Origin of the sequence: Flavobacterium sp. 5, from assembly GCF_002813295.1 — a bacterium.
In the GTDB taxonomy this organism is placed as follows: Bacteria; Bacteroidota; Bacteroidia; order Flavobacteriales; family Flavobacteriaceae; genus Flavobacterium.
The window spans coordinates 3,460,287-3,517,957 of sequence record NZ_PHUE01000001.1; the positions used below are offsets into that span (position 1 = coordinate 3,460,287).

Annotated in this window: 39 protein-coding genes (2 of these 39 cut by a window edge); 24 read left to right on the forward strand and 15 right to left on the reverse strand. The window is 33.3% G+C overall.

Annotation, left to right across the window (positions count from 1 at the left end; genetic code table 11):
- Both CLU82_RS14485 and CLU82_RS14490 read right to left on the reverse strand, forming a co-directional pair.
- A protein-coding gene (locus CLU82_RS14485; RefSeq protein WP_198520227.1) for a T9SS type B sorting domain-containing protein crosses the window boundary here: on the reverse strand, window positions 1-2,016 show its 5' portion. Its footprint begins 600 nt before the window's first position; 2,016 of the gene's 2,616 nt are visible here — the first part of the coding sequence; the start codon lies at window positions 2,014-2,016; its stop codon lies beyond the left edge, outside the window.
- Between the two features lie 86 nt (window positions 2,017-2,102).
- A complete protein-coding gene (locus CLU82_RS14490; protein WP_100843747.1) occupies window positions 2,103-2,801 on the reverse strand; it encodes a hypothetical protein in 699 nt (232 codons plus the stop codon).
- 145 nt (window positions 2,802-2,946) lie between these two features.
- Between CLU82_RS14490 and CLU82_RS14495 the strand changes: the two genes are divergently transcribed.
- A complete protein-coding gene (locus CLU82_RS14495) occupies window positions 2,947-5,133 on the forward strand; it encodes a radical SAM protein (protein WP_100843748.1) in 2,187 nt (728 codons plus the stop codon).
- Here CLU82_RS14495 and CLU82_RS14500 read toward each other — a convergent pair whose 3' ends face one another.
- Both CLU82_RS14500 and CLU82_RS14505 read right to left on the reverse strand, forming a co-directional pair.
- Window positions 5,134-5,820, reverse strand: coding sequence for a response regulator transcription factor (locus tag CLU82_RS14500; RefSeq protein ID WP_100843749.1), 687 nt, complete (start codon window positions 5,818-5,820; stop codon window positions 5,134-5,136).
- Window positions 5,820-7,079 (reverse strand): sensor histidine kinase KdpD, encoded by a 1,260-nt coding sequence (locus CLU82_RS14505; RefSeq protein ID WP_100843750.1) that lies wholly within the window; start codon window positions 7,077-7,079, stop codon window positions 5,820-5,822. The genes CLU82_RS14500 and CLU82_RS14505 overlap by 1 nt, the downstream gene beginning before the upstream one ends.
- Before the next feature lie 175 nt (window positions 7,080-7,254).
- Here CLU82_RS14505 and CLU82_RS14510 point away from each other — a divergent pair, with 175 nt between their 5' ends.
- The 13 genes from CLU82_RS14510 (at window position 7,255) to CLU82_RS14575 (ending at window position 23,787) form a co-directional block, all read left to right on the forward strand.
- Complete coding sequence (locus CLU82_RS14510) at window positions 7,255-7,659, forward strand: DUF1573 domain-containing protein (protein ID WP_100843751.1); 405 nt, start codon at window positions 7,255-7,257, stop codon at window positions 7,657-7,659.
- Window positions 7,660-7,914: 255 nt separating this feature from the next.
- Window positions 7,915-9,495: a murein L,D-transpeptidase gene (locus tag CLU82_RS14515; RefSeq protein ID WP_100843752.1), complete on the forward strand. Its 1,581-nt coding sequence runs from the start codon at window positions 7,915-7,917 to the stop codon at window positions 9,493-9,495.
- 222 nt (window positions 9,496-9,717) lie between these two features.
- Window positions 9,718-10,203 (forward strand): acetyl-CoA carboxylase biotin carboxyl carrier protein subunit, encoded by a 486-nt coding sequence (locus CLU82_RS14520; RefSeq protein ID WP_100843753.1) that lies wholly within the window; start codon window positions 9,718-9,720, stop codon window positions 10,201-10,203.
- Window positions 10,204-10,207: 4 nt separating this feature from the next.
- The gene (accC, locus tag CLU82_RS14525) at window positions 10,208-11,647 is read left to right on the forward strand and encodes an acetyl-CoA carboxylase biotin carboxylase subunit (protein ID WP_100843754.1); all 1,440 of its coding nucleotides are present in this window, start codon (window positions 10,208-10,210) and stop codon (window positions 11,645-11,647) included.
- 173 nt (window positions 11,648-11,820) lie between these two features.
- Complete coding sequence (locus tag CLU82_RS14530; RefSeq protein WP_100843755.1) at window positions 11,821-13,362, forward strand: acyl-CoA carboxylase subunit beta; 1,542 nt, start codon at window positions 11,821-11,823, stop codon at window positions 13,360-13,362.
- 229 nt (window positions 13,363-13,591) lie between these two features.
- On the forward strand, window positions 13,592-14,674 hold the full coding sequence (locus CLU82_RS14540; protein WP_100843757.1) for an SGNH/GDSL hydrolase family protein: 1,083 nt from the start codon (window positions 13,592-13,594) through the stop codon (window positions 14,672-14,674).
- On the forward strand, window positions 14,664-16,043 hold the full coding sequence (locus CLU82_RS14545) for a sialate O-acetylesterase (RefSeq protein WP_100843758.1): 1,380 nt from the start codon (window positions 14,664-14,666) through the stop codon (window positions 16,041-16,043). The genes CLU82_RS14540 and CLU82_RS14545 overlap by 11 nt, the downstream gene beginning before the upstream one ends.
- A gap of 18 nt (window positions 16,044-16,061) precedes the next feature.
- A complete protein-coding gene (locus tag CLU82_RS14550) occupies window positions 16,062-17,864 on the forward strand; it encodes a glycoside hydrolase family 2 protein (protein ID WP_232735254.1) in 1,803 nt (600 codons plus the stop codon).
- An 81-nt stretch (window positions 17,865-17,945) separates the two neighbouring features.
- Complete coding sequence (gene bglX, locus CLU82_RS14555; RefSeq protein WP_100843759.1) at window positions 17,946-20,183, forward strand: beta-glucosidase BglX; 2,238 nt, start codon at window positions 17,946-17,948, stop codon at window positions 20,181-20,183.
- A 231-nt stretch (window positions 20,184-20,414) separates the two neighbouring features.
- Window positions 20,415-21,014, forward strand: a complete 600-nt coding sequence (locus CLU82_RS14560; protein ID WP_157813366.1) for a hypothetical protein — start codon at window positions 20,415-20,417, stop codon at window positions 21,012-21,014.
- Window positions 21,015-21,176: 162 nt separating this feature from the next.
- Complete coding sequence (gene mgrA / locus CLU82_RS14565; RefSeq protein ID WP_100843761.1) at window positions 21,177-22,133, forward strand: L-glyceraldehyde 3-phosphate reductase; 957 nt, start codon at window positions 21,177-21,179, stop codon at window positions 22,131-22,133.
- A gap of 16 nt (window positions 22,134-22,149) precedes the next feature.
- Entirely contained in the window at window positions 22,150-22,719 is a 570-nt protein-coding gene (locus tag CLU82_RS14570) for a Crp/Fnr family transcriptional regulator (protein WP_100843762.1), read from the forward strand.
- A gap of 99 nt (window positions 22,720-22,818) precedes the next feature.
- A complete protein-coding gene (locus CLU82_RS14575) occupies window positions 22,819-23,787 on the forward strand; it encodes a zinc-binding alcohol dehydrogenase family protein (RefSeq protein ID WP_100843763.1) in 969 nt (322 codons plus the stop codon).
- Between the two features lie 85 nt (window positions 23,788-23,872).
- On the opposite strand, the gene CLU82_RS14580 is transcribed toward CLU82_RS14575, so the two are convergent.
- The 11 genes from CLU82_RS14580 to CLU82_RS14630 form a co-directional block, all read right to left on the reverse strand.
- Window positions 23,873-25,861: a glycoside hydrolase family 97 protein gene (locus CLU82_RS14580; RefSeq protein WP_100843764.1), complete on the reverse strand. Its 1,989-nt coding sequence runs from the start codon at window positions 25,859-25,861 to the stop codon at window positions 23,873-23,875.
- Between the two features lie 19 nt (window positions 25,862-25,880).
- The gene (locus tag CLU82_RS14585) at window positions 25,881-28,172 is read right to left on the reverse strand and encodes a glycoside hydrolase family 3 N-terminal domain-containing protein (RefSeq protein ID WP_198520228.1); all 2,292 of its coding nucleotides are present in this window, start codon (window positions 28,170-28,172) and stop codon (window positions 25,881-25,883) included.
- 23 nt (window positions 28,173-28,195) lie between these two features.
- A complete protein-coding gene (locus CLU82_RS14590) occupies window positions 28,196-29,755 on the reverse strand; it encodes a glycoside hydrolase family 28 protein (protein ID WP_100843766.1) in 1,560 nt (519 codons plus the stop codon).
- Window positions 29,756-29,794: 39 nt separating this feature from the next.
- Window positions 29,795-31,468, reverse strand: a complete 1,674-nt coding sequence (locus tag CLU82_RS14595) for a hypothetical protein (RefSeq protein WP_100843767.1) — start codon at window positions 31,466-31,468, stop codon at window positions 29,795-29,797.
- A gap of 38 nt (window positions 31,469-31,506) precedes the next feature.
- Window positions 31,507-32,793, reverse strand: a complete 1,287-nt coding sequence (locus CLU82_RS14600) for a cellulase family glycosylhydrolase (protein WP_100843768.1) — start codon at window positions 32,791-32,793, stop codon at window positions 31,507-31,509.
- Between the two features lie 135 nt (window positions 32,794-32,928).
- Entirely contained in the window at window positions 32,929-34,161 is a 1,233-nt protein-coding gene (locus CLU82_RS14605) for a glycoside hydrolase family 26 protein (RefSeq protein ID WP_100843769.1), read from the reverse strand.
- 42 nt (window positions 34,162-34,203) lie between these two features.
- Window positions 34,204-35,235, reverse strand: a complete 1,032-nt coding sequence (locus tag CLU82_RS14610; protein WP_100843770.1) for a hypothetical protein — start codon at window positions 35,233-35,235, stop codon at window positions 34,204-34,206.
- Window positions 35,236-35,287: 52 nt separating this feature from the next.
- Complete coding sequence (locus CLU82_RS14615; protein WP_100843771.1) at window positions 35,288-36,478, reverse strand: AGE family epimerase/isomerase; 1,191 nt, start codon at window positions 36,476-36,478, stop codon at window positions 35,288-35,290.
- Window positions 36,479-36,480: 2 nt separating this feature from the next.
- Entirely contained in the window at window positions 36,481-37,632 is a 1,152-nt protein-coding gene (locus CLU82_RS14620) for a glycosidase (RefSeq protein WP_198520273.1), read from the reverse strand.
- Between the two features lie 70 nt (window positions 37,633-37,702).
- Window positions 37,703-39,091, reverse strand: coding sequence for an MFS transporter (locus tag CLU82_RS14625; protein WP_100843773.1), 1,389 nt, complete (start codon window positions 39,089-39,091; stop codon window positions 37,703-37,705).
- 24 nt (window positions 39,092-39,115) lie between these two features.
- Complete coding sequence (locus CLU82_RS14630; RefSeq protein ID WP_100843774.1) at window positions 39,116-40,261, reverse strand: glycoside hydrolase family 26 protein; 1,146 nt, start codon at window positions 40,259-40,261, stop codon at window positions 39,116-39,118.
- Between the two features lie 278 nt (window positions 40,262-40,539).
- Between CLU82_RS14630 and CLU82_RS14635 the strand changes: the two genes are divergently transcribed.
- From CLU82_RS14635 to CLU82_RS14680, 10 genes are all read left to right on the forward strand, one after another.
- Window positions 40,540-41,418, forward strand: a complete 879-nt coding sequence (locus tag CLU82_RS14635; protein ID WP_100845045.1) for an AraC family transcriptional regulator — start codon at window positions 40,540-40,542, stop codon at window positions 41,416-41,418.
- Window positions 41,419-41,735: 317 nt separating this feature from the next.
- Window positions 41,736-44,900, forward strand: a complete 3,165-nt coding sequence (locus tag CLU82_RS14640) for a TonB-dependent receptor (protein WP_100843775.1) — start codon at window positions 41,736-41,738, stop codon at window positions 44,898-44,900.
- Window positions 44,901-44,912: 12 nt separating this feature from the next.
- Complete coding sequence (locus CLU82_RS14645) at window positions 44,913-46,478, forward strand: RagB/SusD family nutrient uptake outer membrane protein (RefSeq protein WP_100843776.1); 1,566 nt, start codon at window positions 44,913-44,915, stop codon at window positions 46,476-46,478.
- A 20-nt stretch (window positions 46,479-46,498) separates the two neighbouring features.
- Window positions 46,499-47,581: an IPT/TIG domain-containing protein gene (locus tag CLU82_RS14650; protein ID WP_100843777.1), complete on the forward strand. Its 1,083-nt coding sequence runs from the start codon at window positions 46,499-46,501 to the stop codon at window positions 47,579-47,581.
- An 87-nt stretch (window positions 47,582-47,668) separates the two neighbouring features.
- Window positions 47,669-48,940, forward strand: coding sequence for a fasciclin domain-containing protein (locus tag CLU82_RS14655; RefSeq protein WP_100843778.1), 1,272 nt, complete (start codon window positions 47,669-47,671; stop codon window positions 48,938-48,940).
- Between the two features lie 232 nt (window positions 48,941-49,172).
- On the forward strand, window positions 49,173-50,156 hold the full coding sequence (locus CLU82_RS14660; RefSeq protein WP_100843779.1) for a T9SS type A sorting domain-containing protein: 984 nt from the start codon (window positions 49,173-49,175) through the stop codon (window positions 50,154-50,156).
- 102 nt (window positions 50,157-50,258) lie between these two features.
- Window positions 50,259-53,114 (forward strand): beta-galactosidase GalA, encoded by a 2,856-nt coding sequence (gene galA, locus CLU82_RS14665; RefSeq protein ID WP_100843780.1) that lies wholly within the window; start codon window positions 50,259-50,261, stop codon window positions 53,112-53,114.
- Window positions 53,115-53,351: 237 nt separating this feature from the next.
- Window positions 53,352-54,590: a glycoside hydrolase family 27 protein gene (locus tag CLU82_RS14670; RefSeq protein ID WP_100843781.1), complete on the forward strand. Its 1,239-nt coding sequence runs from the start codon at window positions 53,352-53,354 to the stop codon at window positions 54,588-54,590.
- A gap of 10 nt (window positions 54,591-54,600) precedes the next feature.
- Complete coding sequence (locus CLU82_RS14675; protein ID WP_100843782.1) at window positions 54,601-55,566, forward strand: glycoside hydrolase family 5 protein; 966 nt, start codon at window positions 54,601-54,603, stop codon at window positions 55,564-55,566.
- A 275-nt stretch (window positions 55,567-55,841) separates the two neighbouring features.
- On the forward strand, window positions 55,842-57,671 hold the 5' portion of the coding sequence (locus CLU82_RS14680; RefSeq protein WP_100843783.1) for an ATP-binding protein. 285 nt of this gene lie beyond the right edge of the window; only the first 1,830 of its 2,115 coding nucleotides appear in the window; its start codon is at window positions 55,842-55,844; its stop codon lies beyond the right edge, outside the window.

The following is a 57,671-nucleotide window of genomic DNA, read 5'->3' on the forward strand; positions in this document are numbered from 1 at the left end:
AAGAATTGAAGTACTTGATAAAATATTCCCTGCCGTTTGAGTATCATACCATATTAGGTTTTGACCAATAATTGCAATATTTGAAATACTTGCATTCTCATCAATACAAAATGTTTGTGGAGAATTTGCTGTTGGCTGAGGTTGACTGTTAATAATTACTGTTTGATTTTGTGTTGAACTATTTCCGTTTCCATCATTGTAATTCCATGTAATAGTATAAGTACCAGGTAATGTATAGGAGAGTGGACTTGTGGTTGTACCTGTGATTGCTCCTGTACAAGTATCAGTTGCTGTTGGAATTGTGCTTAATATTGTTTGACAATCGCCTGTTATTGTTGGTAGCGTTTTTAAATCTGGGACTGGCGCAACAAAATCACCAACAACAATATTAATTTTTTTAGTTTCGGGACAGGCATTTGTTCCTGAAATTGTACAACTGTATTCACCACTGTTTAATGCGGATACATTTGTTATAATTGGGTTTGGATCGGTTGATGTAAAACCGTTTGGACCAGTCCAGTTATAAGTCGTTCCTCCTGAGGATTTAAAATCTAAAGAATTTCCAATGCAGATAGGGGAGTTACTTTTCAGTTCAGGAATAACAATAGACTCTGGTTCATGAAATTTTATCAAATAAAAATTTGAAAAACCATTAATATTTGGCTGATAAGAGCTTGCATCAGCAATTCCATTATTTTGTTCAGTATCTCCACCTATTATAATGTCATTATTATTGTCAAAACAAATTTTATTTGTCTGATAGAACGGATATGAATTTCCTCCGGTTAATGTACCAAAGACTAATTCACAGTTTTTTGTGAATTTACCTAAATATCCTTCTGAATTATTTTTCCTATATGCACAAGGGGTAATAATTGATGGGTCATTGCTACCTTGACCACTAATGTAAATTGAATTATTTTTAAATTTTAAAGAATTAATATCTGTGGAATACCCTAGATAAGATCCCCATATTCGCTGTCCATTAGCATTTAATTTTGCAAAAAAGCCAGTATAGTTCCATTCGGGATTAAAATCATCGAAACTACCAGGTGTAGCAATATTATAATGGCTGTAAGTAAAGCCTCCTATGTACACATTATCCTCATCATCAACGTCAATCGATTTGATATCTGATGCTCTTTCTCCTGAATAATATGTACTCCAAAGTCTTTGACCATTTAATGTAAATTTGTAAATAGTTCCGTCATTAGCGAAATCAGTAGTGTACTTATTTTCTTGAAAAACTCCTGGAGTTGAAATATGGTTAAAGCTCCTTGAATTACCTCCGATAACTAAATAATTTTTAGCGACTTTTATAGTTGTAAAATAATCATCATCTTCACCTCCGGCATATGTACCCCAAATTAAATTCCCGTTAGAATTAAATTTGATTAAAAAAGCATCTGGGCGGTCAGGGATTGTTCCTACTTCTCTATTTAAATTTGTTTGAAAGTTATTATTTGCTGAAATATTATTAGTACTATTTGTTTTCCCTACAACATAGATATTGTTGTTAATGTCAATATCTACATCAGAAGCTGAATCATCTTCAAAATCCCCAAAATAAGTTCCCCAAAGTCTAATACCGGATGAATTAAATTTTACAATAAAAGCGTCTATATTATCTCCTGTTGATTTTGGAGATATAGGGCTTTTTATTGGTTTGAAAGAATTAGCTGTTGAAATATTAGTAAAGCTAAAAGTTGAGCCTACGACAACAATATCGCCTTGTTTGTCGACTACTAAGCCATTAATTTTATCACTCTCTATTCCGCCATAATAAGTACCCCATACTCTGTTTCCATTCATATCAAATTTTGCAATAATAGCATCACCTATAAAATAAGAAGAGTTTAAAGAAGTAGTTTGGTGTGCCCCTGAACTTGCGTAAATACTTGATGCTTGAGTTATATTTCCTGAAAAATAAATGTTACCATTTTTGTCAGAATCGATATCTGTAAATTGCACACCACCATCATCCCCATAAAAAGTACCCCAAAGTCGCACAGGCACTGGATCAATAATCAAGGTCTTGTCAGAAAACTGACTTGAAGTTTCAAAACCATAAACATCGTTCTTGATTTTTCTATATCCAACTGCTATTTTTTTTTGCTAGTTTTATCTTCAGTCCAGCTTGCAGGAAGTGTTTCTTCCATTTTTCCAAAACGAACATTCATTTGGATTTTGTTATCAACCAAATTAGTTTCTGCTCCTTTAAATTTTAATTGAATATCTGATATTTTACCTTTTGGATGAACCACAAAATTGTATTCCACCGTTTTTAAAGTGTCTTTTGGAACAGTGAAAACTACATCAATATTAGGATAGATATTTTTATATGTTACTTGTTTGAATTGATGAACATCAACAATTCCTTCGGGTTTGTTAGGGACATTATAATAATTGTCAAAATCTTTTGATTGCTGATCTGTGAACAATTCAACCTTAGAATTTGAATTGACAAAGTCAATATCAATTCTATGATAAGTATATTCTAAAGTAAAGTCAGGTTGCTTTGTTTTATCTTTTTCGGGAATTTGGTAAGGAAGTGGTTTTGCGGTTTCTAAATGTAAGATAGGTACTTTTTTTACTTCATAAATATCATATGAAAAACCATTTTTTCTTAGCTGAACATTTAATCCACCTGAGTTTAATAGATATTTTACGGCCTTATTGGGGTTGCCTTTTTGATCAATAATTTGTCCTTTATTTTCTTTAAAACCAATAGACTGGTTTTTGTATTGAGAAAATGCTGGAATAAAAAACAATAAGAATAATAAAAGTAAAATTCGCTTCATAAGTATGATTTAAGGCCTCGCAAATATAGTTAAAAGTTTACAAAATGGTTCTGAAATTTCCAATAGCAAAAGATAAAAAGCTTCTATAATCTTTTCCTGAAAAGATTATAAATATCCTGTATTTTTGCACAAAACAATCTCAATTTTGAAAACCAAACTTTTCCTAATAACGCCACCGTTTACCCAACTGAATACACCGTATCCAGCAACCGCTTATATCAAGGGTTTTTTGAATACGATAAACATAGAATCCGTTCAGGCAGATTTAGGAATTGAGGTGATTTTGAAATTGTTTTCAAAGCAAGGATTAATCGATTTATTCGAATCCAACGACCAACGACCAACAACAGACAACTGCAAACGAATAGTAGCTTTACAAGACGAATACATCAAAACAATAGATTCGGTTATTGCTTTTTTACAGGGAAAAAATCCAACATTAGCGCTACAAATTTGTCAGGAAGATTATTTGCCGGAAGCTTCTCGTTTTGCACAATTAGAAGAATTGGATTGGGCTTTCGGAACGATGGGAACGCAGGACAAAGCCAAGCATTTGGCGACTTTGTATCTCGAAGATATCTCGGATTATATTGTAGAATGTGTCGATGCCAATTTTGGCTTTAGCCGTTATGCTGAAAGGTTAGGCCGTAGTGCTAATTCTTTTGATGAATTGTACGAAGCTTTGCAACAAGAACCAACTTATATTGATAAAATTTTACTTTTGATTTTAAAAGAAAGAATAGAAACCGTTCAGCCGACTTTATTCTTGATTTCAGTTCCGTTTCCAGGGAATTTATATTCTGCTTTTCGTTCAGCTCAATGGGTAAAAAAACATTATCCAAACATCAAAATTTCGATGGGAGGTGGTTTTCCAAATACTGAGTTAAGGTCACTTTCGGATGCGCGTGTTTTTGAATTTTTCGATTATATTACTTTGGATGATGGAGAAACGCCAATTGAAGAATTGATTTCAAGTATCGAAAATCCTGATTACAATGCCTATAAAAGAACTTTCCTTTTAGAAAATGGAAAAGTCGTTTATAAAAATAATTCACTAAAACATGATTACAAACAATCTCAAGTAGGAACACCAGATTATTCGGATTTACTTTTGGATAAATACATTTCGGTTATCGAAATTGTGAATCCAATGCATAGAATGTGGAGTGATGGACGTTGGAATAAACTAACGATGGCGCATGGTTGTTATTGGGGAAAATGTACATTCTGCGATATTTCATTAGATTATATAAAGGTTTACGAACCCGTTGCAGCCAATTTGTTGTGCGACCGAATGGAGGAAATGATCGCTCAAACGGGCGAAAATGGTTTTCATTTTGTAGATGAAGCTGCTCCGCCAGCATTGATGCGTGCTTTGGCACTCGAAATTCTTCGACGAAAATTATCAGTAACCTGGTGGACGAACATTCGATTCGAAAAAAGCTTTTCTGCCGATTTATGTTTGCTATTAAAAGCTTCTGGCTGTATTGCTGTTTCAGGCGGACTTGAAGTAGCTTCGGACAGATTATTACAATTGATTGACAAAGGTGTAACTGTAGAGCAAGTAGCCAAAGTGACTCGCAACTTTACCGAAGCAGGTGTAATGGTTCATGCGTATTTGATGTACGGATATCCAACGCAGACCATTCAGGAAACGGTTGATAGTTTAGAAATGGTGCGTCAACTCTTTGAAGCAGGCGTGTTACAATCAGGATTTTGGCATCAATTTGCGATGACTGCACACAGTCCTGTTGGATTGTATCCAGAGAAATTTGGCGTTACCAAAGAAACCGAAGTTATTGGAACTTTTGCTAATAACGATATTAATTATGTCGATAAAACAGGAATTGATCACGATAAATTTAGTTTCGGATTGAAGAAATCGCTGTTCAATTTCATGCACGGAATTTGTTTTGATTACGAGCTGCAGGATTGGTTTGATTTCAAAATACCAAAGACAAAAATAGGTTCTGATTTTATTTTTGATGCACTTCAGGAAGAAACCGATTTTAATACTAAACCTACTGCCAAAATGGTTTGGTTAGGAGGAAAACCATCCTTTGAACATTTTACCAAATCTAAAAAAGGAAATTCCTGGGAAATGATGACTTTGACTTTTCATGATAAAAAAGAAAGTTTTACGATTCAAACCAATAAAGCAGAAGGGGAGTGGTTGGTTCAAATACTTGAAAAACTATCGGTTTCTAAATCTAAAATTCATTCTTTTCAGGAAGTAAAAACTGATTTTGAAATCCAATTGGAAGATTTTGAATTGTTTTGGTACTCCAAACCTGTGAATACATTGCGGGAATTTGGATTATTAGTGTTGTAATTAATCACAAACAAATTTAAAACCAATACCATGCAGATTTTCGATGGATATGCCTTTTTCATTGGCCAGTATTTTTCGTAATCTCGAAATAAACACATCCAGACTTCGTCCCATAAAATAGTCGTCATCACCCCAAAGTGAAGTTAAGATTTGCTCTCTTTTCATCACTGCATTTTTATTATCTAGAAACAATTTTAGTAATTCGGCTTCACGTTGTGTTAGATTTATTTTTTCTGATTCATTAAAAACCAGATAATTTTTACTGTCAAAATGGTATTTCCCAACAGTATAAATCAATTTTTCAAAAGAAGTGTTTTTCTGTGAGCGTTTTAAGAAAATTTCAATTTTCAAAAGCAATTCTTCAATACTAAAAGGTTTCACAAGATAATCATCAGCTCCCAATCGCAATCCTTTAATGCGGTCTTCTTTTAATGTTTTGGCAGAAAGAAAAATAATAGGAATCTCACTATTGATTTTTCGGATTTCGGTAGCTAATTCAAATCCGTCCATTTTTGGGAGCATAATGTCAAGAATGCAAATGTCAAAACGCTCTTTTTTGAAGGTTTCAAAACACGATTTTCCATCACCACAATGAGTGACCTCATATTTATTTTGTTCCAAATTATCTTTGGTTAAATAAGCAAGTGTTTCATCATCTTCTGCATAAATAATTTTGATTGGCTGCATTATTTCTGAGGGATTAAAAGTGTTATTGTAATGCCATTTTTAAGATTGTTTTTGGCATTTATTTTCCAATTATGTAAGTCACATATTTTTTTTACATAATATAATCCCAGCCCAAAACCATTTATTTCATTGCTTTTTGAACTTGGAATTCTGTAGAATTTATCAAATATAAACGAAATGTTTTTATTGGAAATGCCAATGCCGTTGTCAATAAATTCGAGTTTAAAATAACGGTTATCCTTTGATAAACGAATAGAAATTTCGGGATTGTGCTCGCAATATTTCACTGAATTATCAATGAGATTGTAAACCAAATTGGTAAAATGAAACGAATCGGCTTCAATAGTATAATCTTTATTTTGTGTTTCAATTTTGATATCAACTATTGGATATTTTAAGCGTATATTCTCGATAACATCTTCAATAATCGGAGTAATTAAAATATTTTCTTTATTTAAAACCAAGGGAGAATTATCAGATTTTGCCACATTTAGTATTTTCTCGATATGATGATCGAGCTTACCACTTTGGTTGATGATAATATTGGTATAGTTATGTAGTTTCTCATCCGATTTAATTTTGTCTTGTTTTATCAGGTAATTAGATGCTATGAGTATGGATGAGAGAGGCGTTTTGAATTCATGTGTCATATTATTGATGAAATCACGTTGCAATTCGGAGTATTTTTTTTGTTGCAAAAGTGTAAATATAGAATAGACATAAATCAATAAAATAACTATTAATACCAATGAAAGTACTAACCAAAACTTCAAAGAACTAAATAAATAGCTCGTGTCATTTGGAAACCGAATAGCAAAATAATAAATCAGGTTTTTATGCTTAGGAAAATAAACGGATTGCTTTTTTTTTGATTTATCGGATAATGAAATATAGTTGCCATAAACCATTTCATCACTTTGGCAATTGTACATTGCATATTCAAAATCAGTCATAATATTAACTTTTTTGAATTCAGATTTTAAATAGTATTCTAAAATTTCAGGTTCAAAATCATTATCGACATTTACAACGTAATAATCATTGGAGATTTTTTGTACCGGATTTTCCAATGGCAAGTCATGGTTGCTTCCTTCATATAATTTTTTTGCTACTTCCAGTAATGCAATGTGTGTTTTTTGACTTAATTTTTTTTCTTCGAGTGTAAAGGCTTGTTTTGTCCAAAGTAATTGTGCTACCAGAATACCAATGATGGCAATAAGTCCGAGAACGATGATACTATTGAGTTTATTTATTTTCAAATCTATATTCTTCAAATTCAAAAGTAATCAAATATATGGTCAATAATAGTCATTAACAACTCGTTAACAAACAATTGAAATTGCTTAACAAGAGCCCGTTATTTTTCAGATTACATTTGATTAATAGAATTTAGCAAACCAATATTATTTATTTAAACCTTTAATCATTACTATTATGAAAACAATTAAAATTTCGATGCTGGCTTTAACTTTAGCATTTATGTCATTTAATGTCCTTCCAACAAAAACAGTTACTACTAAAATTGAAAAAGAAACTTCTTTAATCATATGGAAAAGTGAGCAAATTGATTTAGGAGAAATTCCCCAAAACAAACCTAAATCTATCGATTTTGAATTCAAAAATACTGGAAAAACCGCTGTGATTATTACCAATGTCAAAGCTTCTTGTGGATGTACTGCAACTGATTATACAAAAACGCCAATACAACCTGGACAAACAGCAAAAGTTACCGCTACTTATAATGCTGCAGCAAAAGGAGCTTTCACAAAAACAGTTACCGTTACTACAAATGCAGAAGTAACTCCAAAGGTATTGTCTTTTAAAGGAACAGTTATATAATTTAATAAATCAGGTTATATTAAAAACTCCAAATTACTTTTGATTTGGAGTTTTTTTATTGGAAATAATTTTTAGGAGCAAGAGCATTTGGCATTTATAGAAATATAGTTCCCGCTATCCGTTACAATCTTTTTGTTTTTGGCAGCAAAAACAAAAAGGATTTTCACTTCTATCGGGGCTAAAGAGAGACAGCTCGTTTTTTTGACTTGCATTTTCAATTAAAACTTTACTATTTTTATTGAAAATAATTCGAAGATGAAAACATTTCCCAAACTATTAATTGTATTGATTGTCATAATAACTTTTTCTTGTAATAAGTCAGGTAAAGATACAATCATTCTAAAAAAACTGGTCAAAAAAGAAATTGCTGAACTTACTATTTCAATTGATAGTAACACAGTTTCTAATTTTTATCAAGCCTACCCTAAATTGGTTTCTTATCAAGCAGAAGTTCTTAAATTGTACAAAAAGCAAGGTTCTAAACAATTGTGGTTAGATAATAAAGGTTTGGTCGAGTTCGGAAATACTTTATTCAATAAATATAGAGGTTTGGCAGATGAAGGTTTAAAAGCTAATTTTCCATATGATTCGATAGTTAATCAAATCTTTGACCGTATTTCGAATAATAAACTCTCGCAAATTGATACCGATTTGATGATTACCAATTTGTACTTTTATTATGCTTCAAAAGTATATCATGGAGTAGATGAAAAAACTACGACTTCATTAGAATGGCTTTTGCCTAGAAAAAAACTAAATTATCAGGTATTTTCAGATTCTATTTTTCATAACTCGGCAATTAATGACAGTAAGAAGAATAAAATGTTTAGTCAATATTATAAACTGCGTGAAGTACTTAAACAATACAGGGAAATTGAAAAAAACGGAGGCTGGAAAGCGATTGAAGTTAGTGACGATTTTAAAAATTTCAAATTAGGAGATTCAGCAGTTGGAATAGCTCAAATAAGAGAAAGGCTTTTTGTAACTGGTGAGATTAAAGAAAATACCAAAAGTGCAGTATGCGATACGGTTTTAATTTCAGCAGTTAAAAACTATGAATTGCATCATGGTAAAACACCAAAAAATATAATTTTACCAGAACATATTAAAGAAATGAATGTTCCAGTTTCGGATAGAATCAAGACAATTATTGTCAATATGGAACGTTGTCGTTGGATCGATCCTAAATTGGAAAAAGACAAAGAATTCATTGAAGTTAATATACCAGAGTTTAAATTATATGTGATTCGCGATGGCGAAATCAGTTTCATTTCGCCAGTTGTGGTGGGAAAAGCAATGACAAAGACCGTGATTTTTAGCGGAATGATGCAGTTTATTGTTTTTAGTCCATATTGGGTTATTCCTCAAAGTATTATCAATCAGGAGATAAAACCAGGAATGGCAAAGGATAAAAATTATTTGGCTAAAAAACAATTAGAATGGAATAATGGGCAGGTACGTCAGTTGCCTGGAAAGAATAACTCTTTGGGTTTGGTGAAATTTTTATTTCCCAATTCCAATAACATTTATTTACACGATACACCTGCCAAAAGTTTGTTTGAAAGAGAAAACAGAGCATTTAGTCACGGCTGTGTACGTGTAGCAAAACCAAAAGAATTGGCTGTCGAATTATTAAAAGGCGATCCGTCTTGGACTCCTGAACGTATTGACAAAGCAATGCATGCCGGAAAAGAAAAATGGTACACATTGAAAAAGAAAGTTCCTGTTTATATCGGTTATTTTACCGCTTGGGTAGATAGAAATGGAAACATGAATTTTTATGATGATGTGTATCAAAGAGACGAAAGTCTAATTAAATTATTGACAGATGAATAGACGTAGTGGGCTCGCGTGAGGGATAGAAGCAAGTTCCCGAAGTAACGCGGATAGCCCGACGCCAGTAGAGAAAGAGCCCATGAGCGTAAAGTGAAGTAGGCTCTTTTTCTACTGGAGGCACGCCCTAATTGTGGCTTTTCAGATGATTTTGTTTTGGATTTGATTTTTTATTCACGAAAACGTTTTCTTTTTATATTTTTACTGACCTAAAACGAGTAAAGAATGAGTGCTAATTACAAAGTAACTGTAAATGATATTTTCCAATTTGATTTGGAAAAGGAAAGTATTTCTCAACTGGATGCTATACCAACGGAAGCAAATGCGTTCCATGTATTGCATCAAAACACACCTTATAAAGCTGAAATTATTTCATCGAATTTCAATCATAAATCTTATACTGTTAAGGTAAATAATACTATTTATGAAGTGGCAATTTCAAACCCTTTGGATATTTTGATCAAAGAAATGGGGTTTGAAGTGGGACTGATCAAACAGGTAAATGCAATTAAGGCACCTATGCCTGGACTGATTTTGGAAATTGGTGTTGAAGTAGGGCAATCCGTAAAAGAAAATGACAACTTAATCATTCTAGGAGCCATGAAAATGGAGAATAGTTTTTTGTCACCACGAGATGGAGTAATCAAAACTATTGCTGTGAGTACTGGTGATGCAGTAGAGAAAGGGCAATTATTAATTGAATTCGAGTAAAATTATGCAAAAAATACTAGTTGCTAATAGAGGTGAAATTGCCATTAGGGTGATGAAAACAGCAAAGAAAATGGGCATTAAAACTGTAGCGGTTTATTCGACTACAGATAGAAATGCACCACATGTGAAATTTGCCGATGAGGCTGTATGGATTGGAGAAGGACCTTCAAACCAATCGTATTTACTTGGAAACAAAATTATTGAAGCCGCTAAAGCCTTGAATGCTGACGCTATTCATCCAGGATATGGATTCCTGAGTGAGAATGCTGATTTTGCTGTAGAATGTGAAAAGAACGGAATTATATTTATAGGCCCAAAATCGCATGCTATTAAAATTATGGGAAGCAAATTGGCTGCCAAAGATGCTGTTAAAGCCTATAATATTCCGATGGTTCCTGGTATTGATGAAGCCATTACGGATATCGAAAAAGCTAAGCTTGCAGCAACGTCAATTGGTTTCCCTATCCTGATTAAAGCCTCGGCTGGCGGTGGTGGAAAAGGAATGCGTGTGGTAGAAAGTGAAGCCGATTTTGAATCTCAAATGAATCGTGCTATAAGTGAAGCAGTTGCTGCCTTTGGAGATGGTTCGGTTTTTATTGAAAAATATGTGGCTTCTCCACGACATATCGAAATTCAGGTTATGGCTGATAGTCATGGCAACATCTTATATTTGTTTGAAAGAGAATGCAGTATTCAGCGCCGTCATCAAAAAGTGGTTGAAGAAGCTCCTTCGGCTGTCCTAACTCCTGAATTGCGTAAAAAAATGGGTGAAGCGGCTGTTCTGGTGGCTAAATCGTGTGATTATTTAGGAGCAGGAACCGTTGAATTTTTATTAGACGAAAATAATAATTTCTACTTCCTCGAAATGAATACCCGTTTGCAAGTAGAGCACCCCGTTACAGAATTGATTACAGGTACCGATTTGGTCGAATTGCAAATTAGAGTAGCTAGAGGTGAAGCATTAACGATTGCACAAGAAGATTTAAAAATAAAAGGACATGCACTAGAATTACGTGTATATGCCGAAGACCCGCTGAATGATTTTTTACCAAGTGTAGGTCATTTGGATGTATATAAAATTCCTGTTGGCGAAGGAATTCGTGTTGATAATGGCTTTGAGCAAGGCATGGATATTCCGATTTATTATGATCCAATGTTGGCTAAATTGATTACGTATGGACAAACACGCGAAGAAGCGATTCAGTTGATGATAAAAGCCATTGAAAACTATCAGGTAGAAGGAGTGAGTACGACTTTGTCTTTTGGAAAATTTGTTTTTGAACACGAAGCGTTTCGTTCGGGAAAATTTGATACTCATTTCGTAAAGAAATATTACAGCCCGGAAATTTTAAAAGAACAAGCTGGTAAAGAAGCCGAAATTGCTGCTTTGGTAGCATTGAAACAGTATTTTGAAGATCAAAAAATAGTACGCTTACCAAATTAAAAAAATAATTGAACCATTAAGGAATTAAGTTTCATTTAGAGATACAAAACTTAATTTGCTTAATATCTTAATGGTTTAAAATATTTCAGCTTTAGCTGAAGTAAATAAATGTTAAGTTGGTTTTAGCAAAAAGTAAAATGGTTATTAAAAATTAGCCGTTAAAAAAGGATAGTATGCAAGACAAGATAAAAGCACTAAACGATAAAATTGCTCTCGCTCATTTGGGTGGTGGTAAAAAACGTATTGAAAAACAGCACAGCAATAAAAAATTAACGGCAAGAGAACGTATCGATTATTTGATGGATGAAGGTTCTTTTGAGGAAATTGGAATGTTGGTGACACACCGAACTACCGATTTTGGTATGGAGAAAGAAATGTATTATGGTGATGGAGTTATCACAGGATACGGAACCATTAATGGAAGATTGGTTTATATTTTTGCACAGGATTTCACTGTTTTTGGAGGTTCATTATCTGAAACTCATGCTGAAAAAATATGCAAAATCATGGATATGGCTGTCAAAATGGGAGCGCCTATGATTGGGTTAAACGATTCTGGGGGAGCACGTATTCAGGAAGGAGTTCGTTCTTTGGGTGGATATGCTGATATTTTCTTTAGAAATGTACAAGCCAGTGGTGTGATTCCACAAATCTCAGCGATTATGGGACCTTGCGCTGGTGGAGCTGTTTATTCTCCTGCCATGACCGATTTTACGATGATGGTTGAAGATACCAGTTATATGTTTGTAACAGGTCCAAATGTGGTAAAAACAGTAACCAATGAATCGGTTACTTCTGAGGAATTAGGAGGTGCAAGTACGCATTCTACCAAATCAGGGGTGGCACATTGTACTTCAACGAATGACGTGGTTTGCCTTGAAGACTTGAAACGATTATTGAGCTATTTACCTCAAAACAATAAAGAAACAGCACACAATTTACCTTTCGAATTTAAAGATGAGGTTCGCATGCAATTGGCAGATATCATTCCAGATAATCCAAACAAGCCGTATGACATGCACTCTGTGATTGGAGGAATTATAGACGAAGATTCATTTTTTGAAATTCATAAAAACTATGCCGAAAACATTCTTGTTGGATTCGCCCGATTGGGAGGTCGAAGTATTGGAATTGTGGCCAATCAACCGATGTTTTTGGCGGGTTGTCTGGATGTAAACAGTTCGATAAAAGCGGCGAGATTTACTCGTTTTTGTGATGCATTTAATATTCCGTTGTTGGTGTTAGTGGACGTGCCGGGCTTTTTGCCAGGAACTGACCAAGAGTGGAACGGAATCATTGTTCACGGAGCGAAATTACTTTACGCGTTAAGCGAAGCAACTGTCCCAAGGGTTACTGTAATTACTAGAAAAGCTTATGGTGGTGCGTATGATGTAATGAACTCTAAACACATTGGTGCCGATATGAATTTTGCTTGGCCCACTGCTGAGATTGCCGTAATGGGAGCCAAGGGTGCTTCAGAAATTATCTTTAAAAAAGAAATCCACGATGCCGAAGATCACGAAGCCAAACTCCTTGAAAAAGAAGCTGAATATGCCGATTTGTTTGCGAATCCATACACAGCAGCACAACGTGGCTTTGTTGATGAGGTGATTCTTCCACAAGACACAAGGCGCAAGTTGATTAAAGCGTTTAGTATGCTTAAAAATAAAGTGAGTGTCACCCCTGACAGGAAGCATGGGAATATTCCTTTGTAACCTTTCTATGAGAATTATAATTTTAAAACCATCTGATGATTTCAGATGGTTTTTTGGTTTTATAGGTTTATTGATTCTGCTTAGCGTAATTGTAATTTTATCTCGTAAAAATCATCAATTGGTTAAAAATGGTATTTTTTTATTATCATTTGACATTATAGTATCTTTTAGGAATAGCCGTAATTTATAAATTTGTTTCTTGTGTATAAATTATTTTATTTCTTAAATCATGAATTTTAAAAAATACAGCCTCTTATTTTTATTCCTAACCTATTTTGTCAATGCCCAAAATAAACAATTTGTTCTCGCTGGTAGAGTAGAACCGTTGGGAGACAGTAAAGTGATGCTTATTGGCCCAGCATCTTCAGTGTCATTTGATTTTGAGGGGAATGCTTGTGCAATTTCTTTGCAAAATGTAGACACTTATGATCACCAAAATTATGTCTCTTTAGAACTTGATGGTCAATATGTAGGCCGTATCAAAATAGAAAAAGGGGAATTAAAATCATATCCAGTTACTGTTTCTTCTAAAAATAAAAAGCACCATCTTGCTATTTATAAAGCTACAGAAGCAGCCAATGGAGGCGTATTATTTGCAGGTACAACAGCTAAAGTTATTGAAAGTGCAACTCCAAAAAGTAAAAAGAAAATTGAATTAATAGGTGATTCTATTACGTGTGGTTACGGAAATGATCTTTCTACGATTCCATGTGGCAGTGGAGATTGGTATGACCAACACAATGCTTATTGGGCTTACGGACCAATACTTTCTAGAGCCTTGAATGCTGATTTTGTATTGAGTTCGGTTTCTGGCTACGGAATGTACCGCAACTGGAATGACGACCACATTGAAGAACCAAATTTACCGGATGTTTACCAAAATTTATATTTGAATAAGGATAGCTCGAAACCGTATAATTTTGCTTTTCAGCCTGATTTGGTGAGTATTTGTTTAGGAACCAATGATCTTTCGGATGGTGATGGCAAAAAAGCAAGATTACCATTTAATGAAGAAAAATACGTTTCTAATTATATTGATTTTATTAAAGTGGTTTACAAACACACTCCTAATACTAGAATTATTTTGTTGACAAGTCCAATGGTTTCGGGTGATAAAAACGTAACCTTGGTAAAATGTTTGAAGAAAGTGATTCAGACATTTGAAAATGATAAAGCGCATCAACCAATTGCATTGTTCGAATTCCAACCAATGTCTCCAAAAGGTTGTGGTTACCACCCAGATATTGCAGATGATAAAGTAATGGCAGACCAATTGATTCCGGTTTTTAAAAAATTACTAAATGAAAAATAGTTTTATTACAGTTGTTCTTTTCCTGATTCTTTCAAATACTGCTTTCGCTAATGTTACGTTACCAAATGTGTTTTCGGATAATATGGTTTTGCAACGCAATACTGAAGTGAAAATTTGGGGCTGGGCTAATTCACAGGAAGAAGTGGTAGTTAAACCAAGTTGGAATAATCAGGAGTATAAAGTTAAAACTAGTAATCAGGCAAAATGGGAGATTTTAATTTCAACTCCAAAAGAGGGTGGCCCTTATACAATTTCTATTAAAGGTTATAATGAAGTTGTATTAAAAAATATTTTGATAGGCGAAGTCTGGATTTGTTCTGGACAATCGAATATGGAAATGAATGCCAGTTGGGGAATTGAAAATGGCGACGAAGCAGTAAAAAATGCTACGAATCCCAATATTCGATTGTTTTTAGTGCCTAAATTGACAGCTATAACCCCACAGGATAATCTTTCAGGGACTTGGACAAACTGTACACCTGAGACTATGAAATATTTTAGTGCGGTGGGGTACTTTTTTGGAAAGCGATTGAATGAAGAATTAAAAAATGTACCTATTGGTTTGATTTCATCGAATTGGGGAGGAACACCAGCTGAGATTTGGATGCCAGAAGAAGTAATTCAAAATGATTCAGTTTTACTAGAATCAGCTAAGACTAGAAAAGAAGAAATCTATGGACCGAATCAACCTGCAAGAGCTTTTAATGCTATGATTTCACCAATTACAGGATTTAAAATTGCCGGAGTATTATGGTATCAAGGTGAAAGCAATGTGGGTTCTACGGTTTATGATAAAACACTTTCGGCATTAATCACTTCTTGGAGAAAATTATGGAAGTATGATTTTCCATTTTATTTTGTTCAGATTGCGCCGTATAAATATGGTGAAGATCATTTCAGCGGTTCCATCATTCGAGATGCACAACGGAAAGTTTTGCAAGAAGTTCCGAACGTAGGAATGGTGATGACAAGCGATATTTCGCCAATTGATGATATTCATCCAAAGGATAAAAAATCGGTAGGGATTCGTTTGGCTAATTTGGCTTTGGTGAATACTTATAAAACCAATACTGCCATTGTAAACGGCCCATTATATAAAGGAATTACAATTGATAAGAATAAAATTGTAGTTGCTTTTGATTTTGAGGACGGCTTGTATTTTAAAGATAAAAAAGCAGATTTATTTGAAATTGCTGGATCTGATAATGTGTTTTATAAAGCAACGGCTAGTATTAAAAATAATACAGTCATAGTACAGTCGGCTCAAGTGAAAGTTCCTGTGAAAGTTCGTTATGCTTGGAAAAATACAGATCAATCAACGCTTTTTAATAAAGCTAATTTGCCTGCTTCCTCTTTTATAAGCGAATAATTCTATTTTCAAATAACAATGGTGAAAAATCGAAATTATAATAGTTTAATATTTTTTCAACTGCTTTTATTAGTTCTTTTCAGTTGTAATATGGTTTGGGGGCAAACAGCAATGCAAAACGTTTCTGATAGAAATTGTTTCAGTTTAAATGGAAAATGGAACGTCATAATTGATCCTTATGATAATGGTGAATGGCGAAAATTTTGGGAAGAAAGAAAACCAGAAAAGAAGACAGATTTTTTTGAATATTCATTTGTTGGTACACCAGAATTGAATGTGCCATCAGATTTTAATACACAACTCCCTGAGCTTACTTATTACGAAGGAATCGTTTGGTACAAAAAGGCATTTAAATATTCTTTAAAGAAAAATAAAAGGTTATTTATTCATTTTGGAGCTGTAAATTATACAGCAGATGTGTTTTTAAATGGCAAACTTATTGGTAAACACGAAGGAGGTTTTACGTCATTTCAATTTGAAATTACAAATCTTGTCGCAGGTGAAAATTCACTTGTTGTGAAAGTTAATAATAAAAGACTCAAAGACGGTATTCCTAGCGAAGGCTATGACTGGTTTAATTATGGAGGAATCACTCGTGATGTCGATTTGATTGAAACTTCAACTTCCTATATCGAGGATTATTCTATTCAATTAAAAAAGAATTCAAATACTCAGGTATTGGGTTGGGTAAAAATTGCTGATGCAAAACAACCACAAAAAATTAAGGTAAGCATTCCCGAATTGAAATTAAAATTCACTGCAAATACTGATAAAAAAGGATATGCTGAAGTTCAATTAAATTCTAAATTTAAACTTTGGAGTCCAGAAAATCCTAAATTATATGATGTGATTATCGAAAGTGAATATGATACAATTAAAGATCAGATTGGCTTTAGGAATATTGAAGTGCAAGGGACGAAAGTGGTTTTGAATGGTAAACCCATATTTATAAAAGCAATTAATATTCATGAAGAAATGCCATTGCGTGGCGCTAAAGCTTATTCGGAAGCTGATGCTCTTTTGCTTTTAAATTGGGTAAAAGAATTGGGTTGCAATTTAGTTCGATTAGCACATTATCCACACAGCGAGCACACCATAAAATTAGCCGAAAAGATGGGTTTGATGGTTTGGGAAGAATTACCGATTTATCAGCACATTGCATTTTCTACAGAAGGAGTATCTCAAAAAATGGATATAATGCTTCAGGAAATGATCAAAAGGGATAAAAACAGGTGTGGTGTTGTAATATGGTGTTTATCGAATGAAACCTATCAATTTACTCCAAATCGAGATCAAGAATTAATTGATTTAGCTAAAAAATGTAAAATAGTAGATGATACCCGTCTTACAACAACGGTGATTTGTACACAAGGATACAATGATAATGTCTTTAATGTTTGGGATCCGCTGTATAATTATTATGATATTATTTCTGTTAATGAATACGTAGGCTGGTACTCTCCTTGGCAAGGTAATCCAAAAGATACTAAATGGAAATTGGTTAATAATACAAAACCATTGTTTATTTCAGAATTTGGAGGAGAAGCTCTTTATGGGAATAATGATAAGCCTTCCGATGAAGCTTCAAATTGGACAGAAGGCTACCAGGAAAAAATTTATAAAGATCAGATAGAAATGTTTAAGACAACTCCAAATTTGGCAGGGGTTTGTCCTTGGATTTTATGTGATTTTCGATCTCTTTCTCGTTTACATCCACTTTATCAAAAGGGATGGAATAGAAAGGGAGTACTGTCTGACAAGGGAGAGAAAAAGAAAGCTTGGTATGTTTTAAAGGATTATTATGAAAATTATAATAATTAAAAGACAAACCGAATTTAAGTAAGATCAAAAATAAAAAAATATAATAACTATTGGGTTTTTGCCCTGATTACTGTTGGAACTATGAATGCACAAAAATTAGCCCATTTAGACAAAACTAAATCTATTGAAGAACGTGTTGATTTGTTGCTTAAGCAAATGACATTGGAGGAGAAAGTGGGACAAATGAATCAATACAATGGTTTTTGGGAAGTTACTGGTCCAGCTCCAAAAGGAGGAACTGCCGAGTTGAAATATGAGCATTTGAGAAAAGGATTAGTGGGTTCGATGCTGACTGTTCGTGGGGTAAAAGAAGTTCGTGCGGTTCAGAAAATAGCCGTTGAAGAAACTCGATTGGGAATTCCTTTGATAATTGGTTTTGATGTGATTCATGGGTATAAAACGTTGAGTCCAATTCCGTTGGCAGAATCGGCAAGCTGGGATATGGATGCGATTAAAAAATCGGCCGCTATTGCAGCAGCTGAAGCTTCGGCATCTGGAATTAACTGGACTTTTGGTCCAAATGTAGATGTTGCCAATGATGCCCGTTGGGGACGTGTTATGGAAGGAGCAGGAGAGGATCCGTATCTAGGAAGTAAAATTGGGATTGCCAGAGTCAAAGGTTTTCAGGGAGAAACCATTGCCGATTTAGCTAAAGTTAACACAGTTGCAGCGTGTGCAAAACACTTTGCTGCATACGGTTATGTTGAAGCAGGATTAGAATATAATACTGTAGATATCAGTAATTCTAAATTGTATAATTCGGTTTTGCCACCATTTAAAGCGACTGTAGATGCGGGTGTTCGTACGTTTATGAACTCATTTAGTACACTGAATGGAGTTCCGGCAACAGGAAATGTGTTTTTGCAAAGAGATATTCTGAAAGGAAAATGGAACTTTGACGGTTTTGTAGTTTCTGATTATGCATCGATTCGTGAATTAATTGCACATGGTTATGCAAAAGATGAAGAGGACGCAACATTGAAATGCGTGGTTGCAGGATCGGATATGGATATGGAATCGTATTTATATGTGGCTAAATTGGCAGATTTGGTTAAGGAAGGAAAAGTTGAAGAAAGTTTAATTGATGATGCCGTTCGAAGAATTTTGCGTGTGAAATTTGAATTAGACTTATTCGATGACCCATATAAATATTGTGACGAAGAACGTGAAAAAGAGGTTGTAGGAAGTAAAGCTAATAACGATGGTGTTTTGGATATGGCTAAAAAATCTATCGTGCTTTTAAAGAATGATAAAAATTTGCTTCCGCTAAAAAAATCAGGACAAAAAATCGCTCTGATAGGTGCTTTGGCTAATGATAAAAACAGTCCGTTAGGAAGCTGGAGAATTGCATCAGATGATAATACGGCTGTTTCGGTTTTGGAAGGAATGCAGCAATACAAAGACAATAAACTGACTTTTGAAAAAGGTGCTGATGTGGTTATTGGAGCCACTTCTTTTGTTAATGAAGTTGTTATAAATACTTCTGACAAAAGCGGATTTGAAGCGGCTAAAAAAGTCGCCATAACAGCGGATGTAGTAGTGATGGTTTTGGGAGAACACGGTTTTCAGAGTGGAGAAGGACGCAGCAGAACTGATCTTGATTTGCCTGGTGTGCAACAGGAATTACTGGAAGAAATTTATAAAGTGAATCCAAATATTGTTTTGGTCTTAAATAATGGACGTCCACTGGCTATTTCATGGGCTGCAGAACATATCCCAGCCATTGTTGAAGCTTGGCAGTTAGGAACTCAGACAGGAAATGCTGTAGCGCAGGTTTTATATGGTGATTATAATCCAAGTGGAAAATTACCAATGTCATTTCCACGAAATTTAGGTCAGGTTCCAATTTATTACAACAGATATAGCACTGGAAGACCCATTAATACTGATAAAAATGTATTTTGGTCGCATTATTCAGATGTTGATAAAACGCCTTTGTTTTCGTTCGGTTTTGGTTTGAGTTACACGAAATTTGAATATAAAAACCTAAAATTAAATAAAGCTGCTTTCGCAAAAGGTGAGTCTGTACAAGTAAGTGTTGAGGTGACGAACGTTGGGGATTTTGATGGAAAAGAAGTTGTACAATTATATATTCATGATGATTATGCAAGTATTATCCGTCCGATAAAAGAGTTGAAAGGTTTTGAATTAATTAATTTAAAAAAAGGAGAAACTAAAACAGTCTCTTTTTTATTGACAGATAAGGAACTTGGTTTTTATGACAATGATGGAAATTATTTAGTAGAGCCTGGAACTTTTAAAATCATGGTTGGAGGAAATTCTGATACAGGTTTGGAAAGTGGTTTTGAATTAAATTAAAAATACTAAACCCAATAGGTTTTAAAACTTGTTGGGTTTATTTTTTGACTAAAATAAAATTGTAAAAATAGTTTTAATAAAATTGAAGAGAGAGTATAATTTAATGAGATTCTAAAATTCAAAATTGTGACCAAATATATTGATAGATCTCAAATGTTATTTGGTTTTATTCCACTTTTTTGAAAGTATAACTGAACACTCTTTGGAATGAGGGTAACTAAAAAAGAAAGTATGAATACATTTTTTAAAAGGTGCTTAGCACTATTATTTGTTGTTGTTCTGTTTGATTCTTGTTCAAAAAGTGATGATGATTGTGTACCAATTGTTTGTAAAAATAAAGGAGTTTCAAATGAAGTTTGTGGCTGTGATTGCCCTCCAGGATTTTCGGGAACAGATTGTTCAACGAAAGTTCCTCCAGCGAGAATTATTATTAGTAAAATTAAAATTACAGGTTTCCCAAGTAATAAAGAAGATGGGTCTAAATGGGATTTAGCAGGTACTTCAGAAGATGCAAAACCTGATGTAGTGATAGTATTGAATGAAAATTCTGTTGATCCTCCACTTTTTGTCTCACAACCAGTATTTAATGTTTCCAATATTGATGGAGATTATATATCGATTACTTTGGATACTCCAATTGTAATTTCAGATATTAATGAAACTCTTCACCTGTTTATGTTTGACTATGATTTGGCAGATAATTATGAGTTTATGGGTGGATGGGATTTTAAAATGTTCAATGAAAAGAATATGATTCTTCCAAAAGTAATAAGCATAGGTAGTGGTAGTGGCGTTGTTAAGTTTGAATTGCAAGTTTCCTATGAGTGGTAATTACTAGATAAACAAATTTTAAATCATCAAATTTTCTTGATTGTTTTGGCTTGAGTGGTTTTCAATATTTTGTATTTTAAATAAATAAACTAACACAAAATTTACTAATTTGCACTGATTATTATTGGTGTTAATTAGTGAAATATGTGTAAATAAAAAATAATGAAATATAACAGATGTGGAAAAAGCGGGTTATTATTACCTGAAATTTCTTTAGGATTATGGCATAACTTTGGGTCGGTAGATAATTTTGAAAATGCAGAAAGCATTGCTAAGGAAGCTTTTGATAAAGGAATTACCCATTTTGATTTGGCTAATAATTACGGACCAGTTCCGGGCTCTGCAGAGGAGAATTTTGGTAAAATTCTATGGCACAATTTTCAGGGAAATCTACGTGATGAAATCGTAATTTCTACAAAAGCGGGTTATACAATGTGGGATGGTCCTTATGGCGATTGGGGATCCCGAAAATATTTATTATCGAGTTTAGATCAAAGTTTAAAACGCATGAATATTGATTATGTGGATATTTTTTATTCCCATCGTCCTGATCCGGAAACGCCAATTGAAGAGACTATGATGGCACTTGATCACGCTGTGAGAAGTGGTAAAGCTTTATATGTTGGAATCAGTAATTATTCGGCAGAACAGACTAGAATAGCGGTTGATGTTTTAAAACAATTAGGAACGCCTTGCTTGATTCATCAAGCGAAATATTCGATGTTAGTTCGTTGGGTAGAAGATGGTTTATTAGATGTTCTTGAAGAAAAAGGAGTTGGTTGTATTGCATTTTCACCTTTGGCACAAGGACTTTTAACTGATAAATATTTGAATGGAATTCCCGAAAATTCTCGTGCTCATAATCCAAACGGGCATTTGAGAGAAGATGAGGTTACCGAGGAACGCATTCAAAAGTTAATTCAATTGAATGAAATTGCTAAAAATAGAAACCAGTCTTTAGCTCAAATGGCATTAGCTTGGTTGCAAAAAGATAAACGAATAACTTCAGTTTTAATTGGTGCTAGTTCAGTAAGGCAGTTGAATAATAACATTGAATGTTTGCAAAATCTTGTCTTTTCTTCAGATGAAATAAATGCTATTGAAGAAATTTTAAAATAATAGACTTAACTCTCCCATGTTTGATCATCTTAAAAATAAGTTCCCAATAGATAGCCATAAATGGGAGAGTTACATAAAGTCTTTTCATAAACTTGAGGTTCCTGCAAAAACAGTTCTTTTGAATGAGGGCAAAGTTTCAGATCGAATGTTTTTTATCGAAAAAGGCTGCATCAGGTGCTGGTTTAATAAAGATGGAAAAGATTTAACGCTGCAGTTTTTTTTTGAAGGAGGAATGGTTGGATCTATTGAAAGTTTTAGAAAAAGAATACCAAGTCCGATTACAATTGAAACCATCGAACCTTCTGTTTTATGGTATGCTGATAAAAAGGATATTGATTCCATCCTAAATGAATTAATTGAAATTCCAGAAATAAGAGAAAAATTTATTGATAGTATTTTCGAACGCACTTTTGATTATATAAAACATTTTGTTTCGTTCATAAAAGATTCTCCCGAACAGCGCTATCAAAATATCTTAAAAGAAAATCCGCAGATTATTAAACGCATTCCTCAACATTACATAGCTTCTTATTTGGGAATTAGTTCAGTTCACTTAAGTAGGATAAAAAATAAACTACTCAAATAAGCCGAATCTTCATTTGGTAACAAATGTTATCGTACAGCCATTTATTGGACACTAATTTTGCTTCATAAAATTTAAATAAAACATTAAAAATTTAAAAATATGAAAGCAGCAGTAATTTATAAAAATGGAGAATTACCACAATATATCGATTTTCCAGATCCAATTGTCGAAAACGAAAATCATGCCTTAATAACAGTTAAAGCTTCGGCAGTTAAAAATTTAGACAAAAACATTGCGAGTGGAAAACATTACTCAGCATTGGAAAAAGCTGAAGCTAAAGTTGTAGGCGGGGATGGAGTTGGTTTGCTTGAAGATGGAACCAGAGTGTATGCATTAGGCCTAACTGGAATGATTGCCGAATACGCCATCGTTGATAAAAACAAAATGGTGAAAATCCCAGAAGGACTTGATGATTGTACAGCGTCTGCATTACCAAATGCAGTTGCGGGTTCTGCAATGGCGTTACGCTTTAGAGCTGCTATTCAAAAAGGAGAAACAGTTTTGATAAACGGAGCAACTGGAGTTACGGGAAAAATTGCGATTCAGCTTGCCAAATATTATGGTGCAAAAAGAATAATTGTAACTGGAAGAAATGAGCAGACTTTAAAAACTTTATTAGATTTGGGTGCAGATGAATACTTAATTCTTACTCAAACCGATGAAGATTTTATAAGCCAATTTAAGATCATTCATGCCAATACACCAATAGATATTATAATCGATTATTTGTGGGGACATTCAGCTGAATTGATTTTAAATTCTCTAAAAGGGAATGGAGCATTTACACATAAAACCAGATATGTTTCTGTTGGTTCTATGGCTGGAGATACGATTCAATTGTCAGCATCAATTTTACGAAGTGTCGATCTTCAATTATCAGGTTCAGGTTTTGGGAGCTGGACTAAAGGCGAAATGAAAAAATTAATAGATGAAATTTTACCTGAAATGTTTGAGTTGGCAGCATCCAAAAAATTAATAATAGAAACTGTTTCGATAGATATAAAAGACATTCAAAAAGCTTGGGATATGAATATACCTGATGGGAAACGATTGGTTATTACAATTTAAACATCATTTTTAAACACGAATTGCACAAATTTCCACTAATTGATTCGTGAAAATTTGTGCAATTCGTGTTAACAATTTCAGGTTGTTATTTACTTTGAATAATAGCTGATAATCCACCACCGCTTGCTAAATGATATTTTAATTTTGAAGTTGAATCTACAGTTATAATTTCTCTTTTATAATCTACTGCTGCTTTTTCAGCATTTAATCCATCAGAGAAAATTTCGGCTTCGTATTTTTTACCTTTTTCAAGGAAAGAAAAATCAATTGTTATTTCTCTTGAATTCCAATTGGTAATAGCACCCAAATACCATGTAGATCCTTTTTTTCTAGCCAATGCTACAAATTGCCCTACTTCACCATCTAAAGCTACTGTTTCATCAAATGTGGTTGGAGTTTTAGCAATGAAATCTGTGCTTTCCTGTTCTTTCATATAAGCCGTTGGGCTATCCGCCATCATTTGTAAAGGCGCTTCAAAAATGGTGTACAATGCCAATTGATGACATCTTGTTCCTTGACTTACAGGATTAGAATGGCTTGGTTTGAATTCACTTTTGGTTGCATTTCGCATGGCTCCAGGCGTATAATCCATAGGTCCCGCCATCATTCGTATATATGGAATTGTACAATCATACAAAGGAACATCATCATTTGGGGTCCATTTATTATTTTCCAATCCTTTTACACCTTCAAAATTTAGAATATTTGGAAAAGTTCTCTGAATTCCAGTTGGTTTATACATCCCGTGAAAATCCAATAGCAATTTATTATCGGCCGCTTTTTGAGCAATATCGTAAACAGAACTCACCATTTTGGCATCGTCACGATCTAAGAAATCAACTTTAAAACCTTTGATTCCTAAATTGGCGTAATTCTTCAAAATACCTTCTGTGTTTTTGGTCAAAGCCATCCAAGAGCTCCACAAAATAATACCCACATTTCGTTCTTTTCCGTATGCGATTAACGCTTCTAAATCAACATTTGGATTGTGTTTCATAATGTCATCTTCAAGACTCCAACCTTCGTCAAGAACCACATATTCTACTTTGTTTTTGGATGCAAAATCAATATAATATTTATAGGTTTGTGTATTGATTCCAGCTTTAAAATCAATGTTGTAAATGTTCCAATCGTTCCACCAATCCCAAGCTACTTTTCCGGGTTTTATCCAACTGAGATCTTTGATTTTTGTTGGTTCCGATAGTTTCTGAACCATATCATTATTGGCCAAATCTTTGTCGTTTTCTGAGATCACAACAATTCTCCATGGGAAATTTCGAGTTCCTTTTGTTTTGACCAAATAATCGGCTCTTTCGGTAATAAGTCTGTTGATATTATTAAATCCTCCATTTTTTTCCTGTAAAGGATATTTAGAAAAACGAGATTCAAAACCAGATTTGTCTTTGTTATTCGTTACAAATAATCCAGGATAATCTTCCAAATTAGCTTCTAAGAAAACGGCTTTTTTATGATTTTTAAAATCAATTAAAAACGGTAAAAAGGCTAAAGTATCTTTGGCAAATTCACTGATTTTTTTATTTTCGTAATGCGCTTCGAAAGATGAAATGTAAGGATCTTTTGGGTTTCTTAAATCACGAACATAAGGCATTAATATATTGTAATTTTGGTCGAAATTTAAAACCACTTCTTCTGATTGAATCGTGATATCTTTTTTCTTTTTAGTGATAAAACGATAAGCAACACCATCATCAAAAGCACGATATTCGATGCTGAAATCATTTTTAAAGTTTAATGTCAGCTGATTGTAATTGTTTTTAACTGATTTCTTTTTGTAAAATGGAGTTTCAAATGAAGCATCAACTGTTTCTTTTTTTGAATTTAAAACTACTGCATTTTTTCCTAAAACTTCATTTTCATCCAAAGTCATTGACATTGCAGATGGCGACAGAATTACATTTTTATCATGTGAAACACTCCAGCTTATTTTGTCATTAACAGCAATGTTAACTTGAATTTTTCCGTTTGGAGAATTCAAAATATAATCTTGTTTCTTTTGTGCAAAAGAAAAATTAAATAGGAGCAATGCGAAGAATAAAGTGATTGATTTTTTCATCAGAATATCTAATTTAGGCTTATTTTACTGTAAAAGTTAAAGTTTGTACACTTGCTGAATTTGGTCCGATCATTACTTCAAAATCACCAGATTCTAATACTTTTTTGAGTTGGTAATTGTAAAACATCAGCTTTTCGGGAGTAATGGTAAATGTAACATTTTTTGTTTCGTTCGGTTTTAGATGCACTTTTGTAAAATCTTTTAATTCCATAATTGGTCTGGAGCCAGAACTTATTAAATCACGGATATACAACTGCACAATTTCATCACCTTCCACTTTTCCTGTATTTGTTATTGGAATTGTTACGATTATATTTTCTGTTTTTGAGATATCTTTCTTGTCTAAAACTGGTTTTCCGTATTGATAAGCAGTATAAGATAATCCGAAACCAAACGGAAACAAAGGTTTGTTGTTGTCGTTTACATAACTTCTCATGCGGCTTGGCTGACGATTGTAATAAGCCGGTAATTCTCCAACGGATTTTGGAATTGTTACCGCTAATTTTCCTGAAGGATTTACTTTTCCAAACAAAATATTAGCTAATCCAGTTCCTGTTTCCTGTCCTAAATAAAATGCCTGAATAATTGACGGAATGTTTTTAGCAACATCGTTTATTGCAAGCGGACGTCCTCCAAAAATAATTGCAACAATAGGTTTTCCTGTTGCTACAAGTTCTTTTACTAAATCATCTTGTAAGCCCAAAAGCGAAAGACTCGAACGGTCTCCCAAGTGGTTTTCTCCCCATGCTTCTCTGCTAAAAGCAACAGTTTCTCCAATAGCTAAAACAATCACATCACTTTGCTTAGCGACTTCAATTGCTTCTTTAATCAAGCGTCTGTCATCTTCTTCCGAGTTTGGAGTTTGTACTTTATCTGCCCAAAATGAAGATTCTTCCAAAGCTAGTTTACAGCCTTCGGCATAGGTAACTTTAAAATCATTTCCAGCGTAAGCAGTGATTCCGTTTAATAAATCTATTCCTTGTCTTGGTTCAGCAGAATATCCTCCAAAATGAACACCTTTTGCTAAAGGACCAATGACCGCCAAAGTTTTAATTTTTTTAGAATCAAGAGGCAAAAGATTATCTTGGTTTTTAAGTAAAACGGCTGCTTTTTCTGCTGCTTCTAAAGCTAGTTTTTTGTTTTGAACTGTATTTGTTACGGATTTCATTTTTGAAACATCAGCATACGGATTGTCAAATAAACCCATTTCAAATTTGAATTTCAAAAATTTTCTCAAAGCATCATCAATACGTTTTTCAGATAATTGCCCTGATTTTACCAAAGTATCTAGCGAATTATAGGCACCATCGTTGAATTGAAGATCTAAATCGATCGTATTTTCGATGGCAATTTTTGCAGCTTCGCGGTTTGATTTAGCAAAATAATGTAAGCCATGAATTTGATCAATGGCACTTTGATCGGACGTTATAAAACCTTTAAAACCCAATTGTTTTTTCAGGACATCTTGTATAAGCCAAGAATTAGCATGATTTGGAACTCCTCCAATTTCATTATAAGAAGGCATTAAACTCACAGGATTTGCATGTTTGATAATATATTCAAAAGGAAATAAATCATTATTCATCAAATCGTAATTCGATATATTTATAGGAGCAGTATTCCGTCCTCCTTCTGGCTGTCCGTGAGCTACATAATGTTTTAAAGTTGTAGCAACATGATTCAAATCTGGTTTAGCGCTTCGGCTTTGAAAACCATTTACTTCGGCATTCCCCATTAAAGCAACCAAATACGGATCTTCTGAAAACATTTCTTCAATTCTTCCAAAGCGTGGTTCTCTAGCCAAATCAAGATTGGGAGCATAAACTTGTACTACGCCTCGGCTTCTGGCTTCGAGACCAGCAACGGTATAAATTCGTTCGGCCAATTCGGGATCCCAAGTACTACCTAGAGCAATTGCTTGTGGAAAAACGGTTGCGCCTCTTGCCATGTAGCCATGAAGACCTTCGCCAATAAATTCAATCGGGATTTTGTTCCCTGTAGAAGTGCTCCATTTTTGAAAAGAATTGAGTGTTTTAACATACATTTCAGGTTCAAAATTGATATCAAGATTTAATCCGCCAATTCCGTTTGGATAATATTTTGACAGACTATCAGCATTCATTTCCCCATTTTGATTTCTGAATTTTTTAAAACCATCAAAAGAACGTATTTGCAATTGCATCTTTTTATCAGCAAGAGACATTTTCTTAATCAGCGCTTCTACTTTTTCATCAATAGAAGAATCTGCTTTTTTTTGAGCATGAAGTGAAAGAGATAATACTGATAAAAATAAGGCTACTATAATTTTCATTTTAAAGGTTTTAATATAGGTCATTAATTCTTAACGTTAGTCATTTTTGGAGTACTATTTTTATCCAAAATCAAATTAGTTTTTGTTCCATTTTCTAATAAAATTGGAACTGCACTTTTATTAATTGGCGATCCAGTTCCTTTAAAATTAGCAATTCGTAAATCATTAAAATTATTGATTTCGATACCATTTGTAAAATAAGGCATTCTCGTTCCTGTCCATGTCAATTTAAAATCTTCAATAGTTAAGCCATCGACGTATTGCCCGTAAATTCCAGGAATGTCACGTTGAATAAGCTGTTGTTTTTCATCCAGACAACCACGAAGATCTATATTTCCTCCTGCTACGTCATTTAGTTTGCTATCAATAAAATCGAAAGTGACGTTTTTAAAATTAACGTTTTGAATTCGGCTTTCTTCAGAACCGTAAATCAGAATTCCATTTTCGGCTTTACAGTTGACATTAGTGAAAGTCACGTTTTTAATAACTCCTAATTTCTCCGTTTCAGTACCCGCTACTTTTACTTTTCCACGAACAGCCGAAATATGAATTGGTTCTCCATTTCCCCACCAATCGCCAGTCCTAAGCTTGGTTTCAATATTTACATTGGTAACATTAATGTTTTCTAACGATCCTTGATCTCTCAAAAATATTCCGATTCCGCGAGTTGAATTGGTGATATTACAATTTGAAATATTAATGTTTCTAACCGAATTATGATCGAAATACCCAATCCTAATAGCGCTCGAAGCTGATTGAAGATTACAGTTTGTTATATTAATATTCTCTGAAGAATGACGTAAATCTTTAAAACCTGGAACTTCAAAATGCGAAGCATAACCCACAACAATAATAGCGTCGTCACCCGCACGAATATCACAATTGCTAACGATGATATTTTTTCCTGAAGTAATGTCAATTCCATCGGCATTTGGAGCCAGCATATTGGTCCAAAGTCTGATACCATCAATCAAAACGCTGTCACAATCGGCGATTAGCATCGTCCAAAAAGAAGATTGTGTGATGAAAACATCTTTTATTGTGACTCTTTTACAGTTGCTAAAAATAATGGTTTGATATGGTCTTTCTTTTGGTACAATTGGTCCGTCACCTAAACCACCATCAGCAACTTTTCTGAAATTTTCTTTTTGGCGTGTGCCTGCAGTACCGCCCCATTCAATTTTTTTTGCTTTTGTAGTGTCAAAAAAAACATCCCCATTGGCATCGATATTTCCGCTTCCAGAAATTGTAATGTTTTCTGAATTCTCTGTAAAAAACATACCGTAATGAACTCCATTTACAGGAGTATAATCATTGATATTAGTGCTTCCTCTTAAAATGGCACCACTTTCAAGATGTAGATTTACGTTGCTTTTTAGATTCACTGTTCCTATCATAAAAACTCCTGTCGGAACCAAAACTGTTCCGCCACCGTTTTTAAAACAAGTATCAATGGTGTTTTGTAATGCTTTTGTATTTATAGTTTTTCCGTCGCCAATTGCACCATATTTTGTGATATCAAAAGTCTGTGACTGTCCTGTTATAAAAACAGAAACTAACAGTAGTGTAATATATTTTTTCATGTTTGGTTTAGTAAAGAATTGGTTTAGATAGTTTAGAAATCACCAATTAAAGGTTTCTATCTGGTTGTTTAATTTCCACTTTTTTGGGAATGGATTTTCAATCCAATCTAGAGGTTCGGCAACAGGTAATTTTTGAGAAGCAATTTTAAAGCATTCGCGAATAGCCTTTTTTTGTTCTTCGCCAGTAGCTTCGGGTTGTGCAGAAATAAATAGGGGAGTGCCACTTTTTGCAACAAGTTCCATCCATTGTTTATTTTTATCCCAAGCGACTTTAGATGTTAGTCCCACGCAATCGGCATCGGCAGCATAAAAAGTTCCTTGTTGAATACCTCTAAAAGCGAGTGTATTAACACCCATTTTCAAAGTTCTTTCCCATTCATTTCCAGAAGTATCATCACCAATTCGGTTGAGTTCAAATAAACCCGCTGCAAAATGACTAATTGTATTGCAACCAATTATATAGGTGTCTTTACTTGCTTTTCGAATGGTTTGGTATAAATTCAATACAATTTCTGCATTGGTTTTTGAAGTATCATTCATCGCCCATTTTTCCGAAGTCATGGCATTGTTTTTTAGCATTTCAAAACCCCATTTCCCGAAGATATCATAGGTGGTAAAATCAAATTTTACCATTTCATATCCCCAATCGGAGTATAATTTGAAATAATTTGCAATGCGTTCTAGATTTTCAGGAATAGAAGGATCAAGAACCGGTTTATTATCTTCTTTTCCACTGCTAAAAGGCAACAGCAATTTTTTATCATCTTTATAACTTGCACATAAAGGACGTGTCCAGATTCCGGGACGCATTCCGATTTGTTTAATCTTGGAAGCTAATTTTCCCATATCTCCAAATTTTTGATTTGGTGAATGCATATTATCACCCCAACAGCAATCATTTTTATGATGAGGAGAATCTTGAAACCAACCCGCATCAATTACAGAGAAAGGTCTGTTTGCCAGTCCTTCAGCCATTGGCGCCATCATCTCAGTATGTTCCAGAATGAGTTTTTCGGAATTGTTACCGTAACTAAAATACCAATCGTTTATACCATAAACTGGTTCTTTTGGCATTCTAGCCTGATCGCACATTATAGCAGTAAAACGTCTCGCTGTTTGAAAAGGAGTTTCGTTTAATTTGCTTTTAATTGATACAATTTCGGCAGCTTTTAGTTTTCGATTGCCTAACTGAACTCCATTTGATCCCGAAAGCGTATCTAAATGCAGATTTAATTTTCCATTTTCAATCTGCCAGCCGCAAAATGTATTAGCTCCTGTTTTTACACCAAATCCAAGTGTTTCATTTTGACTAATTTCTAAGAAATACCAAGGCAAAATTTCAGTTTCGGATGGTTTATGCCAGGAAATATCGCCGTACGTTCTTTCCCAATGATCGTTCAATATGGTAGAATTACTTTTGCTTGGCGTAATCCAGCTTAATGTTATTTTGCTCAGACTCACATTTGGAGCTTCAACAAAAACTACAATTCCAGTTTTTGTTTTTTCTAAAGTTACCTGAACATTTTCATGTGACCATTTTTTGTCAGATCCAGAAAGTTGCACTAATTTATCATTAATTATTGCAGATACCTGATTCGGAAAAATCATTGTATTTGCATATTCAATCTCAAAATTTTGGCCTAAAATAACATCACTTAATAATAATCCAGTTAAGGTAAACCCTGTATTTTTTATAAAATTTCTGCGGTTCATTTTGTTATTTTTAAGATTGTTATTTTAATTAAATTCAACTATTTTTTAAATTTGGTATTGTATTTCTTGACGATTTCTAAAGTCGATTTATCAGAAGAAAAAACCGAGTTCAAACCTTGTGGTTCTTGTGGAGGATCTGTAGTAAGCGGTTCACCAGGATTCCATTTTCCATCAGCATGAATTGCTTTTCCTTCACCGCCAAAACCCCAAAAGTTGGCTCCTTGCAACGGTCCATTATTAGCTACACTTTCGGCAACTCTTCCAAAAATATAATTATAGAAAACATTTCTATTTGCAACAGAAGAATCCGCGATTAAATTTTCGTTTTCTCTTGGCAAACCAAATTCTTCAATGATAATTGGTCTTTTTAAATTGTTCGCCACTTTTACATGTTTGTCGATATAAACCCCAGCATTTTCAAGAGTTGCTGGCAATGTTTTTTCAGCATTATCCGCTTTAAACCAACCCCAGTTTTTAGGCCAGATATGCATCGTCAAATAATCGATATTTGGATTTAGATGGGTTCTTTCAAAAGTTTCCATGCTATCATTAGAACTATTAAGCCCCTCAGAACCTGTAGAAACCAAATGGTATTTATCCAGACTATCAATCAAATTCACAATATTATTTAACCAAACTGTAAATTTGGCTTCATTTTCTGCTGTAAAAGTGCGGGGTTCATTACCCACTTGCCAAGCCATAATGGTATTGTCTTCAGTATATTTTTTATGAGAATAAGCATTAGTTCTTCCTATAATAAACTTCACGTGATTTTCTAAGGCTTTCATACAAGGTTCACAGCTATGAAACTGTTCTGTGTAAGCCATAAATTGTGGCCATGTATTTGGTGGAATAGCCGGAACAGGAACTGGACCTTTGCCGTTCCATTCCAAATATTGTGACATTCCGCCAGACCATTCCCAGTTATTGGTCAAATACAAAACTGCATACATTTTTCGTTTGCTCATTTCGGCAATCAAAAAATCCAATCCGTCAAGTAAATCTTCATCATATTTTCCTTGTTCGTATTGTAATGCAGGGCGAACAGTAAAATCGTATTTTCCGCCGTCACCACCAACCAAAATTCGTAAATTGTCAATGCCTTCTTTTTGCATAAAATCAAGTTCACGAAGCAATCTTTTACGATCTCCAACTTTCTTGGATGCGAGTAAACTTCCATACCAATAGTTCGTTCCAATGTACGCATAAGGCTTGTCACCTTTGTAAAATTGAGTTCCTTTAACGGTGATTCTTTCTTGTGCCTGACATGCTATTGTAGCAAAGAGTAAAGCAAAACCAAGTGTTTTTAAAAATTTGTTTGTCATTATTTATTTTTTTAGGAGCTATTTCCTGCTGTCCGCTGTATCTTTTATTTTTTAAAGGAAAAAATAAAAGGTAATTGCGAGAGCAATTCGACCATCAGGGCTAGGGATTTACGTTATTTAAGAGAACTTAAGCGTTTATTTTGGCAACTCATACATTTTTGGTAAAGTATTCACTAATGCCGATTTTGGTTTTTTTGCGAATGTTTTAAAATCATCAGCGTTAGATGCTGCAGGTGTAGGAACATAATAACCATCTTGATTATTATTCCAAAACATAACATAACTTATCTGAATATTGCTTGCTGTTAAAGTGCTGTATAAGTAAGTAGAAAACCAATTGTTTACTGGTGGTACACTCGCAGAAACTCTATAGCCAGTTTCGGTCATGGCCGCAATTTTTACTTTAGTTGTTGCCAAATCGGATAGCATTTTTAGTTTTGCATTGGCTTTGTCAGCACCAGTTTGTCCCTGATTATTAAGGTCGCCATAATTATCCATTCCCAATACATCAACATAAGTATCACCTGGGTAGCGCTTCAAATAATCAGCTGATTTTGAATATGAATTATCAGGAGAAAATGCATATAAGAGATTATGAACTCCTTTTGCGTCTCTTAAATAAGTTACTGTAAATTGATAAGCTTTTTTGTATTCTTCAGCAGTGCAAAAATTAGATCCCCACCAAAACCAACTTCCATCAAACTCATGAAAAGGTCTAAAAATGACAGGAATTAACTCCCCATTTATACCTTTTAAATTTAAGAAAACGCGAGCTACTTTGTCTAATTTTTTCTTATACCATTCGTGATTAACTCCACCTGTTAAGATACTTTTAAAAGTGGTAGTTTTCTGTTCTGTTGTCATGTCATCGGCATAAAAACTATCTTCATTATTAGGTTCTCTTAGGTGCCAAGACATGGTGTTGATCATTCCTTTTGCATAAGCGGATTTGATATCGTTTATCGTTTTTTGTTCTTGTTGGTAAAACCAATTGTCGGATTGCTCATTATTATTTTTATCTGTGATAAATATAAAGTCAGAGCCTAGTAGAGCAGGGTTATATGTCGTTGTTTTTTTTATGTCAGATTCATTAGTTGCATCATTATTATAAAACCCATTAAAAGCATCTTGTTGACCAATAGCAAATTTGGTTTTAGCTAAGGTTTTTAGGTTATAAAATAAAGCAATCGTTTCTGCGGTAGCGTTCGGGTCAGCCATATGCGTAGTTACGTTTTGCGTTGTTAATGGGGCAGTATTTACGACAACTGGTGGATCTACTTTTGATGTATCCGTTGTGGAGTCGCTTCCAGAACAAGAAAATAAGGTGAATATCCCTAAAAGGACTGAAACAGTATAATATTTTGTCATGAGTGTATTTGTGGTTTTGGAAACCAATCGATTGGATTAGTTTTATTTGAAATTAACAGAAATCGCATCAGCATAAAGAGTTCCTGTTGCGAAACCTAAAGCAAGCATGATTCTGTATTTTTTTGCCCCTTCAGGAATCGGAAATGTTTTAGTATAGAAAGCCCAATCGGTAGTACCAGTTATAAAAGTTATATTTTGGTCATCTCCCGTTTTTTGGTTGTCATTTCCTGTAAATGCTACATTCAGTAAACCATTGTTCCATGCATCTTTTCCTTGTTTTATGGCATCAGATTTTAACCAACCAGAAACTGTTATAGAGCTAACATTATCTGGAATGGTAGCAATTTGGTCAATTCCATTCCAATCAAAAGTATTTGAATTTAATACAAGTGCCGATTTTCCTTCTTTGAAGATAGAGGTGGAAACCGTTGCGTTTCCACGCCATGAATTTATTCCATTTTCAAAATCACTATTTGCTAATTCTGTTGTTTTAGATTCAGAATCAGTAGTTGCCATTTTTTTAGCATTTTCTTCTTCTTGTATTTTATTGATTTGTTCTTGAGTTAAGGCAATAGCTTTTAAATCATCAAAAAATATAGTTCCGTTGGTTTGCCCTAATGCTAGCATAACTCTAAATTTTGAAGCTCCTGCTGAAACTAGAACTGTTTTTTTGTAAAATGTCCATGCAGTAGTACCTAATACTGAGGCAATACTTTCGTTTTTAATTTCTTTCTCGCCTGAATTCAAAAATGCGATGTCAAATTTTCCAGTATTCCATTCATTTTGGCCTTTTTCAATTCTTTCGGCTTTTATCCATCCACTAAATTCAATGGCAACTGTATTTTTTGGAATACTCATAATTTGATCAACTGCTTTCCATTCTGCTCCCACATATTGATTGATAGAGCAACTGTTTTTACCAGTTTTCTTATCAAAAGTAGAAATGGTTCCAACATCTTCTCCTCTCCAATTTAATAATTCAGTTTCAAAACCACCATTTTTGATTAGATTGGTTTGTGCATTATTTGTTGAAATAATTAAAAAAAGACTCAATGCAAGCAATACTTTCTTCATATATTAAATTTTAGTGGTTAATTTTAACTGAAAAGCATACAGAATTCGTTGATTAACTCGCAATTCTATTAATTAATTCTATACAGGCTCTACCGTTATGATATGGGCATTTCCAAAAGCCAGCTTTGTCTTTTTCTATAGTCGAATAATCGCTATAAACTCCCCAAAACCATTCTCCATTTTCTTTATCAATGATATGTTTTTTTGTAAAATCCCAATTCTTAAAAACAATATCCAAATATTCTTGTTTACCAGAAATTTGCCAAGCTGTAAAATAACCAATGATTAATTCGGCTTGTGGCCACCAGTGTTTTTCGGCCATTAATTCCTTAGTTTCGGGATTATATTCATACCACAATCCGCCATCGGTATCTATTCCTTTTTTAGTTACATCGGCAATTTGAATCGCATATTTTTTATAACGGTCGATTAGTTGTTCATCTTCAATGATTTCTGCGCATTGCAATAAAAGCCAAGCAGCTTCAATGTCATGACCATATGAGATTACATCTTTCTTTTCAATCCAATTTTCATCAAAAAACAGTCTTAAATTTCCTGTTTCGGTATTGATGAAATAGTTGCCGATGGTTTCTAATAGATCAATAATTACCTTTCGTAATGATTCGTCTTTCCAGACGTTGTATAAGTTTGCAAATCCTTCAACGATGTGCAAATGCGTATTCATTGTTTTCTTTTCGTTGGCATCTTTTTCGCTTAAGCGTAAATCTTCGATAGGTTGCCATTCACGGGTGAAAGCTTCTAGATAGCCACCATTTACATCATCATAGCTATATTCTTGAATTTTATTATACAAGGAAATGGCAAGTTCCAATGATTTTTTATCAAGGGTAACCGAATAATATTCGCTCAATCCATAAATGACAAAAGCAATTGCATAAATTTGATTTTTGGTTTCTTTTGGAGTTCCATCTGGGTTTATACTCCAAAAGATACCGCCAAATTCAGTGTCGTAAAAGTGTTTTGAAATGTATTCAAAAGCGCGTTTTGCGGTATTTAAATGGTCTTTGTTCTTAGAAATTTTATAAGCAGAAGAAAAAGTCCATAATAATCGTGCATTAAGTACAGACCCTTTTTCTGCTTCATTATTTGTGGTATTATTGTAATCTATCTGACCAACAAAGCCTCCATTTTTTTCGTCAATAGTATTTTTCATCCAATAGGAGAGAATACTTTGAAGTTCAAGTTCAAGTTCTGTTTTTAGATTTTTTAAATTTGAATTCACAATTATGAAATTTCTTTGTTTTTATTTACTTGCCTAATTATAGTATTTACAGAACCAGCCGAAGTCAAAGTATCTTCTGGAGTATTGATGACATAATCTACCAATTTTTCTACTGAAGAAACCGCTACGTGCATCCTAGTATCTGAAGATGCATAATAAATGAAAACAGTTCCATCATTATCTTCAATCCATCCATTAGAAAATAAAACGTTAGAGACATCTCCAACTCTTTCTTCGCCTTCTGGCCCCATAAAATGACCAGCAGGAGCATAGGTTACTTTTGCAATGTCATTTAGATCAGTCATGAACATGTATAAGGTATAACGCAAACCTGCAGCAGTGTTACGAACACCGTGAGCCAAATGCAACCATCCTTTTTCAGTTTTGATAGGAGCTGGACCAAGTCCATTTTTTAGTTCATAAACTGTATGATATTTTTTTCCGTAAATGATTTTCTCTTCTTTTACGATAGGATTAGACATGTCTTCTACGTAACCAAGTCCAATTCCACCTCCGTTCCCAACATCAATAAATCCGTCCTGAGGGCGAGTATATAATGCATATCTTCCATCAACAAATTCTGGATGCAATACTACGTTACGTTGTTGACCAGTATTCGAAATTAAATCCGGTAATCTTTCCCAGTTGATTAAATCTTTGGTACGAACAATTCCTGCATTTGCAATAGCAGTACTTGTATCACCTTTTGGCGCAGAAGGGTCTTTTCTTTCTGTGCAAAAAATACCATAAATCCATCCATCTTCATGGTTTATTAATCGCATATCATATACGTTTGTATCTGGCTCTTCTGTTTGAGGAATTACACATGGTTTGTCCCAAAACTTGAAATTATCAACTCCATTTGGACTTTCAGCAATAGCGAAGAATGATTTCCTATCCGCTCCTTCAACACGTGCAGCTAGAACATAACTATTATTCCATTTCATAGCACCAGCATTGAATGTTGCGTTTATTGCAATTCTTTCCAAAAACAACGGATTTGTATTTGGGTTAAAATCAAATCTCCATTCCAATGGTGTGTGCGCAGCTGTTAGAACTGGATTTTTATAACGAATATATATTCCGTTTCCAATACCGTCTTGTGGTGTATTTTTGGTTTGTATTAATGTGTTAAATTGGTTTTCAAGTTCCATTTTTATTTTTTTTAAATCTGGCTGTAGTGCTGTTGTATTCATAGGTTGAATGTTCTAAATCAAGTATTATTTATTTTATATTTCGTTTTTCATTAAGATCGTCTTCAATAGCTTGTAACTTTTCTTCTGATAAAGGATAGAATAGAATAAAAAGTACAGATATAGCTGCAGCAATTGCAGGAAGTATGCTTAACATTAATTGTATTCCAGTTTGCGTGGTGGCTGTTTGAACAACATTGGCTTGGAATCCATAATACCCCAATAGCCATCCTGTAGCAGCACCTCCAATAGTCCAACCAAATTTTTGTGACATCGAAGAAGCAGAAAAGATAAGACCAGTAGCTCTTCGTCCTTGTTTCCATTCTGAGTAATCGGCACTATCAGCATACATGGACCAGATTAAAGGAAAAATACAACCTGCACAAATACTAATTAGTATTTGGAAAACCATAATAAGAATTACATCTTCTTTTCCTAAATAATAGAAAATGATACTCAATATTGCAGCAAGAGTCATAGCACCAAAGAAGGTTTTCTTTTTTCCAATTTTATTTGCAATAGGAGTAGCTACAATAACACCAATAATATTTGCAGCTTGTCCAAGAACCAAATAAAGTGTAGTTGGAGTCATTGCAAAATTCTCTCCCATAATGTTGAAGCTATAACTTATTGTACTACTTACATAATATTTAAAATAATAAACAGCAGCTCCATCACGAATTGAATTAAATATTAAGGCTCCGATTCCAGCTCCTAATAAAATCCACCAAGGTCTGTTTTTAAGAAGGTCATTTAAATCTTCTTTTAAGTTAGGTTTTTCATCGTTTATAGGTTGTATTCTTTCTTTGGTGAGAAGAAAACAAGCCCAAAAGAAAACAGTAGTAATCATTCCAAAAACAATAATAGTATATAACCAACCCGTTTTTGAGTTTAAGCTTCCTCCAAAATGATTTACTAAAGGTTCAATCAGCCATAGTGCTAATAAACTTCCACCAAAAGCAAAAACCATACGGTAAGACGAAAGTGTTGTACGTTCTTTCCGGTCACCAGACATTACACCCAATAAAGAAGCATAGGGTACATTAATAACAGAATAAATCATCATCATTAAAGAGTATGTAACGTAGGCGTATATTATTTTTCCTTTTTCGTCAAAATCAGGAGTGTAAAAAGTCAAGATTCCTATTAGTGCAAATGGTATTGCTGTCCATAATAAGTACGGTCTAAATTTTCCCCAGCGGCTTTTGGTACGGTCAGCAAGAATCCCAACCAAAGGATCAAAACAGGAATCCCAGATACGTGTTATTAAAAACATAGTTCCGACTACTGCTGGCGCTATTCCAAAGACATCTGTATAAAAAAACATAAGATACATACTGAAAATTTTCCAGAACATAGAGGACGCAGCATCTCCTAATCCGTAACCAACTTTTTCTTTTAATTTAATTTTTTCTTCCATTTTTTGAGGGTATAGTCTTTGGGGTTATTTTTTATGTAAGTTAATTTTAGCAGCATCTTTTTCGAACAGAGTATTTTCAAGATTGTAAAAATCTACAAAATCTTTTTCACTAGTCTGCCCTTTGTACGGAACGTAATAATGCATTTTTTGTTCTTTTTCTTGCCAACCATGGTTTCTCCATAGTAAAACATAAGAAATTTTATAATCACCAATTGCTTTTAATAAAGTAGTTGTCCACCATTTAGGATCGGGAATAGCTTCGTATCCAGCTTCTGCGAAAGCTATAAGTTTATGCTGTTCTTTAGCAATTGAATCAATTATTTTAAACTGATTTTGAGTTTCAGTTATAAACTTCTCACCATTTTTGTCGTCATTATTTTGATAATTATCAAAACTTAAAATGTCTACATAATCTGCACCTGGGTAGTTTTCAAGAAATTCTTCTTTTGTTTTGACCCCCCCAGTGTTGTAGATATAAATTAAGTTATGAACTCCTTTTTTTTGTAGGTAGTTAAAGGTGAATTTCCATAATGTTTTGAAGTCTTCTGGAGTACAATTCCCTTTGCCCCACCAAAACCATCCTCCGGTAAGTTCGTGATAGGGTCTAAAAAGGATAGGGATATTATCTCCTTTTTTATCTTTTAAGGACAAAAAGAAAACAGCGGCTTTGTCTAACCAAGTTATAAATTTTTTATGGTTTTCTCCACCTGGAAGAACTGTTTTTAATGAATTTGGAGTGTTGTCCCAAGCATTTTTTCCTGTTGCAGGATTATCAAAATGCCAACTTATTGTTGATACTCCACCTCTTTCATTAGCGTCCTGAATGTATTGTTTCATTTTGTCAAAAGGTACTCCATCTATATTTTTAGTACTGTCTCTTTCTAAACCAGCGATGTCCCAGCCATAAACGGCAGGGTAATCTCCAACTACATCTTTTATATCACTTCGTCCTTCTTCATATTTCCAGTTTACACCATACGCTAAATCATCTTGGTGACCGAAAAGAATACCTTTATTAGTTGTTTTATATAGGTTTTTGTATAATTTAATGGTATTTTTTGTTGATTTTTTATCAGATAATGATAATTTTGTATCACTTGTTTGTGATGAAACGCAATAAAATGTGCTAAAAGTGAATAAAATGGCTAGTATGTAGTTGGTTTTTGTCATATTCTGTAATAATGATATTTTGTTTGTTTTAAAATGTAACTCAATGGTTTAAATTGAATATCGAATGATTAATATTTTGAAATTTTGTTTTTGTCTTTTTATTAATTTTTTGATAAAATGTTAAGGAAAATATCATTTTAAAACGGTTTACATTTTTTAAACATATTTTTGTAATCAAAAACATAAATTCATTTTTCAAAGATAAAGTAATAACATCTTTTGAATTAATATTATTTTATCAATTTTATATCTTATTATTGCAAATAAAAAAACAAATTATGAGCACTTTTAAAAATTTTCATAGAGAAATTGTTCCACTTGCAGCTCAAGATAGCTTTTTGGTTTTTGATAGAATTAAAGATGAGTTTGATTATCCAGTACATTATCATCCTGAATTTGAAATCAACTTTATACTGAATGGAAAAGGTGTAAAACGTGTTGTGGGAGATAATATTGAAGAGATTGATGATGTAGAGCTAGTGTTGGTGGGGCCTAATTTGTATCATGGCTGGGAGCAACATAAATGTAAGAACAAAGATATTCATGAAATAACTATTCAATTTCATAATGATCTTTTTCATGACTTTTTGTTGTCTAGACGAATTATGACACCTATAAAGGAGATGTTTAATCGATCTGTACATGGTATTTTATTTTCAAATCAAGTAGCTGAAATGCTTACTCCAAGGTTAATTAAGATATCTAAGTTAGACGGAATGGATTATTTTCTCGAAATCATATCTATACTCTATGATCTTGCAAACTCCCGTAATCAGAGGCTTTTATCTACATTTACTGTCGAAAATGATACATTTGAAGAGTATGATAAGATGAAATTGATCTATGATTATATTCAGAAGAATTTTGCTGAAAAATTGTCACTTGAAGAAGTGGCTGGAGTAGCTAGTATGACTACTATTTCGTTTAATAGATTTATAAAAAAGCGCACTGGAAAAACGTTTGTCAATTATATTAATGATATTCGAATAGGGTATGCTGCAAGATGGTTAGTAGAGAAAGATCTCAGTATTTCTGAGGTTGCTTTCAAATCTGGTTTTAATAATATTGCTAATTTTAATAGAAGTTTTAAAGCTTTTAAAAAATGCACACCTAGTCAGTATCGAGATGATTTCTCTGGATTAAAGCGAATTTTGTAATTTGCTTATAGTTTTCTGTTTAAAAAGCTCTTTAGGATATTTTTTAAAGGGCTTTTTTGTTTTTTATAATTATATATATTGTTTATATTTTAAGGTTTAAATATTAATAATATAAAAAATTAATGCTAAAATTTTATTATATATAATTAATTTTTTCATTTTGAAAATATATTATCATTAAATGATATAATAATATTAATTTGATGTTAACTACTGTTATAAATTTGTTAATTATAAATCATATTAATAAATGACCAAAAAATAATTGCCGAATTACCCTTTCGGAACTTATTGAACTTAACTAACAAATTTTAATTATGAAAAAACTATTGTCTTACTTATCTCAATGGAAAATCAACCACAGAAAGGTTCCATTGATGCTTTTATTGTTTAGCTGTGGAATTATGAATGCACAAATAAAGGTGCATGGTACAGTTAAAGATTCAAATACCAATCAGGGATTACCTGGAGTTACTATAAAAATTGATGGTACCTCAACTGCTGTTTCTTCTGATTTTGATGGAAAATATGCTATTGATGTTCCTGAAAATGCAACATTGTCTTTCGCTTTTATTGGTTTTCAAACAAAAAAAGTAGCGGTTAATGGGCAAGCAACAATTAATTTAAGTCTAGTTTCTACTGCAGAAGATTTGAAGGAAGTATTGGTGAATGTTGGGTATAGAAGTGTGAAGCAAAAAGATTTAACAGGTGCAGTTTCTACAGTTAAAGCTAAAGATTTTGCAGACACTCCTCAAGTTAGTCTTGATCAGTTATTACAAGGTAGAGCTGCTGGGGTAACAGTAACTAATAATTCTGGACAACCTGGTGGTGATGTTTCTGTAAAAATACGTGGGACTACTTCTATAGGAGGAACAAACGAGCCACTTTATATAGTAGATGGTATTCCGATTTCAGGAGATGCAACTAATAGTTCTACAGGAGGTAATCTAGTAAAAGGGTATGTAGGAGGTAACTCAGGAAGTGTTACTACAAGTGCTCTTGCTCTTATAAATCCTAATGACATCGAAACAATGGATATTTTGAAAGATGCTTCTGCTACTGCTATCTATGGTTCAAGAGCATCCAACGGAGTTGTTATTATTACAACAAAAAAAGGAAAAAAAGGTTCAGGAAAACTTACTTATGATAGTTATGTGTCATCTCAGCAAGTTACTCATTTGTTAAAAACTATGAGCTTAAGTCAATATGCGGTTCAACAAAATGCTTTGGCAGATTATTATGGTGTTCAACCAAGAAGTGAATTTGCAGTGCCTTCAGTTTTAGGTCCAGGTACTAATTGGCAAGATGAAATCTATCAGACTGCATTAATGAAAAATCATCAATTATCTTTTTCAGGTGCAAAAGATGGTACAAGTTATTATATTTCTGGGGGGTATTTAGACCAAGATGGTATTGTTGTTGGTTCCGATTACGAAAGATATAATTTTAAAACTAATGTTGATACAAATGTAAAGCCATGGTTGGGAGTTGGTGTTAGTATTTCTGGAGGTGTTTCTAAAGAAAATATAACACTAAATGGTTCTAGTGATGGAATTATCAGTAGTTCTATATTGTCGACACCTGATACATCTGTAAAAGATGTGGATGGCTCTTATTCTGGTCCTCCGGCAGGAGTGCCTGGAGCTTGGATTAATCCAGTTGCTTCTGCTTTAATGAATACTAACTTTTTAAAGAAAAAAAATTATATGGCTAATCTTTATGCTAATGTGAAATTAGCTAAAGGTTTAGAATATCGTTTTGATATTGGTGGTTCTACGTTTATTTCAAATTTTGAAGGTTTCCAACCTACTTATGTTTGGGGAACAATGCAAAATAAAGTAAATCAATTACAAGAGAGAGCAAATACTTGGAGTGGTTTGAATATTAAAAATGTTTTTACATATAAATTAAAATTAGAAGATCATAATTTTAGTTTATTAGCAGGGCAAGAATCGTATGAATCTCATTATTCAAGTAATGAACAAACCGTTTCTGGATTGTTAAGTAATAATATCCATTCAATTAGTTTAGGAGACCCTAAAACTTTAACTGCTACTGAAAACAAAGGGTCTAGTGCTTTGAGTTCTTATTTTTCAGCATTCAATTATGATTACAAAGATAGATATGGTTTTCAGGCTACATTTAGAGCGGATGGTAGTTCTAATTTTGCTGAGGGTAAAAGATGGGGGTATTTCCCATCAGTATCTGGATTTTGGAAATTATCTAATGAAAGTTTTATGGAAGGGACTAAAAAATATGTGGATAACATAAAATTTAGAGCTGGATATGGAGAAACAGGAAACCAAAATATTGGAGGAAATGCTTATGTTTCAGGAATAACTTCTATAAAATCAGCAATGGGTAATTTTTTTACAGTAGGTAATATTGCAAATCCTGATTTAACGTGGGAAACTGCAAAACAAACCAATCTAGGTATCAATTTTACAGTACTAGATTCAAAATTAGAAGCTACTGTTGATTTGTATAGAAAACAATCTGAGGGATTCTTGTTTACTTTGCCTTTGCCAGCTTATGTTATTGGTACTGAGCCGTATCAAGGTGGTTTAGGGGCGCCAAAAGTGAACTTAGGTAGTATGAGAAATGATGGTATTGAAGCTACTGTTACTTATAATGCTAAATTTGGAGAACATTTTACATGGAGTTCTACAGCTATTTTCTCTAAATACAACAATGAATTATTATCACTTCAAAATAATTTTGATTTAATAAAAGAAGTTCCTGTGAATGGGTATACAAATAAAACGGTTACAAAAACTGTTGTTGGACAGCCAATCGGACAGTTCTATGGTTACGAAACGGTAGGTATTATTAGAACTAATGAACAGCTGGCAAATGCACCAATTCCATTTACGGGTGGTAAACCTGCCAAAAGTGTTTTAGGGGATATTGAATATGTAGATCAAAATAAAGATGGTTTAATCGATGAAAAAGATTTAACTTTTATTGGAAGTCCTCATCCTAATTTTACTTTTGGTTTTAATAATACATTTAAATATAAAGGCTTTGATGCTGCGGTATTTATCCAAGGGTCTCAAGGAAATAAAGTGTTGAATTTGACTAGAAGAGCAGCAACAAAAAATCAACGTCTTTATGAAAATCAATTAGCAGAAGCGGCTGATTTTTGGACTCCGGATAATGTAAATGCTAAGTATCCAAGACCTGATGGTGCAGATGGACATCCTAATCTTGAAATATCAGATAGATATGTAGAAGATGGTTCATACATAAGATTACAAAACATTACGTTTGGTTTCTCTTTGCCATCAGATGTTATCTCAAAAGTAAAACTTACTAAATTAAGATTTTACGGAGGTCTTCAAAACTTGTACACTTTTACTAAATACACAGGGTACGATCCAGAAGTAGGTTCGTATAATCAAGATGCATTATTGTCAGGTATTGATTCTGGTCGTTATCCTACGAACAAATCTTTTACTTTCGGTTTGAATGTTGAATTTTAATAATTACAAAAAATGAAAAAATATATATTAAATATAAAAACAGTAGTGTTTTTTGCTATGCTAGGACTCTCAACTACTGGTTGTAGTAATGATTTTTTAGACAGACCATCGGAGGACAGCTATGTAAGTGATCAATTTTATAGCACTGATGAGCAAGTGCAACGATCTACTTATGGAATGTATGGTAGAATGTGGGCTCCATTTTTTACAAAATGTTTTTATGCATTGTCTGAATTGTCATCAGGAAACTGCTGGGCAAACGCAGATGGAAGTGAGGTAATACAATTTAAATTAACGTCTAGTAGTTCGTTTTTGTCCGATCCTTGGAAAAGTTGCTTCGCTATAGTGGCACAATCTAATAATCTAATTAATACTTTAGAAACAAGTGCCGCTCCTAGTGTAAACCCAGCGGTTGTAAAAAACACTATTGCCGAGGCACATTTCTTTAGAGCAGTTTCTTATTTTTATTTAGTGCGCTTATTTGGTCCGGTTCCTATTATCGAAGATAATTTAGCTTTGGCCAAAGACCCATTAGTGAATACAAATCGTGTTCAAGACGTATATAAATTCATTGAAAATGATTTGAAATTTGCTGCTGCGAATTTGAAATCTAAAACTAGATCTAGAACGCCTGGTGAAGAGAATATTTTTGTTTCTCAAGGTTCAGCAGAAGCTCTTTTAGCTAAGGTTTACCTTTATGAAAAGGATTATGCGAATGCTAAAGCTATGGCTGAAAAAGTTATTAACTCAGGTGAGTTTGCACTTTTACCAAATTATTCAGATTTATTTTTGACTAGTAAAAACAATAATGAAGAGTCTATCTATTCTTGGCAATGGTCTGGAGAAATTAATCAATACCAAGCTGGGAATTTTTCAAATATTCAGTATGGATTAGATATTTTGAATGATAGAGCTTCTTATGGAGCAACTTATGTACCTACAAATGATGTTCAAAGTGCTTTTGAATTAGGAGACAAAAGACGTAAAGAATCTTATATGATATATGGCGATGAGTATCCTGACTTAAAAGCACATGACACTGTTGGTTTTAAATTAAATAAAAAATGGTATCCAAATGTTTTAGATGGTACTGGCGCAGCAGTAAAAAAGTATGTTGTAGGACAGGTAACTGGAGAAACTGGAAATGCAGATTCTTGGGGTGGAATGAATAATTGTAATTACATTATGCGCTATGCTGATTTATTATTGATTCATGCGGAAGCAATTATGGCTGGAGCTGCGGAAACTTCCGATCCAATGGCAAAAAATGATTTTAATTTGATAAGAAAAAGAGCTGGTTTGGCAGAATTAGGTGTTAATGAGCCACTAACACACACAAAATTATTTAAAGAAAGAAGAGTTGAATTTGCTTTCGAAGGTGAATTCTGGTATGATTTAGGCAGATTACCTCGCGCAGAAGCAATAGATATTGTTTCTAAGCAAGATAGAGGAGCTGACTGGGAAGGGCCAAGGTATTATACTCCTGTTGCGACAGATTTTATCTTTCCTAAACCAGAGGTTGATGTTAGGCAGAATCCAAAATTGAAGGATGCGCCAGTACCTTACGTTTTTAAATAATTTTAAAAAAAATAATAATTATGAAAAATTTTAAAAAATTTATGATTTTAAAGGTGTATTTAATTGCTTCAATTTCACTTTTCCTTTTAAATTCTTGCTCTAATGATGACAATAATGGACACTCTACTACTTTAGCAATATCTGGATTTTCTGCTTCTGTTGTTGATGATCCATTGATAGAGGGCGATAGACAAACAGATGTGCCTGTTGATAAACTGGTGTGTGGTAATATGTATATTATTAGAGGGACTGGGTTTAGTTCATTAAAAGAAATTTCTTTTAATGGTATGAAGTCGGTGTTTAATTTGACTCTTGTTACTGATACAGCAATTATTGTAACTATAGATTCAAAGACTCCTTACTATAATGAAATGAATGAAGTTAAACTAGTAACGGGTATTGGGACTTTAAAATACACTATACCTGTTTTGCCTCCATATCCGCATATTCAAGGATTTCCTATTAACGCAAAGCCAGGAGATCTCATAACGATTACAGGAGATTATTTTTTGCATCCTGTTGTTTATTTTGGGACTACTGCTGTTGAGACTGTATCTTCAACATTGACTGAGATCGTAGTAAAAGTTCCTAATGGCAATTATTTACAAAATTTAGCTATTACAAATGTATCTGGTACTACGGTAGCTCCGCAAACATTTGGTTCTGCTATTTATGATGATGCTTACACTAATATTTATGGTTGGGAAGAACTTTGGAGTGATAATAATGTTGTAAACAAAGAATATACTAAAGATTTTAGCCAAGGTTCAAAGTGTATTGAATGGAAAACAGTAGGTGATTGGAGAGGTTACAATATTGCCCTAGCTTCTTGGAACTTTACGGATACAGATAAATACAAAGCTGTAAGATTTTCTATTAAAATGGCAAAAACAGGAAAAGTTAAGTTTTTTGTTAATGGAAATGCAGATAATAATATTAAAATTACTGAGTATAAGGAAGGGAATTGGATTTATGTTGAAATTCCATTAAGTGAAGTTGGTAGTCCAGCAGTATTGGAAAAAATTGGCTTTCAAGAACTAGGTGGTTTTGGAGGAAATATTATCTATCTGGATGATATTGGTTTAGTATTAAAGGATAAATAATTTATTTGGTAAAAGAATTTATGATTTCTATTTCTGAATTCTTTATAAAATTTATTGATTATTGTAAATGAATTAAAAATAAAACGTATGAAAATTATATATAAATTAAAACAAATCGCCCTATGTACGTTATTAATGACGTTTGTAGCATCTTGCGATGACAGTACTCCTGAAATTGGTGGAACTGCACAAAATTATAGCGGTAGTGCATTCGGATTAGTAAAACAAAATTCAAATCTTAGTGTTTTTTATAAGGCGATTGAATTGACAAACCTTACGGGAACTTTAGATACAGATGGGGATTTTACTTATTTTGTACCAAGCGATGCTGCAATGAATATTTACTTAGTAAATAAAGGCTTTGTGAATGATCTAGGTTATCCAGACATTGCATTAGTTCCTGTTGAGCAACTTAAACAAATTGTTTTAAGTCACATTATTAAAGGAACTAAGAAAAGAGTTGGTCCTCTAGAAGGAGTAACAGCAGATTATTTAGAAACAGGTGATTACACAACAATGGCCAATGAAATGAATCCAGCTCTTTATTTATTATCTGTAGTTGTAAATGGTAATATTCTAAAAGTAAATGGTTCAGATAAACAAGCTACAGGTATAGATATTTATGCTGTGAATGGTTTTGTTCATGTTCTTGACAATGTAATTAATTTAACACCACCTCCACCAGTTATTTCTAGTCTTTCTCAAGTTTTCGCCTCTCCTGGTGATATTATTACATTGTATGGTGATAATTTTGTAGGAATAAAATCTGTTAAATTTAATGATACAGAAGCTGAGATAATTGGTACTTCTACAAGATATGAAATGAAAGCAAAAGTACCAGATGATTTTGGAACATCTGCACTTATTGTTGTAGAAACTGAGTTCGGAACTTCTTCTCCAAGTAGTATTGGGGTTAAGTATTTATTTTATGGAGATGATTTTTCAGGTAATCCAACTCCAAGTGCACATTGGGGATGGGGTGGAGATTATGTTTTTCAAAGTACTAAAAATGTAAGTAGAGGAACATATTCTATTGAGAAAATTGCAGGACCCTGGTCTGGGTTTCATATGGGTTTCGAAGCTCCTCTAAATGTTGCAGATTATCAGTTCCTTAAAATATCTGTTTATGCAACCGAAAGTACTAAGATTTTAGTTTCTATAAATAGTGATGATACTGATGCTAACGGTACAACAGTTACATTGGTTGCAGGTCAATGGAATAATTTGTCAATTCCTTTCTCGGATTTGAAAACAGATAAGATTGGTACAACTTTTAATAGTTTGTTTATAAAAGAATATTCTGGAATTTCACTTACTCCAGGTAGTACTATCTATTTAGACGATATTGGGTTTTTGTAATAGATTTATTTTGAGTTAGTTTGAAATATTCCCTAGTTGAAAAACTAGGGAATATTTTTTATGCGATTATATGGATTTTATTAAATAGCACATATATAACTTGTTGATTTTAAGTATTTTGAATGTAATTTTAGTATTGTGTTTTGATAAAATAATATAAATTTTGTATTTATTTTAGTGTTAAATTTGGTTTAATAAAAATAACAATAAACACTTTAAAAAAACATTAATTATGAAAAAAAAGGACTCTTTAAGTGGCAACACTTTTAAATTATTAAAAGGAATAAAACTTTATGTATTTACTTTTGGGTTAATTATAGCAAGTTTTGTAGCCAATGCTCAAATAACAATTTCAGGAAATAATCCGTACTGTATTGCAAACAATCCCTCATATAGAATTGACAATCCTCCTCAGTTAGGGAGTTATGATAGAATTGATTGGAAATCTAATGATCCAGGAATAAGTTTTTCTGGAGATCCATCTCCTACAGTTCTTTATAAAGTGGTATTCAAAAGTGGAAATTTAATAGCTTCCCCAAGTTATATCTATGCAGAATTTTATTTAGGATCAAATTTTGTCACAGAGACAGAGCATTTTAACTTTCTTACTCCGACACCACCAGCAGTACCAAGCTATTTGGTTACAAAAACTAGTGATTACTGTACTCCTCAATACCATTTTATAACACTTAATGTGACAACGACTCCAAATCCAAGTCCTAACACCAGTTTTACTATCGCACCTAGAATTGCTAATTCGAGTATTGTAATTACTCAAACATCCAAAAATGTATTCGAATTAAAGTTGCCATTAAATGGAGAACCCTATTTTTTATATGATATAACAAGATCCACTTCTTCCACAGAGTGTGCGTCTAATACAATATCAAGTACATCGTATAGCAACATGGTTTCTTTAAATTTAACTAATTGCGCAAATAATACGCCCGCTGTAAATTATGATTTTACAATGGCACCGAATCCATATTCTAGCGGATATTTAACTATCGTTGCTCCAGCAATTACTTTTACAGGAACAATATGCAGAGTATATAATAATTCGGGGGTTTTAAAGACTACTTTTCCTCTGCCAAGTTCAAGTACTTCATTTCCTCTTAAAGCAACAGTTGGCGCAGGGTTGACACCAGGAGTTTATATTGTGCAAATAACCTATCCAAATGGAGTTGTAAAAACTAATAATTTAATTGTGATTTAATTTTAATCTTTTTTTTATTAAAAAGACTCCATTTCTATTGAGTAGATATGGAGTTTTTGTGTAATTTGTTATTTTAATTGTTTTTGTTTAAATATATATATAATGAAGTTTATTAAGAATGTTTTTTTTGGGGTGCTTCTAGTGAATACTTTTTTAGGATTAGCACAAAATACTAGCAAAAGAGATCATATTTCCTTAGATAAAGATTGGAGATTTGCTTTTGGTCATCCCTCGGATACGAAGAAAGATTTCAATACAGGAACAGCTTATTTCTCTTATTTGGCTAAAGCAGGTTTTGGTGATGGTGCTGCCAATGCCAGTTTTGACGACCGTTCTTGGCGCAAATTAGATCTTCCTCATGATTGGGCAGTTGAACAAGGTTTTAGCAGTGAAGCCAGTTTTAGTCATGGATTCAAAGCTATTGGTCGAAATTTTCCAGACAAAAGCATCGGTTGGTATCGTAAAAAAATAACTATTCCACAAAGTGATTTGGGACGACGTATTCATATCGCTTTTGATGGAGTTTTTCGTAATTCAATTGTTTGGATAAATGGTCATTATTTAGGAAATCAAGACAGTGGTTATTTGGGTTTCGAATACGACATAACCGATTACATTAATTATGGAGGCGAAAACACAATCGCCGTTCGAGTTGATGCAACGATGGAAGAAGGCTGGTTTTATGAAGGAGCTGGAATCTATCGTCATGTTTGGCTTAATAAAACCAATCAATTACATGTTCCTGACAATGGTACATTTGTACAAACAAAAATCAAAGACAATACAACAACAGTTAATGCTTTAGTTACCCTTGAAAATGAAGGTAAAACTTCAAAATCATTCAGAATCGTTCAAACTATTTTGGATGAAAAAGGGAAAAGTGTTTCCGAAAAAACAATCAATTCTTGTAGCTTAAATCCAAGAGAAACAAAAGACTTTACAACAGATTTGACTGTTGAAAATCCAACTCTTTGGTCACTAGAAAATCCTTATTTGTATAAAATGATTACTTCGATTTACGAAGAAGAAAAACTGGTTGATACTTATGAAACGGTTTTTGGAATCAGAACAATCCGTTTTGATGCCAATGAAGGTTTTTTTCTTAATGAAAAGCATGTCAAAATAAAAGGAACAAACAATCATCAGGATCATGCAGGAGTAGGAGTAGCAATGCCAGATGCTTTGCTGGAATTTAGAATTCAAACTTTAAAATCGTTTGGAAGTAATGCCTATCGTTGTTCTCACAATCCACCGACTCCCGAATTATTGGAAGCTTGCGATCGTTTAGGAATGTTGGTAATAGATGAAAATCGTTTAATGGGGATTACTCAAACTCAATTAGGAGATGTGAAAAAAGTGATTGAACGCGACAGAAATCACCCTTCTATTATAAGTTGGAGTATTGGAAACGAAGAATGGGGAATCGAAAATGATATTGTAGGGGCTCGAATTGCAAGTTCTATGCAATCCTATGTAAAATCGCTCGATAGTTCTAGATCTTCAACTTACGCTTTTAGTGGAGGAATAGGTAGTAACGGAATCACTACCGTTATGGATTTGTTGGGAATTAATTATATAGTTAATAAAAGTACGGATAAGCAACACGAATTGTTTCCAAAACAATCCATTTGGGGAACCGAAGAGGGGAGCACCAATGCGACTCGTGGTGAGTATTACCGTGATAACGAAAAACACATTATGCCTGCTTATGACAAAGCACCAAGCTCTAGTTTTATCAGTATAGAAAGCGGTTGGAAACATTATAATTCACGTCCTTATTTAGCTGGAATGTTTATTTGGACGGGATTTGATTACCGTGGTGAACCAACTCCGTTCGGTTATCCTTCGGTTGGATCTTATTTCGGAATGGTGGATCAATGCGGATTTTATAAAGACGATGCTTGGTACTTGAAATCCTGGTGGCAAAACGAACCTGTTTTGCATCTTTTGCCACATTGGAACTGGGCTGGAAAAGAAAATCAAAGCATAGAAGTTTGGGCATACAGCAATTGCGATGAAGTAGAATTGTTTCTAAACAAAAAAAGTTTAGGCAAAAAAACAATGGAAAAAGACAGCCACCTAGAATGGAACGTCAATTATACTCCTGGAACACTAGAAGCAATTGGATACAAAAAAGGAAAGAAGATTTTAACGGAAGTCGTGAAAACTACTGGAGCGGCTGCCGTTTTAAATTTAGAAGCAAATAAAAATAGTATTGATGCATCCAAAAATGACATTGCATTAATCAAAGTGAGTACCAAAGACAAATTGGGTCTTACAGTTCCAATTGCTGATAACGAAGTGACTTTTACAATCACAGGTCCAGGCAAAATTATTGGTGTTGGGAACGGAAACCCAACTTCACTTGAAGCTGATAAATATATAGAAAGCATAGCTATTATTCCATTAGATTCTCTTAAAGAAAAATATGTATCCGATTTTAATTCAATAGAAGAAACTCAAGATAAAATAGATATTGCTTCATGGAAAAAAGCATTTAACGAAGAAAGAAACGCCGATTTTGGTAAGAAAGTAAAAGCGATAACGTATCGTTCTGAATTCGAATTGCCAACTAATTTTGAATCGACCACGATAACTTTGTTTTATAAAAGCATCGGAAAACAGCAATCGATTTTCATTAATGGAAAACAAATTGCTACTAATTTGACCGAAAACAAGAAAGGAGATACTTTTATTTTAGATAAAAAAATACTTCGCTCGGGAATCAATACCATTGCAGTTGTGGCTGTACCACTAACCAAAGTAAATTCTTGGGACGTACTCAATCAAAGTTTAGGAAGTATTCAAATCATTACCAAAGCCGAAAATTATAAGCGAAAATTATTCAACGGTTTGGCTCAAGTCATTATTCAAACTACTGGAGAAAAAGGCGAAATTACTTTGACAGCAACCAGTAACGGACTAAAAAATGCCGAAATAAAAATAAAGGCTCAATAAGATAATTGGGGCGTGACCTCGTTGAAAAAATAAGAAAAATATTTTTTCAACGAGGTCGGGCTGTACGTTCCCGCTTTTTATTTAAGGCGAAAAAAAGCGCCTTAAATAAAAGAGCTCCACTGCCATCCCTCACGCAAAAAAGAGCATAAACAACATTGTAATATTTTAAAATCTGCGTAAATCTGAAAAGATCTGCGTGCCAAATAAAAAATAATCAAATACCAATAAAATAAAAGCATGAAAAAAATATTTCTCACATTACTATTAAGCAGTATAGCAATTCAAGGTTTTTCACAAGGCAACGTTTACAAACAAGGAACAGGAAAATTCGAAGGACTCGCCATGACACCACCAATGGGTTGGAACTCTTGGAACACCTTTGAAACCAATATCGATGAAAAACTCGTTAAAGAAACTGCTGATCTTATGGTGTCAACCGGGATGGTTGCCGCAGGATACAATTATATCGTATTAGATGATGGTTGGATGACCAAAGAAAGAGATCAAGATGGAAATTTAATTCCTGATCCTGTAAAATTCCCAAGCGGAATGGAACATTTAATAGAGTATGTTCATAGCAAAGGATTAAAATTTGGTCTGTACAATTGTGCAGGTACACATACATGTGCTGGCTATCCAGGAACTCGTGGTCACGAATACCAAGATGCTCGTTTTTATGCAAAATTAAAAATCGATTTCTTAAAATACGACTGGTGTAACACAGCAGGAATCAATGCTCCGGAAGCGTACGCAACAATGAGTAATGCTTTAAAAACGGCCGGGAGACCTATCGTTTTTAGCCTTTGCGAATGGGGTGACACTCAAGTATGGAATTGGGGAAAACCAATAGGGAATTTGTGGAGAATTTCGGGAGATATTTATCCATGTTTTGATTGCGAATTCCACCATGAAGAAGGAAATTGGTCTTCATGGGGATTTATGAAAATTGCAGAAATGCGTAAAGATATTCGTAAGTTTTCAGGACCTGATCATTGGAATGATTTTGATATGATGGAAGTGGGAGACGGAATGACCAATACCGAAGATAAAACACATTTTGCGATGTGGTGTATGATGGCTTCTCCTTTAATTGCTGGAAATGATTTCAGAAAAATGTCAAAAGAAACGTTGGCTATTCTAACCAACAAAGAACTTATTGCTGTAAATCAGGATAAACTAGGAATACAAGGATTTAAGCTTTCTACGGAAGATGGTTTGGAAGTTTGGGTAAAACCTTTATCTGACGGAAATTGGGCGGTCACATTCTTAAACAGAACAGATGCTCCTAAGAAAATTAATTTCGATTGGAAAAAGAATTCAATCAAAGATGTAGATTTTGGATATGAAGCTGATTTCAATAAATCAACTTTCAAAATCAAAGATTTATGGAAAAATAAAGAAGCTGGAAATACTAAAAAGAATTTCACTGCCGATTTAGCTTCTCATGAAGTGATTACACTTAGATTAATTCCTTAAATAAGAAGAGATGAATTTTAAACTTAAAAATTTTTTGTTTTTGCTTGCTTTAAAGTTTAGCATGGCAAATGCTCAATTTGTTAAAAAACATGGTCAGCTGAGTGTAAATGGAACTCAGTTAGTTGATAAAAAACAGAATCCAATTGCTTTGCGTGGTGTGAGTTTTGGATGGCATAGCATGTGGCCCAGATTTTATAATGAAAAAGCTGTGGCTTGGTTGAAAAAAGATTTCGATTGTACTATTGTTCGAGCTGCAATGGGTGTAGAAATTGGAGAACATGCTTATAAAAAAGAACCAGAATTTTCAAAAGAAAAAATAGAATCAGTTATAAAAGGAGCTATCAAATCAGATATTTATGTGATTGTTGATTGGCACAGTCATAATATTAATTTGAACGAAGCCAAAAACTATTTTGATGAAATATCAAAGAAATACGGAAAATATCCAAATGTGATTTATGAGGTTTTTAATGAGCCTGATTATGAAACATGGCCAGAAGTAAAAGCATATGCCGAGGAAGTTATAAAAATCATTAGAGCAAATGATCCAGATAATATTATTTTGGTTGGTTGTCCAAAGTGGGATCAAGATGTAAATCTCCCAGCGGCAGATCCTATAAAAGGTTATAATAATTTGATGTATACCATGCATTTTTATGCTGGAACACACGGAAAAGAGTTACGTGACCGTACTGATGAAGCAATAAAAAATGGTTTGCCAATATTTGTTTCCGAATCGGCTGGAATGGAAGCTTCAGGTGATGGTCCTATGAATTATGGCGTTTGGCAGGAATACATCGATTGGCTGGAACAAAGAAAAATAAGTTGGATAACTTGGTCTATTTCAGATAAGGATGAAACGTGTTCTATGTTAAAGAAATCAGCCAATTCTGAAGGAAATTGGAAGAATGAGGATCTTAAAGAATCAGGTGTAAAAACAAGAGAATTGCTAAGGAAATATAATGGCAAGAATTAGTTTATAAAAACATAAAAACCAACTTTTCAATGAGTTGGTTTTTTTTGTATTATAAAAAAAGGAGTATATTGCGCTCCTATTTTTTGTTGTAATAAGATGGTTATATGAAAATGGGTATTGCTATAAATTGTTTGCAATACTAAAGCCTGTAATTTTGCATCAATAAAAATAATTAGATAAAGTAAACACAAAAATAGTAGCTTTTCGAAACGAAGTTCAGCTAAAATGATAAATTGGAATTTACATATGACCAATAAAAAACAATATATATCTGCATGAAATTAACATTAAAATTAACGACTTATTTTAAATTAGTATTGTTAATCATTGGTATTTGTTCACTCTTTTTATTATTGTTTAGCTCTCTTTATTTATATACAGTTCAACAAGAAAATGATGTTTTCAAAGCCAATTCAAATCAATATAAAAAGGAAGTTAAACGGTTATTTGATTTTAATTCAAAAACACAAATTGTTACTATAAATGATCTTACCTATTGGGATTCTTTAGTCAATTTTACAAAAACAAAAGATACACTTTGGTTTAAAAAATATATCGCTAACGAATTTCCTACTTATGAAGTAGATTATATTTCGGTTTATGGTCTAGATAAAAAGTTTATTACAAGCATTGCAAAGCCTGATTTTAAATCTAAGGATTTTATACCAGAACAGGCTATGAAAAATTTATATAAATCTAAATTTTCTCGGTTCTATTTTAGGATTCCTTCAGGCGTAGTTGAAGTACTTGGTGGGACTATTCATGGTTCAAATGATCCAAAAAAAACTAAAACAAAGCCATCTGGATATATGTTCATGGCTCGGTTATTGGATAAAGCCTATTTTAAAAATTTAGAAGATATTTGTAGCTCCAAAATTTATATTTTTAATGATGTAGATACTGACACAATTGAAGATAAAAAAGTATCTTCTTTAATAAAACTTGAAAATTATGATAATGTTGCGGTTGCAAAATTATTATTTGAGAGGCCTTCATATCTCAATTTTGAAAGAACCAAAGAGTTATTATTAATTATAGTTATTGCTACTTTAATAGGACTAATTGCTGCTATTTATTATTCGAGAAAATGGGTTTATAAGCCGTTACGTTTGGTAACTAATATTTTAGAGACAGATCGTGAGATTTCAATTAGTTTACTAAAAAGGGAACCAGGTGAATTTGGACACATCGGAAATTTATTTGAAGATCATAGAAAGAATCGTTTTCAATTGGAAAAGTCGAAAGAAAAAGCAGAGGAAAGCGATAAATTAAAATCTACTTTTTTGGCTAATTTGTCCCATGAAATTAGAACACCGATGAATGCTATTATTGGATTTTCAGATTTACTGTTAAATGAAAGTTTAAGCGAAGATTTAAAAAAGAAGTATTTGAAAATAATTAATAGTAGCGGAAAAAGTTTAGTGTCTATTATTGAAGACTTAATTGAAATGTCAAAGATTGACGCCAAACTAATACTCCCCAATTATAAAGGTTTGGATATTGAAAAATGTATTAATGAGTTATATAATACGTTAAAAGTGACTATTCCAGAAGATAAAAGTATTGATTTTTATGTTATCAAAAGTACTGATAGATTTGAGAATGATATTTTGACTGACGAAGTAAAGTTGAAACAAATAATAGTTAATTTGCTTACAAATGCAATAAAATTTACCGACAATGGTCATGTTGCTTTTGGTTATTCAATAAATAAGGAAGATCATTTGTTAGAATTTAGAGTTGAAGATACAGGCATAGGAATTAGTAAAAAAGATTTGAAAGTAGTTTTTGATCGATTTCGAAGAGTCGATGATGATTATTCGATATCTCTCAGTGGATTAGGATTGGGTTTGTCTATTTCTAAGGCCTATATTGAAATGTTGGGCGGAGAAATTAAGGTAGAATCAGTTTATGGAGGAGGTTCAGTTTTTAAATTTACAATTCCATTGATTTATGAAGAGTATGCTATTGAAAATAGTGTAATCAAAGAAGAATGCACTAATAAGAATTCTGATTCCAAAACTATTTTAGTAGCTGAAGATGATAATATTAATTTTCTATTATTAAAAACAATATTAGAATTAAAAAAACATACTGTTTTGAGA

What these genes read in the sequence shown, in the direction of transcription:
- CLU82_RS14560 (WP_157813366.1), top strand. Translation starts at nt 20,415, where the DNA reads ATGAATACATTTTTTAAAAGGTGCTTAGCACTATTATTTGTTGTTGTT.
- CLU82_RS14530 (WP_100843755.1), top strand. Translation starts at nt 11,821, where the DNA reads ATGCAAGACAAGATAAAAGCACTAAACGATAAAATTGCTCTCGCTCAT.
- mgrA (WP_100843761.1), top strand. Translation starts at nt 21,177, where the DNA reads ATGAAATATAACAGATGTGGAAAAAGCGGGTTATTATTACCTGAAATT.
- CLU82_RS14605 (WP_100843769.1), bottom strand. Translation starts at nt 34,161, where the DNA reads ATGACAAAATATTATACTGTTTCAGTCCTTTTAGGGATATTCACCTTA.
- CLU82_RS14675 (WP_100843782.1), top strand. Translation starts at nt 54,601, where the DNA reads ATGAATTTTAAACTTAAAAATTTTTTGTTTTTGCTTGCTTTAAAGTTT.
- CLU82_RS14625 (WP_100843773.1), bottom strand. Translation starts at nt 39,091, where the DNA reads ATGGAAGAAAAAATTAAATTAAAAGAAAAAGTTGGTTACGGATTAGGA.
- CLU82_RS14655 (WP_100843778.1), top strand. Translation starts at nt 47,669, where the DNA reads ATGAAAATTATATATAAATTAAAACAAATCGCCCTATGTACGTTATTA.
- CLU82_RS14575 (WP_100843763.1), top strand. Translation starts at nt 22,819, where the DNA reads ATGAAAGCAGCAGTAATTTATAAAAATGGAGAATTACCACAATATATC.
- CLU82_RS14670 (WP_100843781.1), top strand. Translation starts at nt 53,352, where the DNA reads ATGAAAAAAATATTTCTCACATTACTATTAAGCAGTATAGCAATTCAA.
- CLU82_RS14645 (WP_100843776.1), top strand. Translation starts at nt 44,913, where the DNA reads ATGAAAAAATATATATTAAATATAAAAACAGTAGTGTTTTTTGCTATG.
- CLU82_RS14510 (WP_100843751.1), top strand. Translation starts at nt 7,255, where the DNA reads ATGAAAACAATTAAAATTTCGATGCTGGCTTTAACTTTAGCATTTATG.
- CLU82_RS14590 (WP_100843766.1), bottom strand. Translation starts at nt 29,755, where the DNA reads ATGAAAAAATATATTACACTACTGTTAGTTTCTGTTTTTATAACAGGA.
- CLU82_RS14570 (WP_100843762.1), top strand. Translation starts at nt 22,150, where the DNA reads ATGTTTGATCATCTTAAAAATAAGTTCCCAATAGATAGCCATAAATGG.
- CLU82_RS14630 (WP_100843774.1), bottom strand. Translation starts at nt 40,261, where the DNA reads ATGACAAAAACCAACTACATACTAGCCATTTTATTCACTTTTAGCACA.
- CLU82_RS14640 (WP_100843775.1), top strand. Translation starts at nt 41,736, where the DNA reads ATGAAAAAACTATTGTCTTACTTATCTCAATGGAAAATCAACCACAGA.
- CLU82_RS14595 (WP_100843767.1), bottom strand. Translation starts at nt 31,468, where the DNA reads ATGAACCGCAGAAATTTTATAAAAAATACAGGGTTTACCTTAACTGGA.
- bglX (WP_100843759.1), top strand. Translation starts at nt 17,946, where the DNA reads ATGAATGCACAAAAATTAGCCCATTTAGACAAAACTAAATCTATTGAA.
- accC (WP_100843754.1), top strand. Translation starts at nt 10,208, where the DNA reads ATGCAAAAAATACTAGTTGCTAATAGAGGTGAAATTGCCATTAGGGTG.
- CLU82_RS14580 (WP_100843764.1), bottom strand. Translation starts at nt 25,861, where the DNA reads ATGAAAAAATCAATCACTTTATTCTTCGCATTGCTCCTATTTAATTTT.
- CLU82_RS14635 (WP_100845045.1), top strand. Translation starts at nt 40,540, where the DNA reads ATGAGCACTTTTAAAAATTTTCATAGAGAAATTGTTCCACTTGCAGCT.
- CLU82_RS14520 (WP_100843753.1), top strand. Translation starts at nt 9,718, where the DNA reads ATGAGTGCTAATTACAAAGTAACTGTAAATGATATTTTCCAATTTGAT.
- CLU82_RS14660 (WP_100843779.1), top strand. Translation starts at nt 49,173, where the DNA reads ATGAAAAAAAAGGACTCTTTAAGTGGCAACACTTTTAAATTATTAAAA.
- CLU82_RS14500 (WP_100843749.1), bottom strand. Translation starts at nt 5,820, where the DNA reads ATGCAGCCAATCAAAATTATTTATGCAGAAGATGATGAAACACTTGCT.
- CLU82_RS14545 (WP_100843758.1), top strand. Translation starts at nt 14,664, where the DNA reads ATGAAAAATAGTTTTATTACAGTTGTTCTTTTCCTGATTCTTTCAAAT.
- galA (WP_100843780.1), top strand. Translation starts at nt 50,259, where the DNA reads ATGAAGTTTATTAAGAATGTTTTTTTTGGGGTGCTTCTAGTGAATACT.
- CLU82_RS14490 (WP_100843747.1), bottom strand. Translation starts at nt 2,801, where the DNA reads ATGAAGCGAATTTTACTTTTATTATTCTTATTGTTTTTTATTCCAGCA.
- CLU82_RS14610 (WP_100843770.1), bottom strand. Translation starts at nt 35,235, where the DNA reads ATGAAGAAAGTATTGCTTGCATTGAGTCTTTTTTTAATTATTTCAACA.
- CLU82_RS14550 (WP_232735254.1), top strand. Translation starts at nt 16,062, where the DNA reads ATGGTGAAAAATCGAAATTATAATAGTTTAATATTTTTTCAACTGCTT.
- CLU82_RS14620 (WP_198520273.1), bottom strand. Translation starts at nt 37,632, where the DNA reads ATGGAACTTGAAAACCAATTTAACACATTAATACAAACCAAAAATACA.
- CLU82_RS14600 (WP_100843768.1), bottom strand. Translation starts at nt 32,793, where the DNA reads ATGACAAACAAATTTTTAAAAACACTTGGTTTTGCTTTACTCTTTGCT.
- CLU82_RS14585 (WP_198520228.1), bottom strand. Translation starts at nt 28,172, where the DNA reads ATGAAAATTATAGTAGCCTTATTTTTATCAGTATTATCTCTTTCACTT.
- CLU82_RS14515 (WP_100843752.1), top strand. Translation starts at nt 7,915, where the DNA reads ATGAAAACATTTCCCAAACTATTAATTGTATTGATTGTCATAATAACT.
- CLU82_RS14650 (WP_100843777.1), top strand. Translation starts at nt 46,499, where the DNA reads ATGAAAAATTTTAAAAAATTTATGATTTTAAAGGTGTATTTAATTGCT.
- CLU82_RS14540 (WP_100843757.1), top strand. Translation starts at nt 13,592, where the DNA reads ATGAATTTTAAAAAATACAGCCTCTTATTTTTATTCCTAACCTATTTT.